This window comes from Nocardia sp. NPDC019219 (genome assembly GCF_040632645.1).
In the GTDB taxonomy this organism is placed as follows: Bacteria; Actinomycetota; Actinomycetes; order Mycobacteriales; family Mycobacteriaceae; genus Nocardia; species Nocardia sputorum.
In genome coordinates this window covers 115343-171656 of record NZ_JBEYCG010000015.1, presented here as the reverse complement: position 1 = coordinate 171656, position 56314 = coordinate 115343, and the positions used below count along the sequence as shown (strand labels likewise).

General features: G+C 68.3%; 51 protein-coding genes and 2 pseudogenes (2 of these 53 cut by a window edge). 26 read left to right on the top strand and 27 right to left on the bottom strand.

Going from position 1 to position 56314, the window contains the following annotated elements:
• The 3 genes from ABZ552_RS25645 to ABZ552_RS25635 form a co-directional block, all read left to right on the top strand.
• Positions 1–635, top strand: partial view of a glycoside hydrolase family 13 protein gene (locus ABZ552_RS25645; RefSeq protein WP_281880076.1) — the 3' portion only. Its footprint begins 1054 nt before the window's first position; the window shows 635 of its 1689 coding nt (coding positions 1055–1689); its start codon lies off the left edge, out of view; the stop codon is at positions 633–635.
• A gap of 52 nt (positions 636–687) precedes the next feature.
• Entirely contained in the window at positions 688–1764 is a 1077-nt protein-coding gene (locus tag ABZ552_RS25640; RefSeq protein WP_357440239.1) for an NAD-dependent epimerase/dehydratase family protein, read from the top strand.
• A gap of 165 nt (positions 1765–1929) precedes the next feature.
• Positions 1930–2820, top strand: a complete 891-nt coding sequence (locus tag ABZ552_RS25635; RefSeq protein WP_281880072.1) for a manganese catalase family protein — start codon at positions 1930–1932, stop codon at positions 2818–2820.
• A 107-nt stretch (positions 2821–2927) separates the two neighbouring features.
• On the opposite strand, the gene ABZ552_RS25630 is transcribed toward ABZ552_RS25635, so the two are convergent.
• The 3 genes from ABZ552_RS25630 to ABZ552_RS25620 all read right to left on the bottom strand — a co-directional run bounded on the left by ABZ552_RS25630 (position 2928) and on the right by ABZ552_RS25620 (position 5735).
• On the bottom strand, positions 2928–3491 hold the full coding sequence (locus ABZ552_RS25630) for a hemerythrin domain-containing protein (protein WP_281880071.1): 564 nt from the start codon (positions 3489–3491) through the stop codon (positions 2928–2930).
• Positions 3492–3586: 95 nt separating this feature from the next.
• On the bottom strand, positions 3587–4882 hold the full coding sequence (locus tag ABZ552_RS25625; protein ID WP_281880070.1) for an FAD-binding domain-containing protein: 1296 nt from the start codon (positions 4880–4882) through the stop codon (positions 3587–3589).
• 169 nt (positions 4883–5051) lie between these two features.
• Positions 5052–5735 (bottom strand): TetR/AcrR family transcriptional regulator, encoded by a 684-nt coding sequence (locus ABZ552_RS25620; protein ID WP_281880069.1) that lies wholly within the window; start codon positions 5733–5735, stop codon positions 5052–5054.
• Positions 5736–5850: 115 nt separating this feature from the next.
• Here ABZ552_RS25620 and ABZ552_RS25615 point away from each other — a divergent pair, with 115 nt between their 5' ends.
• Positions 5851–6630, top strand: a complete 780-nt coding sequence (locus tag ABZ552_RS25615) for an SDR family NAD(P)-dependent oxidoreductase (RefSeq protein WP_281880068.1) — start codon at positions 5851–5853, stop codon at positions 6628–6630.
• A gap of 97 nt (positions 6631–6727) precedes the next feature.
• On the opposite strand, the gene ABZ552_RS25610 is transcribed toward ABZ552_RS25615, so the two are convergent.
• The gene (locus tag ABZ552_RS25610; RefSeq protein ID WP_281918319.1) at positions 6728–8530 is read right to left on the bottom strand and encodes a CocE/NonD family hydrolase; all 1803 of its coding nucleotides are present in this window, start codon (positions 8528–8530) and stop codon (positions 6728–6730) included.
• A gap of 270 nt (positions 8531–8800) precedes the next feature.
• Positions 8801–9709 (bottom strand): NADP-dependent oxidoreductase, encoded by a 909-nt coding sequence (locus ABZ552_RS25605; RefSeq protein ID WP_281918318.1) that lies wholly within the window; start codon positions 9707–9709, stop codon positions 8801–8803.
• Positions 9710–9823: 114 nt separating this feature from the next.
• On the opposite strand from ABZ552_RS25605, the gene ABZ552_RS25600 reads away from it, so the two are divergent.
• Positions 9824–10282, top strand: coding sequence for a helix-turn-helix domain-containing protein (locus ABZ552_RS25600; protein ID WP_281880062.1), 459 nt, complete (start codon positions 9824–9826; stop codon positions 10280–10282).
• Between the two features lie 175 nt (positions 10283–10457).
• On the opposite strand, the gene ABZ552_RS25595 is transcribed toward ABZ552_RS25600, so the two are convergent.
• Positions 10458–11681, bottom strand: coding sequence for a cytochrome P450 (locus ABZ552_RS25595; protein ID WP_357440231.1), 1224 nt, complete (start codon positions 11679–11681; stop codon positions 10458–10460).
• 263 nt (positions 11682–11944) lie between these two features.
• On the opposite strand from ABZ552_RS25595, the gene ABZ552_RS25590 reads away from it, so the two are divergent.
• The gene (locus ABZ552_RS25590) at positions 11945–12262 is read left to right on the top strand and encodes a hypothetical protein (protein ID WP_357440289.1); all 318 of its coding nucleotides are present in this window, start codon (positions 11945–11947) and stop codon (positions 12260–12262) included.
• 100 nt (positions 12263–12362) lie between these two features.
• Here the strand turns inward: ABZ552_RS25590 and ABZ552_RS25585 are convergent, their stop codons facing one another.
• A complete protein-coding gene (locus tag ABZ552_RS25585; protein WP_281880059.1) occupies positions 12363–12983 on the bottom strand; it encodes a TetR/AcrR family transcriptional regulator in 621 nt (206 codons plus the stop codon).
• 231 nt (positions 12984–13214) lie between these two features.
• On the opposite strand from ABZ552_RS25585, the gene ABZ552_RS25580 reads away from it, so the two are divergent.
• The 5 genes from ABZ552_RS25580 (at position 13215) to ABZ552_RS25560 (ending at position 17188) form a co-directional block, all read left to right on the top strand.
• Entirely contained in the window at positions 13215–14141 is a 927-nt protein-coding gene (locus tag ABZ552_RS25580) for a metal-dependent hydrolase (protein ID WP_281880058.1), read from the top strand.
• 11 nt (positions 14142–14152) lie between these two features.
• Positions 14153–15313, top strand: a complete 1161-nt coding sequence (locus tag ABZ552_RS25575) for a hypothetical protein (RefSeq protein WP_357440227.1) — start codon at positions 14153–14155, stop codon at positions 15311–15313.
• A gap of 113 nt (positions 15314–15426) precedes the next feature.
• Positions 15427–15882 (top strand): peptide-methionine (R)-S-oxide reductase MsrB, encoded by a 456-nt coding sequence (gene msrB, locus ABZ552_RS25570; protein ID WP_281880056.1) that lies wholly within the window; start codon positions 15427–15429, stop codon positions 15880–15882.
• A complete protein-coding gene (gene msrA / locus ABZ552_RS25565; RefSeq protein WP_281880055.1) occupies positions 15879–16394 on the top strand; it encodes a peptide-methionine (S)-S-oxide reductase MsrA in 516 nt (171 codons plus the stop codon). The genes msrB and msrA overlap by 4 nt, the downstream gene beginning before the upstream one ends.
• Before the next feature lie 242 nt (positions 16395–16636).
• Positions 16637–17188, top strand: a complete 552-nt coding sequence (locus ABZ552_RS25560) for a DUF2165 domain-containing protein (RefSeq protein WP_281880054.1) — start codon at positions 16637–16639, stop codon at positions 17186–17188.
• A 31-nt stretch (positions 17189–17219) separates the two neighbouring features.
• Here the strand turns inward: ABZ552_RS25560 and ABZ552_RS25555 are convergent, their stop codons facing one another.
• Complete coding sequence (locus ABZ552_RS25555) at positions 17220–20123, bottom strand: UPF0182 family protein (protein ID WP_357440222.1); 2904 nt, start codon at positions 20121–20123, stop codon at positions 17220–17222.
• Between the two features lie 481 nt (positions 20124–20604).
• Here ABZ552_RS25555 and ABZ552_RS25550 point away from each other — a divergent pair, with 481 nt between their 5' ends.
• Positions 20605–22836, top strand: coding sequence for a glycoside hydrolase family 3 C-terminal domain-containing protein (locus ABZ552_RS25550; protein ID WP_357440219.1), 2232 nt, complete (start codon positions 20605–20607; stop codon positions 22834–22836).
• A 15-nt stretch (positions 22837–22851) separates the two neighbouring features.
• On the opposite strand, the gene ABZ552_RS25545 is transcribed toward ABZ552_RS25550, so the two are convergent.
• Positions 22852–24147 (bottom strand): DUF3533 domain-containing protein, encoded by a 1296-nt coding sequence (locus ABZ552_RS25545; protein WP_281880048.1) that lies wholly within the window; start codon positions 24145–24147, stop codon positions 22852–22854.
• A 65-nt stretch (positions 24148–24212) separates the two neighbouring features.
• On the opposite strand from ABZ552_RS25545, the gene ABZ552_RS25540 reads away from it, so the two are divergent.
• Positions 24213–24812, top strand: coding sequence for a TetR/AcrR family transcriptional regulator (locus tag ABZ552_RS25540; protein ID WP_281880047.1), 600 nt, complete (start codon positions 24213–24215; stop codon positions 24810–24812).
• Between the two features lie 22 nt (positions 24813–24834).
• Here ABZ552_RS25540 and ABZ552_RS25535 read toward each other — a convergent pair whose 3' ends face one another.
• The 6 genes and pseudogenes from ABZ552_RS25535 to ABZ552_RS25510 form a co-directional block, all read right to left on the bottom strand.
• A complete protein-coding gene (locus tag ABZ552_RS25535; RefSeq protein ID WP_159840470.1) occupies positions 24835–24981 on the bottom strand; it encodes a DUF1059 domain-containing protein in 147 nt (48 codons plus the stop codon).
• 60 nt (positions 24982–25041) lie between these two features.
• Positions 25042–25227 (bottom strand): annotated as a pseudogene (locus tag ABZ552_RS25530) (2,3-dihydroxybiphenyl 1,2-dioxygenase); the annotation flags it as partial.
• Positions 25228–25256: 29 nt separating this feature from the next.
• Positions 25257–25894: pseudogene (locus ABZ552_RS25525) on the bottom strand (FAD-binding oxidoreductase); the annotation flags it as partial.
• A 104-nt stretch (positions 25895–25998) separates the two neighbouring features.
• Complete coding sequence (locus ABZ552_RS25520; protein WP_281880045.1) at positions 25999–26226, bottom strand: hypothetical protein; 228 nt, start codon at positions 26224–26226, stop codon at positions 25999–26001.
• Between the two features lie 11 nt (positions 26227–26237).
• The gene (locus tag ABZ552_RS25515) at positions 26238–27380 is read right to left on the bottom strand and encodes a Rieske 2Fe-2S domain-containing protein (protein WP_281918312.1); all 1143 of its coding nucleotides are present in this window, start codon (positions 27378–27380) and stop codon (positions 26238–26240) included.
• A 93-nt stretch (positions 27381–27473) separates the two neighbouring features.
• Positions 27474–27980 carry a flavin reductase family protein gene (locus ABZ552_RS25510; RefSeq protein ID WP_281918311.1) on the bottom strand — a complete coding sequence of 169 codons (507 nt, stop codon included), beginning with the start codon at positions 27978–27980 and terminating at the stop codon, positions 27474–27476.
• Positions 27981–28203: 223 nt separating this feature from the next.
• On the opposite strand from ABZ552_RS25510, the gene ABZ552_RS25505 reads away from it, so the two are divergent.
• From ABZ552_RS25505 to ABZ552_RS25490, 4 genes are all read left to right on the top strand, one after another.
• The gene (locus tag ABZ552_RS25505; RefSeq protein ID WP_350356440.1) at positions 28204–29034 is read left to right on the top strand and encodes an IclR family transcriptional regulator; all 831 of its coding nucleotides are present in this window, start codon (positions 28204–28206) and stop codon (positions 29032–29034) included.
• A 37-nt stretch (positions 29035–29071) separates the two neighbouring features.
• On the top strand, positions 29072–29647 hold the full coding sequence (locus tag ABZ552_RS25500; RefSeq protein ID WP_281880041.1) for a PadR family transcriptional regulator: 576 nt from the start codon (positions 29072–29074) through the stop codon (positions 29645–29647).
• Between the two features lie 61 nt (positions 29648–29708).
• A complete protein-coding gene (locus tag ABZ552_RS25495) occupies positions 29709–30938 on the top strand; it encodes a bifunctional 3,4-dihydroxy-2-butanone-4-phosphate synthase/GTP cyclohydrolase II (protein ID WP_281918310.1) in 1230 nt (409 codons plus the stop codon).
• Positions 30939–31079: 141 nt separating this feature from the next.
• Complete coding sequence (locus ABZ552_RS25490; RefSeq protein ID WP_281918309.1) at positions 31080–33359, top strand: LuxR C-terminal-related transcriptional regulator; 2280 nt, start codon at positions 31080–31082, stop codon at positions 33357–33359.
• A 16-nt stretch (positions 33360–33375) separates the two neighbouring features.
• Here the strand turns inward: ABZ552_RS25490 and ABZ552_RS25485 are convergent, their stop codons facing one another.
• From ABZ552_RS25485 to ABZ552_RS25475, 3 genes are all read right to left on the bottom strand, one after another.
• Complete coding sequence (locus ABZ552_RS25485) at positions 33376–34230, bottom strand: alpha/beta fold hydrolase (protein WP_281918308.1); 855 nt, start codon at positions 34228–34230, stop codon at positions 33376–33378.
• Positions 34230–35393: a 3-hydroxy-9,10-secoandrosta-1,3,5(10)-triene-9,17-dione monooxygenase oxygenase subunit gene (hsaA, locus tag ABZ552_RS25480; RefSeq protein WP_281880036.1), complete on the bottom strand. Its 1164-nt coding sequence runs from the start codon at positions 35391–35393 to the stop codon at positions 34230–34232. The genes ABZ552_RS25485 and hsaA overlap by 1 nt, the downstream gene beginning before the upstream one ends.
• Before the next feature lie 97 nt (positions 35394–35490).
• The gene (locus ABZ552_RS25475) at positions 35491–36972 is read right to left on the bottom strand and encodes an FAD-dependent oxidoreductase (protein WP_281918307.1); all 1482 of its coding nucleotides are present in this window, start codon (positions 36970–36972) and stop codon (positions 35491–35493) included.
• Positions 36973–37134: 162 nt separating this feature from the next.
• On the opposite strand from ABZ552_RS25475, the gene ABZ552_RS25470 reads away from it, so the two are divergent.
• From ABZ552_RS25470 to ABZ552_RS25460, 3 genes are all read left to right on the top strand, one after another.
• Positions 37135–39537, top strand: coding sequence for a PEP-utilizing enzyme (locus ABZ552_RS25470; RefSeq protein WP_357440210.1), 2403 nt, complete (start codon positions 37135–37137; stop codon positions 39535–39537).
• 79 nt (positions 39538–39616) lie between these two features.
• Positions 39617–40522 carry a tyrosine-protein phosphatase gene (locus ABZ552_RS25465; protein WP_281918305.1) on the top strand — a complete coding sequence of 302 codons (906 nt, stop codon included), beginning with the start codon at positions 39617–39619 and terminating at the stop codon, positions 40520–40522.
• A 416-nt stretch (positions 40523–40938) separates the two neighbouring features.
• On the top strand, positions 40939–41139 hold the full coding sequence (locus ABZ552_RS25460) for a hypothetical protein (RefSeq protein WP_281880031.1): 201 nt from the start codon (positions 40939–40941) through the stop codon (positions 41137–41139).
• 51 nt (positions 41140–41190) lie between these two features.
• Here the strand turns inward: ABZ552_RS25460 and ABZ552_RS25455 are convergent, their stop codons facing one another.
• Positions 41191–41976: a tyrosine-protein phosphatase gene (locus tag ABZ552_RS25455; RefSeq protein WP_281918304.1), complete on the bottom strand. Its 786-nt coding sequence runs from the start codon at positions 41974–41976 to the stop codon at positions 41191–41193.
• The gene (locus ABZ552_RS25450) at positions 41966–44128 is read right to left on the bottom strand and encodes a pyruvate, phosphate dikinase (protein WP_281918303.1); all 2163 of its coding nucleotides are present in this window, start codon (positions 44126–44128) and stop codon (positions 41966–41968) included. The genes ABZ552_RS25455 and ABZ552_RS25450 overlap by 11 nt, the downstream gene beginning before the upstream one ends.
• Positions 44129–44495: 367 nt before the next feature.
• Here ABZ552_RS25450 and ABZ552_RS25445 point away from each other — a divergent pair, with 367 nt between their 5' ends.
• Entirely contained in the window at positions 44496–46097 is a 1602-nt protein-coding gene (locus tag ABZ552_RS25445; protein ID WP_281918302.1) for a FadD3 family acyl-CoA ligase, read from the top strand.
• A 30-nt stretch (positions 46098–46127) separates the two neighbouring features.
• Here the strand turns inward: ABZ552_RS25445 and ABZ552_RS25440 are convergent, their stop codons facing one another.
• The 3 genes from ABZ552_RS25440 to ABZ552_RS25430 all read right to left on the bottom strand — a co-directional run bounded on the left by ABZ552_RS25440 (position 46128) and on the right by ABZ552_RS25430 (position 49069).
• Positions 46128–46520, bottom strand: coding sequence for a hypothetical protein (locus tag ABZ552_RS25440; RefSeq protein ID WP_357440205.1), 393 nt, complete (start codon positions 46518–46520; stop codon positions 46128–46130).
• Positions 46521–46868: 348 nt separating this feature from the next.
• Positions 46869–47765 (bottom strand): aminoglycoside phosphotransferase family protein, encoded by an 897-nt coding sequence (locus ABZ552_RS25435; protein ID WP_357440203.1) that lies wholly within the window; start codon positions 47763–47765, stop codon positions 46869–46871.
• Positions 47762–49069 carry a helix-turn-helix domain-containing protein gene (locus ABZ552_RS25430; RefSeq protein WP_357440201.1) on the bottom strand — a complete coding sequence of 436 codons (1308 nt, stop codon included), beginning with the start codon at positions 49067–49069 and terminating at the stop codon, positions 47762–47764. The genes ABZ552_RS25435 and ABZ552_RS25430 overlap by 4 nt, the downstream gene beginning before the upstream one ends.
• A 484-nt stretch (positions 49070–49553) precedes the next feature.
• Between ABZ552_RS25430 and ABZ552_RS25425 the strand changes: the two genes are divergently transcribed.
• The 5 genes from ABZ552_RS25425 (at position 49554) to ABZ552_RS25405 (ending at position 52228) form a co-directional block, all read left to right on the top strand.
• Positions 49554–49769 (top strand): hypothetical protein, encoded by a 216-nt coding sequence (locus tag ABZ552_RS25425; protein ID WP_357440198.1) that lies wholly within the window; start codon positions 49554–49556, stop codon positions 49767–49769.
• Positions 49766–50251 (top strand): hypothetical protein, encoded by a 486-nt coding sequence (locus ABZ552_RS25420; protein WP_357440195.1) that lies wholly within the window; start codon positions 49766–49768, stop codon positions 50249–50251. Before ABZ552_RS25425 ends, ABZ552_RS25420 begins: the two co-directional genes overlap by 4 nt.
• A gap of 12 nt (positions 50252–50263) precedes the next feature.
• On the top strand, positions 50264–50461 hold the full coding sequence (locus ABZ552_RS25415) for a hypothetical protein (RefSeq protein ID WP_357440192.1): 198 nt from the start codon (positions 50264–50266) through the stop codon (positions 50459–50461).
• Positions 50462–50751: 290 nt separating this feature from the next.
• A complete protein-coding gene (locus ABZ552_RS25410) occupies positions 50752–51720 on the top strand; it encodes an AraC family transcriptional regulator (protein ID WP_281880015.1) in 969 nt (322 codons plus the stop codon).
• A gap of 70 nt (positions 51721–51790) precedes the next feature.
• Positions 51791–52228, top strand: coding sequence for a peptidase inhibitor family I36 protein (locus ABZ552_RS25405; protein WP_357440189.1), 438 nt, complete (start codon positions 51791–51793; stop codon positions 52226–52228).
• Positions 52229–52348: 120 nt separating this feature from the next.
• Here the strand turns inward: ABZ552_RS25405 and ABZ552_RS25400 are convergent, their stop codons facing one another.
• The 4 genes in view from ABZ552_RS25400 to ABZ552_RS25385 are tightly spaced (at most 58 nt apart) and all read right to left on the bottom strand, a layout consistent with a single transcriptional unit that may run on beyond the window.
• Positions 52349–53167: an SDR family oxidoreductase gene (locus ABZ552_RS25400; protein WP_357440186.1), complete on the bottom strand. Its 819-nt coding sequence runs from the start codon at positions 53165–53167 to the stop codon at positions 52349–52351.
• A gap of 58 nt (positions 53168–53225) precedes the next feature.
• Positions 53226–53957: a glucose 1-dehydrogenase gene (locus tag ABZ552_RS25395; protein WP_281880008.1), complete on the bottom strand. Its 732-nt coding sequence runs from the start codon at positions 53955–53957 to the stop codon at positions 53226–53228.
• A complete protein-coding gene (gene kstD / locus ABZ552_RS25390; RefSeq protein WP_357440183.1) occupies positions 53957–55657 on the bottom strand; it encodes a 3-oxosteroid 1-dehydrogenase in 1701 nt (566 codons plus the stop codon). Before kstD ends, ABZ552_RS25395 begins: the two co-directional genes overlap by 1 nt.
• A gap of 13 nt (positions 55658–55670) precedes the next feature.
• A protein-coding gene (locus ABZ552_RS25385) for a glucose 1-dehydrogenase (protein ID WP_281918295.1) crosses the window boundary here: on the bottom strand, positions 55671–56314 show its 3' portion. It continues 163 nt past the right edge of the window; 644 of the gene's 807 nt are visible here — the last part of the coding sequence; its start codon lies off the right edge, out of view — the gene reads right to left on this strand; it ends in the stop codon at positions 55671–55673.

Below are 56314 nucleotides of genomic sequence, written 5' to 3'. Positions count from 1 at the left end.
ACGTGGCGCTGGGGCGGCGGCGCGCCAGAGCGGCGTTGCTCCTGATGCTCGCCCTTCCCGGCAGCGCCTACCTCTATCAGGGCGAGGAACTGGGTTTGGAGGAGCTCGAGGACCTTCCGGAAGAGGTGCTGCAGGATCCGACGTGGGAGCGGTCGGGCCGCACCGCGCGCGGGCGCGACGGGTGCCGCGTGCCGCTGCCATGGAGCGGATTCCGGCCGCCGTTCGGGTTCAGCCCCGGCGACACCCCGCCCTGGCTGCCGCAGCCACAGCGCTGGGTATCACTGACGGCCGAACTCCAAAAGCGGGAACCGGACTCGATGCTCGCTCTCTATCACCGAGCGCTCGGTGTGCGCCGCAACCACCCTGCGCTCGGCGAGGGCGCGTGGTCCTGGCTGCCCAGCGCGCCGGGGATCTTGGCACTCCATCGCGTGCCCGGCCTGGTGTGCGTCGTGAATATCTCGGCCGGGCCGACCCCGCTGCCCCGGCACGAGCGGGTGTTGCTGTCCAGCGAGCCGTTGCCGGACGGTGCCCTGCCCGCCGACAGCGCCGCATGGCTCCAAGTCGGCGACCACCACGCCTCTCAGCGAGCCGCAGCGACATCCTTTCCCACCGACGGGGTACCCGGGCGAGGGTAAGGAGGTGGCGCATGTCGGCGACTTCGCGAGGCGATAGCGGGCGGCACGGCCGATGAAAGTCGTCATTACCGGCGCCAGCGGCAATGTGGGAACGGCGCTGTTGCGCGCCTTGCGCGGCGACGATCGCGAGATCGTCGGAATCGCCCGGCGGGCACCCGATCGCGCACTCGAACCGTATGCGGCCGTCCGGTGGGTGCCCTGCGATCTCGGTGCCACCGACTCCGCCGAGATACTGCGCGCCGCATGTACCGGCGCCGACGTGGTGGTCCATCTCGCGTGGGCGATCCATCCGCGTCGGGGTGATCCGCCGATGCGCAGAACCAACTTGATCGGCACCGAGAACGTGCTGCGTGCCGTGGCGGAGGCAGCGGTGCCCCAGCTCGTCGCCGCGTCCTCCTGCGCCGCCTATGCCCCGGCCGAGCGGTGGCGGCGGGTATCGGAAGAATGGCCGGTGTCCGGCGTGCTCGGCAGCGCGTACAGCATGTCCAAGGCGGCGCTGGAGACGCAGCTGGATCGCTTCGAGGCTCGTCATCCCGAGATCCGCACCGCGCGCCTCCGTCCGTGCGGGATCGCGCAGGCCGAGGCCGCCGCGGAACTGGCTGACTGGATCCTGCCGCCCTGGTTGCCGCGGCGGCTGATCGGCACGCGCCTGTCCCCCGTGCCCCTCTGGCGCGACTTCCGGCTGCAACTGGTGCACAGCTCGGATGTGGCTGCGGCGATCCGGCGGATAGTGCAGCGTCGTGCGGCGGGAGCGTTCAATCTCGCCGCCGAACCCTGCCTGGGTGCGGACGCGCTCGCGGCGATGTTCGGCGGGTTCCGCCTGCCCGCACCCCGGCGCGCGCTCGACGCCGCCGCTTGGGTCGGCTGGCGCACCGGGCTGCAGCCGCTGCACCCGGCGTGGCTGACCCTCGCCGACCGTGCATGCCTGATCGACTCGGCCAAGGCACGCCGGGAACTCGGCTGGGCGCCTCACTTCGGCGCAAGCGAAATCTGCGCGGAACTCGTGTCCGCCATGCGGGCGGGGCAGCCCGGTCACAGCCCGCCTCTCGCACCCGCTCGCACCGCGGTGGCCGGACGTCCGTCCCATCAGAGCCAGCGCCCGCACGACGGGCACCGTGCGTACCGGTAAGCGACAGCGCTCGCCCGGATTGCCGCACCTCGTGTCGTTGCGAAAGGCCGGCTGCCGAAACCCGTATCGTCGCCAGCGAAACAGCAACACCTCTCTTGCTCGTCCTGCGCTGGGTTAGGCACCGGAAGTCATCTCGCACAGCCGACCGTACTGGTAAGGAGAGCGATGTTCACCCACAACAAGGATCTCCAATTCGAAGTTCGCGTGGACCGTCCTGATCCGCGCTTCGCAACACTGCTGCAAGAACAATTCGGCGGCGCCAACGGCGAATTGAAGGCCGCCATGCAGTATTTCAATCAGGCGTTCATGCTGCGTGGCAAGCATCCGAAGACCTACGACCTGTTCATGGACATCGCCACCGAGGAGCTCAGTCACCTCGAGATCGTCGGCGCCATGATCACCATGCTCCTCGACGGGCTCAACGACGACTTGAAGCAGGCCAACCAGCGGTGCGACTGGATGCCGGTCGTGGCGACGCCCGGCGGACGTGACGAGGTGATCCATCAGGTCGCGGTGAATCCGATGTACTTCGCGCTGAGCGGCGGCGGGCCCGTGGTGAAGGACTCCGCCGGTGTGCCGTGGTCGGGTGCGTACGTCGACGCGAACGGGGAGCCCTCGGTCGACTTGCGCAGCAATCTCGCTGCGGAGTCACGCGCCAAAATCGTCTACGAATACCTCAAGCAGTTCACCGACGATCCCGGTGTGCAGGACACGCTGTCATTTCTGATGACGCGCGAGATCGCGCACTTCCAGCAGTTCACCGCGGCGCTGAACGAATTGCCGGTCAATTTCCCGCCCGGTGCGCTGCCCGGCGACGATCGGTTCCAGAACGTGGCGTTCAACATGTCCAACGGCTCCGCGAGTGCCCGCGGCCCGTGGAACGAAGGGCAGGGACCGTGGCCGTCGGGCACGGAATGGCGCTACATCGACAACCCGGTCACCGAGTGGCTCCGCTCCGATGACCGCGTGAATCACGGCGCCGAGACCAACCCGGAAGGCGAGCCCGCGGTCCGCGGCACCAAGCCGTTCACGCACGAGTCGCACATTCCGGACTGACCTTCGACGTGCCTTGCGCCGGCTCCGCAGGGCACTTCAGGCACTGACGGCGCGGCGCGCGGCTCCTCGGGGGCCGCGCGCCGCTCGCGTCCGTGACACGGACCGGATCACTGCTTCGGCTTGCCGATCATGTCCTTGGCGCGATCCATCATTGCGGCGAACGGACCGACCAGGACGTTCGCGGTTGCCGATTCCACGCCTGGATGGGGCCGGGTCGGCGCCATCGTCTCGGCGAGTTCGACCGTCCGGCGCAGCCGCTGCAGAGTCTCGTCGTCGAGTTCCGCGCGCAGCCGATTGAATTCCTCGCGTTCCTCATGGTCGGCGTGCGCCAGCACCGCTTCGCGCAGTTTGGCCAGCTTGACCTGGAATTCCATCGAGCTGATGGACAGCGACTCCAGCTCGGCGAGCTGCTTTTTGGCCTTGTTCTCCTCCTCCAGCCGTGCGTCGACGATGGCGCCGCCGTCGCCGAGCTCACGCCGGGCGCGTGGATGGATGATCTCTTCTTCGGCGGTCTCGTGCACCGCGAGCAGGCGGCGCAGCTCGAAGAACTTGCTTTCGCGCTCCACAGGATCGGAGGTGTCGGCGGTCTCGATGAACAACTGCCGAATCCGGTCGTGCTGATGGATGAGGAAATCGATCGCGTCGGTGGTCGAGTCGATCGTGGTTGCCATAGTTGATCTCCCTCGCACTTTCGGGACGGGCTGACGAACTACGTCCGTCGCGGCGGTACCCGACAGTGCGCGGGCGAAACCGCCCGACCGGTCGGTCAGGCGTTGACGGTGCCCGTGATGGGTGCGGGATAGACCGAGGTCGGCACGCTGTGGCGCCACGGGCGATGGATCTCCGAACCCGGCAGCGAAGCCAGTTCCGGGATCCAGCGCCGCACGTAGTCTCCGTCCGGATCGTAGCGTTCGGCGCTGCCGACGGCTGCGGGGTCGAAACGCCCTGCCTGCTGCCAGGTCAACCGGTCGCTCGCGGCGTCGTCGAGCAGCCACCGGCGGAAATGCTCCGCGCCGATCCGCCAGTCCACGCGCAGCGTCGTGGTGAGGAAACCGGCGGCGATCACGCGGGCGCGCTCCGGCATCCATCCTTGCGCGGCCAGTTGCCGCATGCCCGCGTCGACGATCGGATATCCGGTGCGGCCGTCGCGCCAGGCGCCGACGACGACCGGGTCCTGCGCCTGCCGCTCGTCCGGACGATCCCCGGACCGCGCGATGTCGGCCCGGGCGACGAGGAATTGCAGATGGAAGTCGCGCCGAGCGAGCTGGCGGACGAACGCGCGTCCATCCGTCGTCGCCATGTCGGTGTGGTACGCCATTTCGGCGGCGGACAAGCAACCGAAATAGAGGTACGGCGACAGGCGCGCGCATCCCTCGCGGGTGAGGTCACCATTCGACCGGCCGCGTGGTTGCCGCCGGTCGGCGGTGCAGCCCCGCCACAGTGCACGACCCGTGATCTCCCCTCCCACCGCCAGCTGCGGTGAGATGAGCGCGTCGCCGAGTTCGTCGAATCTCGGCACGGGATCACTGTCGACGCGGGGGACGATCAATTCCGTGGGCTTGCCCAGCGGACGTCGCTTCGGCGCCGCCAGCCAGCGGCGGAAGTACGTCGCGAAGTCGGGAACCTCGTCGTCCGGCCGGTGCTGGACGCAGTCGGCGGGATCCACGGCGGTGAGGGTGGCCGGATGGATGTGCAGCAGGCAGCTGCGGCGCTCCAGCCGTTCGCGTAGCGCCCGGAGCCGGCAGCGGCTGGACCAGGTGGCGTCCTCGGCGATGTGGACGCTGTCGGCATGTACCTGTGCGGCCACCCGATCCACCGCGTCGACGTAGTCTCCGTGCCGAACCACCAGTTGCCCTCCGGCGCAGCGGAGTTCGGCGTCGAGTTCGGCCAGCGCGGCCGAGAGGAAGCGGAGTTTGTTCCCGGCCGGTCGGGCGCTGCCGACGATGCGGTCGTCGACGACGTAGAGCGGAATCACCGCCGCGCCCTCGCGTACGGCGGCCAGCAGGGCCGGATTGTCGTGGACGCGCAGGTCACGGGTGAAGAGTGCGATTGTTACGGCCATTCGAGGTTCTCGACGACAGGCATCCGTCGCGAGGATCGACGACGGCGGTATCGGACGGTCGGCGGCGTGCCACGCCGATGCGGGCGGTATCGAAGTAACGAGCTTTACGCCAATGCTGCGGGACAGCGGCTGTCATGTCAAGCTCGGCCGCGCTACCGCGCACGCCGGATCAGCGTTCGCGGAACAGATCGGTGAGCCAGGGCTCCAGGTCGGCGCTCAGTACGGTGAGATCCGGCTCGTCCGACTCGTCGAGCGCGTCGGCGGTGAGCTGACGTACGGCGTAGACGACGGCCATGTAAGCGGTGACGGACAGCAGCGGCTGCCGATTCCCCGTCGCGCTTCGCACCAGACCGCGGATGTACTCCGCGAACAGCCGGATCGATTTCCGCCTGCGCCGCCGCGCGGCCGGACCCAGCGCGTCGATCTCCACCTGGTAAGCCCGCGCGACCACCAGGTCGTTCTGCAGTGATCCGAGGTACTGGCCGAGCGCCTCCGCCACGATGGACCGCCGGTCCCGGCCCACCACCTCCGCGCCGGTGAGCTGGGTCAGCAGTACCTGGATGAAACGGTCGTAGCCCGCGAAGACGCACTCGTCCTTGTTGGCGAACGCGTCGTAGAAAGCCGCCAGCGAGACTCCGGCCCGCTTCGCGACGTCGGTGGGGCCGAAGCCGGCGTAACCGCGCGCGGCCAGCAGTTCGGTCACCGCCACCAGCAGCCGTTCCCGTTGCGCCGCCAGCACCTGCTCTCGCCCCAGATTGTGGCGGCCACGCGGCAACGCGGCGGGAAGTGTGAAGAACACTCCGTCTCGCACCGGAGCGATCGGTGCGTCGGCGTCGGCGGGCGCGGCGGACACTCCTGCAGATTACCGAGCCGGTCTCGCCCACGCCGAGACGAGCGGTCCACCGCCCGCGGCCGCGGTCCGCCGACCCAGCGGGTATGGGGACGGCTGAAGTGGGTAGCCGCAGCACATGACCGACAAACCACTAGCACTTGTCACCGGAGCCTCCAGTGGTATCGGCTTCGAACTGGCCCGGCAGTTCATCGAACACGGCTACGACGTCGTGATCGCCGCGGAGGACGATGCCATCAAGACCGCCGCCGCTTCGCTGCATCACCCGCAGCACGAGGTGCGGCCGGTGCAGGTCGATTTGCGAACCGCCGACGGCGTCGAGCAGCTCTACCGCGCGGCCACCGAGAACGACCGCAAGCCGGACGCCGTCGCGCTCAACGCGGGCATCGGCCGCGGAGGCGCCTTCGCCGAGACCGACCTCGACGACGAACTCGCCGTCATCGATCTGGACGTGCGCTCGACGGTGCACTTGGCCAAACTCGTCGTGCGCGACATGGTCGCTCGCAACGACGGCAAGCTGCTGTTCACCTCGTCCATCGCCGCCACGATGCCGGGCGCCCGGCAGGCGGTGTACAACGCGTCCAAATCCTTCATCCAGTCGTTCGCCAAAGCATTGCGCGAAGAGCTCCGCGACACCGATGTCACCGTGACCGCGCTACTGCCCGGCCCGACCGACACCGACTTCTTCCGCCGCGCAGGGATGCTCGGCACTCGCATCGGCCGACTGCCCAAGGACGACCCCGCCGACGTCGCGCGCCAGGGCGTCGATGCCCTGCTCGGCGGCCGCCAGCAGATTTTCGCCGCCTCGCTGCTCACCAAGGCATTCGGCCTGGCCAACCACGTCCTGCCCGACGCGGTCAAAGCCAAGGCCAACCGCATCATCTCCGCGCCCGCCTGAGTCGCCGCCCGTTGACCCCCGCCGAGGGCGCGCGGACGACGTCGGGTCGATCCAGGCGTGGCCCGGGTCCGCTACCCGCCCGGGCCACGTGCGGCGGTCAGCCGAGTGGCAGCTCCAAACAGCAGGGCGCGTCATCCGGTGCGCTGATCGTGATGGTCGACCCGACCCGGTTGACGCTGGAATAGAACGGGTCCATGCCGTCGATGACCAGCATCAGCCGGTGACCGTCCGGCACGTCGTAGGCGGCGCCTTGCAACTCCCAGGCGACAGTGGCGGGCAGTCCCGACTCGATCGTCTTGGGCTCGTGCGTAATGATTCTGGCCGTGCCGTCCTCGTCCACGTCGAGCAGGTAGGCCACGACCGTCGCGGACTCGTCGGAGCTGTCGACGGTCAGTTCCAGCCGGGGCACGCCACGGATCTGCCGGGCGACGCCGCCTCGGGCGGCCAGCAGCGGTCCCGTCGACCAGACCAGGGCATATGAGCGGTCTATCTCGTCGGTGCGGTAGATCTTGGGATTCCCGGCCCACTCTTCCTGACCGGTCCGCATGAGCTTGTCCATCGCGATGACCTCGGGTTCGTCGCCCACGACGAAGCTACGCTGCCAGCCGGACGCGATGTCGGGGCTCAGCGCGCCGTCGCCGCCCTCGCGCACGTCGGTCAGGGACAGCGATTCGGTGGCGGTGGTGACGTCGGCCCATGAGGCCTTCTCCTCGCGGCGCGCCGGTTCGACGATCACGTTCCGACCGTCGCCCGAAGCCGGAGTGGTCACGTACGTGAACATGACCTGGTTGCTGATCTCCGGCCACTTGTCGACGCCATTGTCCTCGTCCTTGAGATAGTGATCGAGCCAGGCATAGGCCTCGAGCAAGGGCACGTTCGGTCCTGCGCCGTGCGCGGGCGGAGCGATCAGGCCGGGGCCTTCCGGCGCCGCGTGGTCGCCGATCCACATGTTCAGCCGTTTCGGCCGCGGGAGTTTCTCGAAGGTCTCCAGCACCTGGTTCACCGGGAAAAGTCCTTCGTGCCAGGTGTTGGAGAAGAAGGTCGGAATCTCGCGGGAACCGGCGTAGCGCTCCGGGGCGCGGTCGTTGCCCCAATCGACCACCGGATCCATGTCGTCACCGGCGTCGAACTTCGCCAGGATCTCCAGCGCCTCTGCGTCGAACTTCTCCTCTTGCGCGCCGCCGGTCAAGCCGATCAGCGCCTCGACGGCCCGCACGTGGCGGGTGCCGTTGTCGTACATGCTGGTCGCGAGATTGCCCCAGGTGCTCAGGGCGACGACGACATCGACGCGTTCGTCCTCCGCGGCCACGAGCTGGCTGATACCCGAGCCGTAGGATTCGCCCATGAAGGCGATGCGGCTGGGCGCGAGGGCGTCTATCGCGTAGGTGAGCACCGTGGAGCCGTCCGTCCGGTCCTTCGGACCGGCGACATCGACGGTGCCTTCGGACGTGCCGAACCAGGGCACGTTCGTGCCCGGGAGGGCGGACAACCCGATTCCCCGCGGCGTGTAGGCCAGTACGTGGTAGCCCTTCGCCGCGAGCGTGAGGTAGGCGTACTCGAACAGCGGCCATCCGAACGGTGTCCACCCCGCCGGGAAGACCACCAGCGGGCACGGCTGGGTGGTGGTCTGCCGCAGCATGTGCGCCGACAATGTGATCCCGCCGGACACTTCGATGCGCGGGAACGTCGGCACGGCCACGTTCAGCGCCCGGTTCACCAGGTCCGCCACGTCGCCGGGCACCAGCCCCTCGCCACTGCGCTCCCGCACGGCGGTCACCAAGTTCGACGCGAACTGCACCGCTTCCGGCCGAACCTGCCCTTGGGGGTCCCAAGCCCCTTCCCGGGCGATGCGTGCGAGCTGTTCCGAGGTGGTCCCGACGATCGAAACTCCTTGTGACATACGCGTCATCGATCCTTCCTGCCAGTTGCCGAGGAACTGCGGACCGCAGCAGCGTGACATGACAAGTAATGAATCGTCTGACGAATCGGCGAGGCGTTCTCCGTTCGCAATCGGCTGTTGACCAGCGGAAACGTTGCAGAATTGGATTACCGCCCGCTCGCTCGGCGAGCTGCGGTCCGTCCTCCGGCGGGGCCGGCGACCGAGTGCACGCGCACCGACCGCCGGCGCCGTGCCCGAACTCGTCGGCGAAGCGATCCCACGCACCGAAGCTCAGGGCCGGAGCACGTACTTCCCGCGCACGCCGCCCTTCGCGACCGCGCGGTGCGCCGCGGCGGCTTGCTCGAGCGGTAGCGTGGCGTGCACCCGCGCTGGAAGTCGGCCGGTCACGGTGGCGTGGAGTAGCTGCGTGAGCTGGGCGGCGTCGAACCGCGTCTCTACGGCACGCACGGTGATGTCGCGTTGCGCGGCCGGCGCCATTCCCGGCCGCACGCCGACGAAGAGGCCGCCGTCGCGAACAAGGGCGAGCCCCTCCCCCTGGAGCGCCGCACCGTCGGCGACGGCGTCCCAGCCGGGCACGGCCGTCGCGGTGAAGTCGGCGCCGAGGCCGCGCACGAACTCCTCGTCCTCGGCGCGGGCCAGTCCGGTGACCCGCCAGCCGCGATCCTGGGCCAGCGCGGCGACGTACCCGCCGACCGCGCCCGCCGCCCCGGTGACCAGCAGGGTCCGGCCGCCACCGTCGCCGAGCAGGTCGACCGTCTGGGCCGCGGCCAAGCCGTTCAGCGGCACCGTGGCCGCCGCGATCAGGTCCAGTCCATCGGGCACCGCGACGATGTCGCTTGCCGAGACGATCAATTGTTCGGCGTAGGTGCCGAAGTCGCGGTCGAATCCGCCGAGCAAGCCCGCGACGCGGCTGCCTACCGGCAACCCGACATCCGGACCGGCCGCGGTGACGGTGCCCGCGAAGTCCGAGCCCAGGCCGGTGTGCTCTGGCTGGTCGATCAATCCGAGTTCGTGGAACACCCCGGCGACGATCGCCAAGTCGACGGGGTTGACCGTGGCCCCGGCGATCGCGACCCGGACCTGACCCGGGCCCGGGTCGACGACCGGTACGTCGATGATCTCGATGGCGTCCGGGCCGCCCGGCGTCCGGACGACCGCGGCGCGAAATGTGGTGGACATGTGCTGCCTCCTGGAGTTGTGGGTACTGCTACCCCACAATGGGCGAGTAACTCTCCAACAGGAAGTACGCACTTCGAAGTGCGTATACCACCGCGCGGTAGGAAGGAAAGGCCGATGCCGACCAGGACGGCAGCCCAGCGACGGGCGCAGGAGAAGCTGGACTACGACGCGTTCTTCGCGCAGTGCCCCAGCCGTCAGCTGCTCGACCGCATCTCCGGCAAATGGGTGGCGCTGGTGCTGGCCGCGCTGGGCAGCGACGGTCCGCACGCCGAAGCGGAGTGCGCCGGCCAGCCGCGAGCGCTGCGCTATTCCGAGCTGTCGCAGCGGCTGGCCGGGGTCAGTCAGAAGATGCTCACCCAGACCCTGCGCTCCCTCGAGCGTGACGGGCTGCTGACTCGCACGGTCACACCGACGGTCCCCGTCACGGTCACCTACGAACTGACCGACCTGGGGCTCTCGCTGCACGAGATCATGCGCGGCGTCAAGGTGTGGGCGGAGAGCCATATGGACGAGGTGCTCGCCAATCGGGAGAGATACGACACCGCATCCCCCACGCCGGAAGCGGTGAGCTGACTTCGAGCGCCGTCCTCATGCCCCTCGACTGCTGTGATGGCGGAGAACGCTCAGTCGGTGAGGGCTATGCGCATGCGTTCACCACGCTGTCCACTGACGGAATGTGCGCGCGACGCGGCAAGCGGCACCGTGCGAGTCCGTAGACCGCCGGACCGGTCGCCGCGTCGAGCAGGACTCACTTCTTGTCGGCACCCAGTTTGATCGGGATCGAGAGCGGGCCGACCGTGAAGAAGGACGGCGAGTACGGGATCTCGGCGGGGTCGATGGCGAGCTCGAGGTCCGGCAGCCGCCGATAGAGCGAGGCGAGCGCGAGCCTGCCCTCGAGACGGGCCAGGCCGGCGCCGATGCAGTAGCGCGGGCCGTGGCCGAACCCGAGATGTCCGCCCCGCTGGCGCCGGGTGATGTCGAACTCGTTCGCGGTCTCCCCGTACTCCGCCGGGTCGATCCCGCAGGCTTGGTAGGCGACACCGACCGCCTTACCCTTGGGGATGGTCACACCGCCAACGGTGACTTCCGTCAGGGTGAACCGCCAGCTCGTCATCATCACCGAATGGCGGTAGCGCACAGTCTCTTCCACCACATCGGCCCAGCGGTCCTCCGCCTTGGCCAGGGCGAGCTGATCGGGGTGTCGCGCCAGCGCCAGGATGGCGTGTCCGAGCATGTGCACCGTGGTCTCGTGGCCGGCCACCAGCATGATCCACAGAACGGCGACCAGTTCGTCGGCCGTCAGTTTGTCGTCCTGGTCGCGCGCTTGCACCAGGCCCGTGGTGAGGTCGTCGCCGGGCTCCGCCTGCTTCCGGTCCGCCAGCTCGTACAGGTAGGTCATCAGCGAGTTCTGGGTCGCGAACGCCTCTTCGGGCGGCGTGGTGTGCGCCAGCAGGGTAGCCGTCCAGCGCCGCAGCCGATCCCGCTCCTGTTCGGGCACGCCGAACAGCTCGCAGATCACCGCCATGGGCAGCGCCTCGGTGAAGGTGGGGACCAGATCGACGCCGTCACCGGCGGCCACCACCTCGTCCAGCAACTTGTCGATGATCTGTTGCACGCGCGGCTCCAGCGCCTGTACCCGGCTCGGCGTGAACGCCTTGCTGATCAGGCCGCGCAGGCGCCGGTGGTCCTCGCCGTCCTTGGTGGACAGATGGTCGCCCTGCACGACGGCGCGCAGCGGCCAGTCCTCCGGAATCGAACCGTCGTGCAGGGCGGGCCAATGCTTCGGATCCCGCGCGAATGTCTTGTTGTCTCCGGCGAGGATCTCGCGTACCGCGTCGTGCGTCAGTGCGAGGTAGGCGGGTACGCCGCCGGGGAATTCCACCTCGACCACCGGCGCGATCTCCCGGAGCCGGATACAGGTGTCCAGCAGATCCTCGTTCGCCGCGGGGAATGCGGGCAGGCTGGTTGTCATCGGTTTCCCTTCTGTGCGTTCGCCTCCGGCCGTCGTGACGACGGTCGTGCACGAGTATCGAGCCGCGCTCACCGGGCGGGCCGACCAATCGGCGATTCCTGCCTCCAACCAGAAGCCGGGCGTCGCAAAACGGAAATATGGTGCGCTTCCCCACTCCTGGATCGAGCTCGTCTTCGCGGTAGCGATTAGGGTGACGGTGTTCGCCGGATGTTCGGGAGGAAGTCGTGGGATCGAAGACGGTGGCGGGACGCGCTGTACATGCGGTGAACGCCGGAGTGGCCGCCTTACTCGGCGCGCCGGTGCTCGGGCGGCTGCTGGGCAAGGGATTCGTGGTGATCACCTATGTGGGCCGTCGGTCCGGGCGAACATTCAGCACACCCGTCAACTACTGGCGCAAGGGAGACGGGCTCGTCATCGGAGTCGCTATGCCGGACAAGAAGACCTGGTGGCGCAACTTCCTGGGCGAGGGCGGACCCATCACGCTGCATTTGCACGGCGTGGATAGGCGCGGACACGCGGTAGCGCGACGCGATGAACGCGGCCGTGTCTTCGTCAACGTCCGCCTCGACGACAACAGCTGACCGCCACGTCCCCATCGGGCACCGGAAGGGGCCACCGCGAGACGCCCCGGTTCGTTGCCGCCGCTGTGCGCGCGGCGATACTCTGCGACGATCGCTCCGGCTACACGCTCGCCGAGGGCTTCATCTGGGCGAGGATCGCGGCCCCCATCCACCGTCGGAGATAGCGCCGCAGGTCGTCCTCTCCACGCGGCGGATTGCCCGGGGAAATGAAGAACGACTGCATCGTGCGCAGAACGTACTCGACGAGTTCGTGCAGCGACTCGTCGTCGTACCCGTAGCGCGCCCAGTCGACGTCGAAGCGTTTGATCATCGTCATCCCGAAGGCCTGCGCCTCCTCTGAGGTCAGGCTCTCCGGGTGCACGTTCGAGTATGTGCTCGACAACAAGATGCCGAGATGCGGCGTTCGGCGCACCTCGGCCAAGGTGTACACCACGCCCTCGGTCATCGCTTCCACGGCGTCCTCGATACCGCTGACCTGCTGGGTCAGCCGATCGAGGAAACCGTCGACCGACGCCATCGCCGCGGCCGTCATCAGCGCGTCGGCGCTGGGAAAGTATCGGTAGACCGTCTGCCGGATGACCCCCAGCGACTCGGCGACGTCGGCGATGCTGATCTCCGAACCCGTCCGCCCGATCAGATCGACCGCGGCGTCGACGATGCGGCGAGAGGCTTCCTCGTCGTCCTTCGGCGGACTCCCGCCCCACCCGCGCCTTCCTGCCACTGCCCGCTTCCTCGACTCGAAGCCCGTCGCTTGCGAACCCGCTGGATGGAGCGCCTGCCGACCATCCGGATCAAGGGCTCGACCGTATCACAAGGCGATCGCGCCCCGGGTCGACGCGTCGATTCTGATCATACACTCGGACAGTCGTGTGTATGATCAGCTCCACCACGGCTCGGCGCATCCGAGTGGTGCCGCCGGACCGGTTCATTTCGAAAGTCGAGGTATAACCACGTGACCGATCTGCAAGTCCGGAAGATGCGCTTCGCATTCGCGGACTACGACGTGCCCTTCCTGTGGAACGAAGAGAACCCGGCCTTCTCGTCCATGGCCAACGCGGTGTCCTTCCTGGCGATCGGCTTCGAGAAGATGATCGTCAACATGATCCGCGAGGCCATGCCGCTGATCACCGATCCGGAGGTCGCCGAGGAAGCCGACGCGTTCGTGCGCCAGGAGGGGCAGCACTCCACCGCGCACCGCCAGCACGCCAACGCTTTGATCAGGCGCTATCCGGGGCTGCAAGAGACGCTCAACGAAGTGATCGGGGAATTCGATCGCCTCACCGTGAACACTCCGGTCGAATACCGGCTCGCTTATACCGCCGATCTGGAGGCGACCTTCACCCCGGTGTTCAAACTGATGCTGGACAACGACTCGACCCTGTTCCGGCCGGGAGACGACCGCGTGGCGTCATTGTTCATCTGGCACTTCGTCGAGGAGGTCGAACACCGCAGTTCCGCGCTGATCATTTTCGATTCTGTCGTCGGAAGCGACGTGTATCGCATGCGGATGGCGCCGTCGATCTTCCGTCACGTGATGAAGGTCATCAGGGTCGCCTGCGCAGGCTTCAACAAGCATGTCCCCTTGGAGGAACGAAAGGTCGACGCCTTATCGATGTTCGCGACGTACCGGCGCGGGCAGAAGCTGCGTAAATGGTTGCCGTTTCTGCACGCGGAAGACAACGGCCCGATGCCGCGCGCGTTCGACCATCTCCCGCTCGGCGAGCAACTCGTGGCTCTCGTGGGCATCATCCGCAGCCAGCTGCCCAAGCACAACCCGGATCACGAGAAGCTGCCCGCGCTCGCCGACGTGTGGTTCGAGCGTTACGAAGCCGGCTACGACGTCTCACATTGGTACACCGCCGACGCGGTCGCGCGCTAGGAGCCGGACCGATGGCTGATCATTGCGCACCCACCTTCGACCGGCTCGCCACGGCGCTCGGCTTCTCATGCGAGGAGGCGGGCGGACCGGTCGAGATACGAAACCCGTTCGCGTTGGAGAACTGGACGCTGCCCGTCCTCGAGTTCACCATCGTCCTGGGCGCCATCCTCGCGCTCGTCTACGCGATCGTGCGATTACGCCGCCATGGCGACCCCACCAATCTGGTGCTCTGGTTCGGCGCGACCGCGTATCTGTTCATCATCGAGCCACCGCTGTACTTTCCCGCGGCGTTCGGCATCGACGCGCACGTCGACACGATGTTCGCGCACAACCTGTTCACCGTGGAATTTCTCTGGGGTCGATTACCGCTCTACATCATCGCGATCTACCCGTTCATGGCCACGCTGGCGTTCGAGATCGTCAGGATGCTCGGGGTATTCCGGCAGTACGGGGTTCTCGTCGGATCCGTGTGCGTGGGTTTCGTCCACCACGCGTTCTACGAGATCTTCGACCATCTCGGCCCGCAGTTGCGCTGGTGGGAGTGGTCGACCGACAACCCGATGAATCAGCCGATGTTCGATTCCGTGCCGCTCCCGAGTGTGGTCGTGTTCGCCGCCTTGTGGCCGATGTCCCTCGCGTTCTGCGTCCAATTGTTCGTCGGCCGCCACGTCGACCGGGGACGAATCTTCTCCGGCCCGCAATTGGTAGGGCGCACGATCGTCATCGGCGTACTCGCGTCGTTGGGCACCGCCGTGCTGCCCATTCCCGCGACGGTATTCGGCATGGGTAGCACGACTGTGCGCGGAATTCTCTACGCCGCCGAACTGGTCGTCGTCACCGTTGTCGCCGTCGTCGTTCTCTGCGGCCAATGGCTACGGCTACGGCGCGACGCGGCGGACGCAGTGCCCTATCGGAACGACTTCATCCGTATTTGCAGCGCGGTGTACCTGTGCGTGATGGCTTTCCTCTGGGTGACCGCGTTGCCCGATTTCTTCGGAGCCGTCGACGGGGTGACCGGCGAAGGAGACCCTATCGGAAATCTGTGGTACACCCTCGCCTGCTTCGTCGTCGCGATCTTCTGCCTGTTCGCCGTGTTCACGGTGCCGCGGAGAAAGGCACCGGAAAGCGCTGCTCCGGCAGCCGCGGAAGCCACCGTGAGCCCCACGGCGTAGCCGCGAACCGAACTGCCGGGCACGGGCGGCCGCAGCGGGGTGTGACGCCCGGCTCGCCGGGATTTTCCGGCCGGGCGCGCGGGTTGTACCTGGGGCCGATATGAGGAGGTCATGTGGCACGGGAGTACAACCGGAATCCTGCGGCGGTCGCCGCCTTGTCCCCTGAGCAGTACCACGTCACTCAGGAGAACGGGACCGAGCGGGCGTTCACGGGCGAGTACTGGGACAACCACGAGCCGGGCATCTATGTGGACGTGGTCTCCGGTGAACCGTTGTTCGCCTCGGTCGACAAGTTCGACAGTGGCACGGGATGGCCGAGTTTCACCAAACCGCTCGAAGCCGGGAACGTGGTGGAGAAGCGGGACTTCAGTCATCTGATGGTCCGGACCGAGGTGCGTTCGGCGTTCGGGGACAGCCATCTCGGGCATGTGTTCACCGACGGTCCCCGCGCGGCGGGCGGCTTGCGGTACTGCATCAATTCGACAGCGCTGCGGTTCATCCACCTCGACGACCTCGAGGCGGAAGGCTACGGGCAGTACAGGACTCTCTTCGCGAAGGAGGAGGCGTGACCGACACGCGGAAGGCGATTCTGGCCGGTGGATGCTTCTGGGGCATGCAGGACTTGATCCGCAAGCAGCCGGGGGTGGTGTCGACGCGCGTCGGCTACACCGGTGGGCGCAACGACCATCCCACGTACCGCAACCACCCGGGCCATGCGGAGGCCGTGGAGATCGTCTACGACCCGGCCCGGACGGACTACCGGGAATTGCTGGAGTTCTTCTTCCAGATCCACGATCCGACGACGAAGGACCGTCAGGGCAACGACATCGGGACCAGTTACCGTTCGGCGATCTTCTATCTCGATGACGACCAGCAGCGGATCGCCCTGGACACCATCGCCGACGTGGACGCCTCGGGCCTGTGGCCCGGCAAGGTGGTCACCGAGGTGACGCCGGCGAGCGAGTTCTGGGAGGCCGAGCCGGAGCATCAGGACTACCTGCTGCGCTACCCGGACGGCTACACCTGCCACTTCCCGCGGCCGGGATGGAAGCTGCCGAAGCGGCAGACCACCGCACAGTAAGACGGACAGCTCGGCGGGATCGCGCCCCCGCTGAGACGTTCGAGCCCGCAGTATGCGACTGCGTCACCGTGCCCGGTGGCGCAGTCGCCGCGTTTCCGGGCTCGGACGCGATCCGGCTCCCCCGCTGTGGGGAGAGACCGCGTTCGGCGGCCTATACGATCGTCGACGCCTTCAAGTCCGGACATCCATGCCATCGACCCGAGGTAGGCCAGATGATGCGCAGCGGCGCAAAGGTTCTCGATGTGGTGGGCAGCCGTCGGATGGCGGTGGCGACACTGGCCACCATCACCGGCTTCTACTACCTGTTCGTCGCGTTCACCAACTGCGTGGACACCGACACCAACCGCAACGGCGTGGCGGCGGTGCTGTCGATGAAGGCGACCATCCACAATCCGGGAACGGACTGGCGCGCGATCACCAACGGTAATGTCGCGCTCGTCGCCTACATCCTGGTGGTGATCTGGGAATTCTTGATCGCCTTCGTGCTGCTGGCCGCGGGAGCGGCGTGGGTGCGGGCGCTGAGCGGACGGCCGCGCCGGATCCGAGCCGGACTCGAGGTGGCGGCGAAATTGTCGAGCCTGGGCTGGACCATGGCGGTGATGCTGTTCGCGGGCGGGTTCCTGACCGTCGGCGGCGAGTGGTTCCGCATGTGGGCCAATGACGACGTGAACGCGTCGTCGGCCGCGCTGCAGAACTTCCTGATCGCAGGCGTCGGCCTGATCCTCGTCCACCTGCCGGACGCGCGGCCTGCCCCGTCCGTCGAAAGCGCCTCGGCCGCAGCCGAATCCGAGTAGGGCCGCAGTCGACAGGTCCAGGACGCGAACGTCAGCGACCGTTGCGCTCGAGTTCGTTGAGCTGCTTCTGCAGACGTTCCAGGGCGGCCCGGATTTCGTCGATCTGCGCGTTGAGTTCGGCGATCTTCGCGCGATCCGGCGGCGGCGCCTGCGCGGGCGGTTGCGCTGCCGGCGGCGGCGCGGGCTGCTGACCTGGCGGCAGTGGCGCGCCTGGGCCGCCGCCGGGTGGTGTGGCGAGCCGGCCGGTGCCGGGACCGAAGACCTGGTCCAGCGCCTCGGCGAGGGTCGGCGCGTAGCCCACCAGGACGCCGCCCGTGCCAGGTTCGCGGTAGCTGACCAGCACTCGCGCCAGCTGCGGGAACGTCGAGGCGTTCGGTGCGGTCGAGATCCGCTCGGTGAAAAGCGGTTCGGCGTAGAGGACGCCGCCGTCGGCGATCGGCAGGGTGAGCAGGTTGCCGTACTGGATCCGGTTCGAGCGCTCGAGCAGTGTCCGCTCGGAGGCCACTCTGGTGTCGGAGATCATCGAGTTCTGGATCTGCTGCGGGCCCTGGGTGAGCGTGTCGGTGGGCAGCTGCAACACGCTGATCTTGCCGTAGTTCTCGGGGTCGGAGCGGACCGAGACGTAGGCGGAGAGGAATTCCCTGTTGTATCCGACCATCGCGCTGGCCAGCCGGAACGACGGTTCGGCGCTGCTCTGATCGCCGATCAGGACGTAGAACGGGGGTTGGTGCGGGTTGGTTTCCACGGTGGGGTCACTGGGGACCGACCAGAAAGCGTTGGTGGTGAAGAACTCTCGCGGTTCGTCGACGTGGTATTTGGCGAGCATCTCCCGCTGGATCGTGAACAAGTCCTCCGGGTACCGGAAGTGGGCGCGCAACTCCGGAGTGATCGCTTCCTCGGGTTCGACCGTGCCGGGGAAGACCTTCATCCACGCCGCCAGGACGGGATCCTGCCGATCGACCTGGTACAGCGTGACCGTGCCGTCGTAGGCGTCGACGGTGGCCTTGATGGAGTTACGCACGTAGGACACCTGACGGGGAGACCCGCGGGGGTTGTCGTCCCCCGGTTCGAGGGCTTCCAGCGAGCTGCGCTTGGCGTAGGGATAGCCGTCGATCGCGGTGTACGCGTCGACGATCCACACGATGCGGCCGTTCACGACGGCTGGGTAGGGGTTGTTGTCGGTGGTCAGCCACGGGGCGACGAGTTCGACGCGATGGCGCGGATCGCGATTGAAGATGATCTTCGACTCGGGACCGATCGCCTTGGAGAAGATGATGTTGCGTTCGGTGTACGTCACGGCGAAGGCGAGGCGGTTGAGCCAATTCCCGATCGGCACCCCGCCCGCGCCGGTGTAGGTGTATTTGGTGGTGTCGGTGTCGTACTCCCGGGGCTCGGCGCCGCCGCCCACGATGGCGTAGTCCGGACTGGCGTGGGCGATCACTTCGCCGAAATACACCCGCGGCTGATCCACTCGGATCACTTGATGACCGGACGCTTGCGACGCGATGTCGCCGACCGCGTAGATCGGGTACCCGCTGTTGCTGCTGGCGGCGTCGCCCGCGGCCTCGCGGACCGCCGCGTTCACCCGGTTGGCCGGTGCGGCGACGAATCCGTTCCCGTGCGTGTAGACGGTGTGCCGATTGACCCAATGGCGCTGGTTGCCGCTCAGCGCGCTCGGGGTCAGCTCGCGCGCCGCGACCACGTAGTCGCGTAGTTGCCCACCGATGCGGTAGCGGTCCAGATCCAGATGCGGTGGGAAGCTGTAGAAGTTCTTCAGCTGTTGCTGCTGGGTGAACGTCCGGGAGAGGACGTTCGGGTCCAGCAGGCGGACGTCGGCGAGCGTGGTGACGTCCGCGGGGACCTCGGACGGCGGCTTGCTACCGACGCCGGAATAAGGCTGGTACTCGACCCGATCGCCGCCGATCCCGTACGCCTGCCGGGTGGCCGCGATGTTGCGTTCGATGTACACGCGCTCCATGTCGGCGGCGTTCGGGCGGACGGAGAACTGCTCGACGGCCCACGGCCAGACGGCGCCGACCAGGATCGACGACAACAGCAGCAGCGCGGCGGCCATCGCCGGAATCCGCAAATCGCGCACGACGACGGCGGCGAAGACCGCCGCGGCGCAGATGAGGGCGATCGCGAAGAGAATCAGGCGAGCCGGAAGCACCGCGTTGATGTCGGTGTAGCCCGGTCCCGCGAAGGTGGGCTCCTTGCTGCGGCTGGAAAGCAGCGAATACCGGTCGAGCCAGTAAGCGATCGCCTTCAAGAGGATGAACGCGCCGGCGAAGATCGCGAGCTGGACGCGGGCCGAGTGGGTCAGGCCGCCCGCTTTCCTGGACAGCCGCAGTCCGCCGAGCAGATAGTGCGTCACCAGCCCGGCGACGAAGGCGAGGACGACGGCGATGAACAGCCAGTTGACGACGAATCGGTAGAAGGGCAGGTCGAAGACGAAGAACCCGACATCGTGACCGAATTGCGGATCCGACACACCGAAGGACCCGCCGTGCAGGAACAGTTGGATGGTCATCCAGCTCGACTGCGCGGCCAGGCCGCAGATGAGCCCCACCGTGGCGGCGACGCCGAGACCGAACCGCAGCGGCCGCCGGAGCACCGCGGCCCGATACGGGCGGAGGCTGTCTTCTTCCTCGGACTCGGGAACGAACAGCGGGCGGAATCTGAACGCGAGCCACATCGCCGTGAAAAGGACGCCACCGATGAGCAATGCGATGACGAGGAACACCGACAGCCGCGTGAGCAGCACGGTCAGCCAGACACCACGGAATCCGACTTCGCCGAACCACAGCCAGCCGACATAGGCCCTGATCAGCCGGGGAACGACCAGCAACGACACGACGAACACCGTGGCGGCGATCACCAGCACCCGGGTGCTGCGATGCAACCGCCGCAGGCTGGGGCCGTCGCGCGCGCTCATCTCCCACTCCCGTGGCCGCCGCCCGGCCGAGCGAGGGACGGCCGAGGCGAACCACCAAGCCCGATACTACCGGGGGCGGGTCGCAGCATCGTGCCCGATCACGCACGGGTTCGCGGGCCGCGAACGATCCGGCCGGCGCGGCCGCGAGACCGTCGTGCACGACCTTGCCGACAGCCGGGTGCGCCAGGTTTCGGCGGCCACGTGGTCGGCCATGTCCACGTCCGAGTCGTACAGCCATTGCGTCTGCAGTCCGTCGAGCAGAGCCATGGCGAGCACGGCGCAGCGATCGGGGTCCCAGATCTGCCGACAGGCGGCCCGCTTCGCGGAGGTCGGCGACAGCGCGGGTGAGGGCGTCGCGGACCGTGCGGTAGCGGTCGCGGAAATACTCGTGGGCGGGTGGCCAGGCGGGGTCGCTTCGACGGAGAAAGGGCGTAGAGCTCGCATACTGTTTTCGGTACCGGTCTCGACCCGAGGAGCCTCGATGACGAGCGAACCCGACCTCACCGATCTGTCCCCGGAGCAACGCGCCGCGCTCGGCAGCGGCGCCGACTTCTGGACCACCAAGGCGATCGGTCCCGTCATCTCGGTGACCATGACCGATGGCCCGCACGGTGTGCGCAGGCAGGCCGGCGCGACCGATCACCTCGGGTTGGCCGCGAGCCTGCCCGCCACCTGCTTCCCGCCCGCGGTCGGGCTCGCGCAGAGCTGGGACGCCCAGTTGGTGCGCCGAGTGGGCGCGGCGCTGGGCCGGGAGGCCCGCGCACTGGACGTGGACGTGCTGCTCGGGCCAGGAGTCAACATCAAGCGCGATCCGCGCGGGGGCCGCAATTTCGAGTATTACTCGGAGGATCCGCTGTTGACCGGTCTGCTCGGCGCGGCATGGGTGACGGGTGTGCAGGGCACCGGAGTGGGCGCCTCCCTGAAGCATTTCGCCGCCAACAATGCCGAACACGACCGGATGCGGTCGAGTTCCGACGTGGACCCGCGCCCGCTGCGCGAGATATACCTGCGCGCGTTCGCCCACATCGTGCGCACCGCCCGGCCGTGGACGGTGATGTGCTCCTACAACCGGATCAACGGTGTGCCCGCCGCGCAGAATCGATGGCTGCTCACCGACGTGCTGCGTGGCGAATGGGGATTCGACGGCGCGGTGATCTCGGACTGGGGTGCGGTGGCCGACCGTCCTGCGGCCGTGACGGCCGGCTTGGATCTGGAGATGCCGGGCGGCACCGGCATCTCCGACGCACGAGTGGTCGCGGAGATGGCGTCGGGCACACTGGACCCGGCCGACGTCGACCGCGCCGCGCGGAACGTTGCGACACTGGCGGCACGGGTCGCAGCCGGACGCGAGCAGGACGAAACGCGGTACACCGCGGACGAGCACCACCGCCTGGCCCGAGAGGTCGCCGCACGCTGCGTGGTGCTGTTGCGGAACGACCGCGGCCTCCTGCCGCTCGCCCCGGGGCGCTCGGTCGCCGTGATCGGCGAATTCGCGGTGGAACCGCGATACCAGGGCGGCGGCAGCTCGCACGTCAACCCGACCCGGCTCGATGTGCCGCTCGACGAGATCCGCGCGCTCGCGGGCGCCGGAACCGTTTCCTACAGTCCCGGATTCACCACGAACCGCACCGACGCCGACCACGACGCGCTGCGCGCGGACGCTGTGGCCGCCGCCCGGGATGCGGACGTGGCGATCCTGTTCCTCGGCTCGGCCGCCGCGCAAGAATCCGAAGGATTCGACCGAGAGCACCTGGAGCTGCCCGGTGAGCAGCTCGAACTGCTGGACGCGGTGGTGCGAGCGCAACCGGACACGGTGGTGGTCCTCGCGCACGGCGGCGTGGTGCGGCTGGCCCCGGTAGCCGCCCTCGCGCCCGCGATCCTGGATGGCGGGCTACTCGGCCAAGCCGGGGGCGGCGCACTCGCCGACGTGTTGTTCGGCGTGGTGAATCCGTCGGGACGGCTCGCGGAGACCGTGCCGATGCGGTTGCAGGACACCCCGGCCTATCTGAACTTCCCCGGCGAGCATTCGCACGTGCGCTACGGCGAGGGCCTGTACGTGGGCTACCGCTGGTACGACAGCCGGGATATGGACGTGTGCTATCCGTTCGGGCACGGACTGTCCTACACCACGTTCGACTACTCCGACTTGGCCCTCGAGGCAGGCGAAGCGGGGATCACGGTCCGCGTCGGCATCACCAATACGGGCTCGCGCGCAGGCCGGGAAGTGGTGCAGGTGTATACGACGCTGCCCGGCTCGTCCGTCGCGCGTCCCGCCCGCGAACTGAAGGGTGTCGCAGTCACCGCCGAACTCGAACCCGGTGCGCGCGAAGAGGTCTCGTTGCTTCTTCCGCGAGACGATCTGGCCTGTTGGGACACTCGGGTCGACCGCTGGGTCGTCGAAGGCGGCGCCTACCAGGTGTGGGCGGGCGCGTCCAGCCGTGACCTGCGCGCCACCGCGTCGATCGACGTCGCCGGAGACGAACTGCGTATCCCGATCACGGCGGAGTCGACGCTCGGCGAGGCCTTGGCCGATCCGAAGGCGGCGGCCGCGCTGGCCGAAGTGTTCGGCGACATGTCCGCGAGCATGGGTGACGCGACGGCGCTCGGCGTGGACATGATGCGGATGATCGCCTCCATCCCGCTCGACCGCCTCACCGGCTTCGGCGTCGACCCGGAGCGGCTGGACGCGCTCCTGGCCGCCGCCGACGACTGATCACCCGGTTCCGACTCACCCGGCGACAGCGGGCGCACCCACGACCGGGGCGCTGCCGGGCGCTGTCGCGCGGTGCAGTCCGCGGCGGTCGTAGGCGTACGTGGCCGTGACACCGAGCGCCAAGCCGATGCCGAGACCGAGCAACGTCATCCACAGCCCGGCACCGAAACCGGCTTCGGCGCGGGCATCGAAGAAGAGGATGGCGCGCACGGCCAGGTAGATCTGGTGCATCGGTTCGAAGGCGGCCAGCTTCGCGATATAGGCGGGCGTCGCCTCCAGCGGGACCGTGGCGGCCGACGACGGCAGGCCGAGGACGACGAACAGGATCAGGTTGACCAGCAGTCCGGCGGTCCCGAATGTGGCCAGGACGGCCAATGCGGTCACGCCGACGGCGACGATGGCGAGGATGCCGTAGAGCCACAGCAGCAGTGGGTTGTCCAGCGGAACCCGCAGCACCGCGGCCACGGCGAGGAATATCCCGGACAGTATCGGCGCCGCGGTGATGATGACCGCCCACTTCACCAGCAGAGTGCGGAGCCGGGAGATCCCGGTGGCGGGCGGGTGGACGAACCAGGGGCCGTACTCGGTGGGAGTGAATCCGAGGACGGAGTCGACGAGCGTGTGGATGATCATGGCTCCGGTGAAGCCCGCCAGCAGCAGGATCAAGGTGTAGAAGAAGGCGACCAGGCCTTGGCCCGCCCCGTCGTCCATCGGACGATACGGCGCGGTGACGATCTGCACCGGGTCGGCGAGCATCAGGCGGGCGGCGCCACTGACCTCGACCGGCGTGCCCGGCCCCGCGGCGAGGGCGGAGTTCACCTGGTCGGTCAGGTTCTTGCCGACGGTCTCGTCCACCTGGCTCAGCGCACGATCGGCGATGCGCTGCATGATGCCGGTCGTGTAAGGGCCGATCCGCGGGTTGGTGTTGATCGTGATCACCGGGCGCTCGATCTGCCCGGGCACCACGGCGCCCGCGCCCAGGATCGCCAGCCGCTTGGTGAAATCGGACGGGATGACGATCGCGCCGTAGACCTCGCCCTGCTGCAATTGTTTGCGCGCCTCGGCGATGCCGACGACGTGCAGGTCGATCTTGTCCGCCGGCATACCCGCGACCAGTGCGTCGGTGACCTGGGCGCCGACATTGGCGGGCTTGCCGTCGAGCGTGTCGCCGACGTCTTGATTGACCAGGGCGATCGGAAAGTCGTGCAGGTTCTTCTCGGTATTGCTCGCGTAGCCGAGGTACATCGTGCCCAGCAGCGCCGCGAAGACCGTCAGCACTGCGATCGGGGCGGTGAAGGTCCGAACCGTCATGCGAGTCAATGTAGTCACTGCCTACAAAGTAGGCAACGCCTACATTTTGTTATCCTGCATACACCATGCCGATCACTCGAAGCCGGTCCTACCACCACGGCGACCTGCGGGCCGAGCTGCTCCAGCGTGCCGAGGCGACGCTGCGCGAATCCGGCGTCGACGGCCTGTCACTGCGCGGACTGGCCCGTGACGTCGGAGTCAGTCACGCCGCTCCGACCCGGCATTTCAAGGACAAGCAGGCGCTACTGGACGCCATCGCGGTGTCCGGATTCCAACGTCTCGCCGCCGCCTTGGAGCAGACGGCGGCCGCGCGTTCGGCCGACGGGCACATCCGGGCCCTCGCCAGGACCTATCTCCACTTCGCGACCGAGAATTCGGAACTCGTCGCGTTGATGTTCGCGCGCAGGCACAGCCCCGCCGCGGGCGATGCGATGTCCCGGGCCGTGGACGCGGCGTTCGCGACGCCGGTCGCGCTCATCACCGAAGCGCAGAAGCGGGGAGAAGTGATCGCGGGCGATCCGCGGCGCATCGCGCTGTCCGCGGTCGCCGCGCTACAAGGTCTGGCCACCTTCGTCGGCTCGGGGGTGATCGCCGCGGAGACCGCCGACGAACTGGTGGACGAAACCACCACCCACATGATCGAAGGCCTGCGCCCGAGAGCGTGAGTCCGGGCGCAGCCCTCGTCGCTCAATACGCGATGAACAGGATTTCGTCGCGCGAGTACTCGTGCCCGGGGTGGTTCTCCGCCAGGTGGGCTTGCGTCTTGGCCACGAGATCGTCCTCGTCGGTTCCGACGATCCGCTCTCCGCAGGGGCAATTGAGATTTCGCTTCATCAGCGTCCTTCCTCCTCGAATCGACAGTCTAGGACGCCGCCGCGTGGCAGACCCGCCGAGTCAGCCGCGCGACCATTCGTGGCCCCAGTAGCTGTCAGCGGTGATCTCCTCGGCGCTGTAGGTGGATTCGTCGACCAGCATGCCCTCGGTGCCGTATTCGAGATCCCAGCCACCGGGCGTGCGGACGTAGAAGGAGATCATCTTGTCGTTGGTGTGCCTGCCGAGCGTCGACGACAGCGGGTAGCCCGCGCGCATGACGAGGCGCCCAGTCCGATCAGCGCCGCGGATACCGCGTCCATGAACGGACCGGGGCCACAGACGAACGCCTCCCGCGCGGACCACGGTCCGGCCAGCGCCGCGAGCTGCGCGCGGGTCGGCAGCCCTTGCACGCTCTCCAGCCAGTGCACCACGACCAGGCGACCGGGATAGCGGGCGGAGAGATCGGCGAGTTCGGCGGCGAAGATCACCGATCGTTCGTCGCGGTTGGCATAGATCAGCGTGCAGTGCCCGGCCCCGGCGGCCAGTATCGATTTCAGAATCGACAGCACCGGGGTGATCCCACTGCCGGCCGCGAACAACAGCACATCGCCGTCGAGCGACGCGGGAGTGAAGACACCGGCGGGCGGCAGCGCGTCCAGAACCGTTCCGCGACGGCGTTGTCGCACAGCCAATTCGATCCGTAGCCGTCGGGCGTTCGCTTGACGGTGACCTTCAGCGGCCCTTCCTCATGCGGCGCACTCGACAGGGAATAGCACCGGCTGACCGAACCCGTCAGCTCACTCGGTATCCGCAGCGTCAGGAACTGACCCGGCCGATAGGCGATCGAATTCGACTCTCCAGAGGCCGGATCCAGTACCAGCGACACCGCATCGTCGGTCTCCCGGATCACCTGCAGCACGCGCAGGGGCACCATCGCGCTCGGGTGGCTGTCGGTGTCGCCGGAAACCTGCGTCGTCACCACGGCCGCCCGATCCACTGTTCTGTCTCCTCTCCGGTCGTCCACGGCGTGTGCCGCGCTCACGGCACGTCCCCGTCCCGGGTGGCGATGCCGAGGCGACCCCCGGCGACGGCGGCATCGATGCTGTCGCGCAGCGCGACGCAGGTCCGCACCCGCGCGCTGTCCGCCCCGGCGAACTCGGCGCACGCCGCCACCGCGCCGGTGGTCCACTGCACGCTGGTGTGCTGCGGGCTGTACTTCTCGACCAGCACGCAGGTGTCGCAGGTACGGCAGGTGATCCGTTCCATCGCGATCTCGCTCAGGCTCCGGCGGCGGCGCGCTGCCCGGCGAGATTCTCGGCGACCTCCGCCTCCCAGGCCGTGACCGCCCGGGTGGTGTCGACCTCGAACTCGAAACGGTCGGTCATCTTCGGGTCGATCTCGGCCACGTCGGTGTAGAACTGCTCGTACCAGCGGCGCAACTGGTAGACCGGCCCGTCCTCCTCGCACAGCAGCGGGTTGTCGATGCGGGTCTTGCGCTGCCAGATCGCCGCGTCCTGCTCGAAGCCGCGGCCCAGACCGCCGGCGAACTTCGCCGCGATGTCCTCGGCCTGCTCCGGTGACACGCCGTGGGGCTTCTTCACGATCGCGCCGTACTGCAGCACGAATTTCGTGGGTGACACGGGGTAATGGCAGTTGATGAGCACGCCCTCGACCGTCAGTCCCGCACTCTCGCTGCGCAGGTGATCGATCATGTAGGACGGGCCGTAGTACGAGGCGTCGGAGTGCAGGACATTCTTGCCGCCCAGCGCCTTCGCGGTCTCCCCCATCATGTCCTCGCGTGACACCGACGTCATGTACTGACCGGCGATGTGACCTTCGAAGACGTTCTTGAAGTAGGTCGGGAAACCGAAATGCACGTAGAAGAAGTGCGCCATGTCCACCACGTTGTCGATCACCTCGCGGCAGTTCGCGCCGTCGATCGTCATGGTGTTCCAGGTCCAGTCGGTCCACTCGTCGCTGAACGCGCCCTCGATGCGCGGGATCGTCACCTGTTCCGGGGGCGGATTGCCCTCTGGGTCGTTCCATACGAACAGCTGCTTGTTCTGCTCGAGGGTCGGCCACGAACGGGTCCGCGCCCGGGGTGGCACGCGGCGGCCGTAGGGAATGCCGGTGCAGCGGCCGTTGCCGCCCCAGCGCCAGTCGTGGAAGGGGCAGGCGAGCGAGTCCCCCTTGATCCGGCCGTCGCCCAGGTTCCCGCCCATATGCCTGCAGTAGGCGTCCAGCACGTGGAGCTGTCCGCCGGCACCGGCGAAGACCACCAGTTCGGTGCCGAAGATCTCGACGGTGTGCGGTTTTCCGTCCCGGAAGTTCTGCGCGAGGCCCAGGCAGTGCCAGCCGCGCGCGTACCGGGCGGGCGGAGCGCCCGCGTCGATCACTCGGACCTCGGTGTCGGTAGTCATCGGTTCCTCCACAATTCGCGCACGTTTGTCACCTCGATATTTCGGTTCGGCATGCGGGGGCGGAAATGCGCAGTCCCACTGGCCGGGAGGCGCTCAGGCTCCATCGAGCCGCCCGAACGCGGAGCGGTAGAACAGCAGCGGCGCGGCTTCACGGTGCTCCGACAGGGCGGTGACGCGCGCGATCACGATGGTGTGGTCACCGCCGTCGACCTCCTGCTCGACCTCGCAGTCCAGCCACGCCATGCTTCCGGCCAGCCGCGGCGAGCCGTTCGGCGAAGGCTCCCAGTCGACCCCCGCGAACTTGTCCGTGCCGCTGCGCGCGAGCCGACGGCAGATGTCCTGCTGGTCGTGGGCCAGGATGTTGACGCAGAGCCGGCCCACCGCGCGGATGCGCGGCCACGACGTGGACGTGCGCGCCGGGCAGAAGCAGACCGCGGGCGGCTCCAGCGACAGCGCCGAGAACGACTGGCAGGTGAATCCGACCGGCCCGTCTTCCGAGTGCGCGGTGATCACTGTGACGCCGGTGCAGAAGCGCCCCAGCACGGCTTTGAAGTCGCGCACGTCCAGCGGCGATCCGTCCATCTCGAGCACCGGTTCCATCGGGCCTCCTATTTCGACCAGGCATATACCTGACAGCTATGACAGCAGCTGCCGCCCGCGGGAGGTCAAGAACGGGGTCCGGTCACCGAGATACAGATCCGTGGAAGCTACGTAGTTCTCCCGATTCATCCCGGTCGCGAATTCGTCAGTGTGATGGGAGACACAGGAGTCCGGGCAGGTAGTGCCTGGCCGACCTGCCCGAATGTGACCGACGGAGGTTCAGATGACCGTCACCATGCTGCCCGAAGCCACCCGGGCGCCTCACCGCGCCCGGCCCGGAAGCGCCGAATCCGGCCCCACGGACGTCCCCGTCTCGATGATCGAGCGGATGACCCTCATCCTGGACGCGTTCGACGCCGCCACGCCGACGCTGACGCTGCTCGGCCTGGTCGAGCGCACCGGCCTGCCGCGCTCGACGGTCCATCGGATCCTCGACCAGATGATCCGGCTGCGCTGGCTGGCCCACACGTCCGGCGGGTACCGGCTCGGCATGCGCACCCTGGAGCTGGGCGGGCTCACCGCGGATCACAACGAGATCCGCGACGCCGTCAGTCCGCTGTTGCACGAGCTGTGCCAGCGCACCGGCATGGTCGGCCACCTCGCGGTGCTCGACGGACGCGAGGTCGTCTACCTGGACAAGGCCGGTGGCCGCTTGGCCGCCACGCTGCCGACCCGCCTCGGCGGCCGCATGCCCGCGCACTGTACGGCCCTGGGCAAGGCGATGCTGGCCGCCCTGGAACCGAGCATCGCCGAAGCCGCCTTCCATTCCCGGCTGCCGCGCCTGACCGCGCACACCATCACCGAGCCCGACGCGTTGCACCGCGCGCTGGCCCAGATCCGGCTGCGCCAGGGCGTGGCGCTGGACCGCGAGGAATCGATGGACGGAATCGCCTGTGTCGCAGCGCCGCTGCGCGGTCGCGGCACGGCCCCCGCGGCGCTGTCGCTGTCCGGGCGGGCCGAGGCGATGAGTTTCGACAAGCTCGCGCGGGTGCTGCTGGAGATCTCGCACGAGGCGGGCCGGACGCTGTTCCCGCGCCGGGCGCGCTGGCGATAGTTCGAATCCGCATATGCCTGACCGGTACAGTCCGACCATGACCGATGGCGGCACACCCGCGGTGCCCGACCTGCCGACGACCGCGTGGGCCGTGCTCGGCATGCTCTCGCACGCCGACGAGCTCTCCGGCTACGACCTGAAGAAATGGGCCGACTGGAGTCTGCAGTTCTTCTACTGGAGCCCGTCGTTCAGCCAGATCTACGCCGAACTCAAACGCCTCGAGAAGCACGGCTACGCCAGCTCACGCACGGTGGTGCAGGAGGACGGCGTGCGCGGCAAGCGGATGTACGCCATCACGCCGGAAGGCCGTGCCGCCGCCGCGAACTGGGTCAATCACGCGCCGGTCGAGGCGCCGGTGCTCAAGCACAGTGTGATGTTGCGGGCATGGCTCGGCAATCTCGCCGAGCCCGACCGGCTGCGCGACATCCTCACCGAGCACATCGCCTACGCCGAGAGGATGCGCAAGCGCGCCGAAGCCGACGCGAAAGGCGCCGAGGCGAATCCGGACTGGGCCTATCCGGAACTGGTGCTGCGCTGGTGCGTCCGGCACTACGAGGCGGAGGTCGACTTCGCCCGCGAACTGCTCGCGGATATCGATCGCCTCACTGAGTGAGACGCCGCCTGGTTGTTCCAGCCTCGCCATATTTCTATTAGGCATATGGAGGTGGCGGACGATGACCGGTGAACTGGACACGGTGCCTGCCGCGGTGGCGGCGATCGCGAGCGGCGGCATGGCGCTCGTGGTGGACGACGATGACCGCGAGAACGAAGGCGACCTGGTGCTCGCCGCGGAGATGGCGACCCCGCAGAACATCGGATTCCTGGTACGGCACACCAGTGGCGTGCTGTGCGTGCCCATGGCGGGCGACGATCTGGACCGCCTGGAACTGCCGCCGATGACGGCGGTCAACCAGGACCCGAAGGGCACCGCCTACACGGTCTCGGTGGACGCGGCGGCGGGTGTGGACACCGGCATCTCGGCCGCCGACCGGGCGCACACCATGCGCCTGCTGGCCGACCCCGCCACCACACCCCGGGATCTCACCCGCCCGGGGCACGTGTTCCCCCTGCGAGCGCATCCGCGCGGCGTCCTCGGCCGGCGAGGGCATACCGAGGCCGCCGTCGACTTGGCGCGGATGGCGGGTCTGCGCCCGGCCGGTGTCATCGCCGAGGTGGTCCGCGACAACGGATCGATGGCCCGCCTGCCCGAGCTGCTGACCATGGCCCGGGTGCACGGGATCCCGATCATCTCCATCGCCGACCTGGTCGACTACCGCCGCCGGCGCGAACCGGGCGTCGCCCGGATCGCGGAGACCCGGCTGCCGACCCCGTTCGGCGAGTTCCGGCTGATCGGCTATCGGGACGCGACGAACCACGCCGAGCATCTCGGGCTGGTGTTCGGCGCGCCGGGCGAGCACGACGTGCTGACCCGGGTGCACTCGGAATGCCTCACCGGTGACGCGTTCGGTTCCCTGCGCTGCGACTGCGGCGAGCAGCTCGACGCCGCCCTGCAGGCCGTGGCCGCCGAAGGCCGCGGAGTCGTGGTGTACCTGCGCGGCCAAGAGGGACGCGGTGTCGGACTGCTGAACAAATTGCGCGCATACGAGCTGCAGGACGGGGGCGCCGACACCGTCGACGCGAATCTGCGGCTCGGGCTGCCCGTCGACGCCCGCCACTACGGCGCCGCGGCGCAGATTCTGGCCGACCTGAGTGTGCGGTCGGTCCGGTTGCTCAGCAACAACCCGGCCAAACAGGCGGGCCTGACCGAATACGGCATCGCCGTCGAACGGCGAATCCCCTTGCAGGCCAGCCCGACCGAGCACAACGTGCGCTATCTGCGCGCCAAGCGCGACCGCATGCGCCACCAGTTGACCGAGGTCGACACCGCTGTCGCCGTCCGATGAGCGGCAACGGTTCGATCGGTCCGCTGTCCCGGGGACGCCGTCGCAGCCCCCGGGCCGGCGGACCACGCGGGTACGCCCACCGGAGTTGAATTTGTCCAGAACGCTCTTGCGCGCCACGTGCGGTACCTAGGGTTGACACCCATGGCGCGGCGTCCCATCGGCAACCTCCCTGCCGAGGTCACCAGCTTCGTCGGGCGCCAGGAGGAACTCGCCGCGGCGAAGCGTCTGCTGCCCACGACACGGGTCCTGACGCTGCTCGGTCCGGGCGGCGTCGGCAAGACCCGGCTGTCCCGCCAGATCGGCGTCGCGGTCGCGCGCGCTTTCCCGGACGGGGTGTGGCTGGTCGAACTGGCCGACGTGCACGACCCCGACCTGGTGACGGTGAGCGTCGCGGAGGCGCTGGCGCTGCGCGACGACACGGCGGCGCCCCTGCGGCGGCTGACCGAGTTCCTCGCGGACAAACGGTTGCTGCTGATCCTGGACAACTGTGAGCACCTGATCGACGCGTGCGCGGAACTGGTCGGCCGTATCGTCGCCACCACTCCCGAGGTGCGGGTGCTGGCGACCAGCCGGGAGGTGCTCGGTGTGCAGGGGGAACAGGTCATGCCCGTGGCGCCCTTGCCGCTACCGGACGGAAGGGCCGAGGACAGCGATGCGATGCGACTGCTCGCCGAGCGGGCGGGCGCGGCCAACCCGGGTTTCGCGGCCACGCCCGCGAACCGGGACGCACTGGCGGGGATCTGCCGCAGGCTGGACGGTATTCCGCTCGCGCTGGAACTGGCCGCCCTGCGCTTCCGGATGTTCACTCCCGAGCAGATTCTCGCCCGGCTCGACGACACCATGGGCCTGCTCAGCGCGGGGCCGCGCCTGGCGCCCGAGCGGCAGCAGACCATCGAGGGGGCGATCCGCTGGAGCTACGACCTGTGTACCCCGGCCGAACAGCGGTTATGGGAGCAGCTGTCGGTATTCTCCGGCGGCTTCGACATCGACGCCGCCGAAGCCGTGTGCCTGCCTGCTCCTGGCGCGCGGACGCTGTTCGACGCGTTAACCGGCCTGGTCGACAAATCGGTGCTGAGCCTGCGCTACGACGGTGATGTCGGCCGGTACTCGATGCTGGAGCCGATCCGCCAGTTCGCCCACGACCGGCTGACCGAACGGGGGGACGAGCTCGCGGTCCGCGCGCGCCACCACGATCACTATCGGCGGCTGGCGCTGCGCGGCCGGACCGCGTACTGGAGTTCCGACGACGTGGTCTGGTTCCGCGAACTGAACCGCGAGCACGCCAATCTGCGCGCGGCGCTGCAGTTCGGCCTCGGCGACGCACCGCAGTCGGCACTCGAGATGGCCGCCGTGCTGCGGCCGTTCTGGGAGCACAACCGTTTCCTCACCGAGGGCTACCGCTGGCTGACCGACGCGCTGGCGAAGTTCGAGGAACCGACCGAGCTGCGCGCACGCGGGCTCTCCGCGGCCGCCTCACTCGCGGCGCTGCTGTCCGATCGCGGGTCCGCGCGGCAATTGGTGGACGAATGCGTCGCGCTGGCACGCAAAGTCAACGCGCCCGACATTCTCGCGGAGGCGATGCTCGACTCGGCGTTGCTCGCCTTCAACGACGGGGACACCGCCCGCGCCCTCGAATTGGCCGAGACGGCGACGCACCTGGCCGCCGAATGCGGGCACCACGCGATGGAGATGGACAGTCTCGCCTTCGCTTTCGTGTGCGCGCTGGTGCTCTCCGACGCGCGCTCCACCGCTTTCGCCGAGCGGCTACTGCGGGTCGCCACCGAACGCGGACCGTCTCTGCTCGGCGGGCTGGCGCAGTGGTCGATGGGCCTGGACCATTGGCGACGCGGCGATCAGGACGCCGCCACCGGCTATCTGGCCCGCTCGATCGAGATGTTCAGCCTGTTCGACCGGTGCGTCTGGCTCGCCTCCGGATTCGAAGGACTGGCTTGGACGGCGGTGGCCAGAGCCGACTTCGAACGCGCCGCACGTCTGCTCGGCGCCGCGGAGATCCTCGCTCGGAGTACGGTGCGCCTCGCCCACGCCATCACCGGCGTGCTGGGTGACAAGATGCGTGGCCGTGTGCGTGAAGCATTGGGCGAGCGAGCGTTCCAGGAGCTGTTCGACAGCGGCGCGACGCTGTCGCTGAGCGAGGCGATCGATTACGCGCTCGGGCGCGCGCCCGCGGCTGCGCGGCCGCCGCGGGCCGCCGCGACCGAGCCGCGGGCGGCGGACGTCCTCACGCGCCGGGAGAAGGACGTCGCCCGCCTGGTGGCCGCGGGCCACAGCAACAAACGCATCGCCGCGGACCTGGTCATCTCGGTGCGCACCGCCGAGACCCACGTCGAGCACATCCTCACCAAGCTCGGCTTCACCTCGCGGACCCAGATCGCGGGATGGGTCCGCGATCACGAGGTGTGATCGACGTGGGCCGCGATCACAACCCGCCGGTGAAGAAGTCGGCGACGGCGCGTTCGAACGCCGACTTGCGCTCGATCTGCACCCAATGACCACAGCGGGCGAAAACGCGCAGATCGGCATTCGGTATCTGGCGTGCGGGCAACAGCGCCGCCTCCACCGGTGTCACCCGGTCGTCGCGGCCCCATAGGATCTGCGTCTCCGGGCGCAGGCCGCGCAACCTGGCCCACAGCGGGACAGGTTCGGCGAGCGCTGGATCGGCGAACGTCGCGTAAGCGTCGCGCAGCGCGGCGATGGCGTCCGGATCCGCGGCGGCGGCCAGCCGGGCAGCGACCAGTTCCTCGGTCAAGGTCGCGGGATTCGACACCATGGTGCGCAGCCACGGCATGAGGCGCTCCCTGGTGGGATCGGCGCTGAACTCCAGCAACCGCGTGATGCCCTCGGACGGTTCCGGCCCCAGCACGTTCACCCCGACGCCGCCGGGCGCCATCAGCACCAGCCGGTCGACCCGCTCGGGATGTTCCAGCGCCAGCAGCGTCGCGACGGCGCCGCCCATCGAATTGCCCAGCAGGTGCACCCGGTCCAGGCCGAGGTCGTCGAGTAGTCCGAGCACCGCGTCGGCGGAGATGCGCAGGTAGTTGCGTTCGTACACCGCCGGGCGGCCGCTGGCGCCGAAGCCCGGCTGATCCACGATCAGGCAGCGGAACCGTTCGGCCAGTACCGGCAGGTTCGCGCCGAAATTGGCCCAGCCCGAGACGCCCGGTCCGGAACCGTGCAACAACACCAGCGCCGCGCCCGACCCCGCCTCGTGGTAACGCAGCCGGAGACCGTCCGTCGTGCTCCAGCGCGTGGTGTTCTCGGCGGTGAGCGTCATCAGATCATCCGATCCGTGACCGGCAGCCCGAACGCGTCCCGGCCGTAGAGGACGAGCGCGCGCTCGACGTCGTTGATGACGTGCACGCTGCCGGCGTGCGCGTCGCGCCAGTGCCGTTCGATCGGGTTGGGTTTGCGGATCGAGTGACCGCCCGAGTTGTCGAACAGCAGGTCGACGGCCTCGATGGCGCGTTCGGTGCCGCGCACCTGGTCGCGCCGGCTGCGCACTCGCAGTTCGAACGGGATCTCCTCCCCCGCTTCGGCGTAGCGCAGCTGTTCGCTGATGTTGCGCTCCATCTGCAGCACGGCCGCGTCGATCTCGGAAGCGGCGCGCGCGACCCGCACGTGCGCGAACGGATCCTCGGCGGCCTTCTGCCCGCCATAGGAGATCCGCACCCGCTCGCGCATGCGCTCGATGTGCGCTTCGTACGCGCCTTGCGCGGCCCCGATGATGGGGGCGGTGATGGTGTTGGAGAACACCGCGCCGAACGAGATGCGATACAGCGGAGCGGTATTGACCTCCTGACCGGGTCCGCGCAGCTCGGCCTGCTCACTCGCGCTGTAGGTCCGGTAGGCGGGCACGAACGCGTGCTCGATGACGATGTCGTTGCTGCCGGTGCCGGACAACCCGGACACGTGCCAGACGTCTTCGATCCGGTAATCGGTGCGCGGCACCAGAACGGTCAGGTATTCCGCTCCCCCCTCGTCGTTCGGCACGACCGCACCGAGGAACGCCCAGCGGGCGTGATCGCACCCGGAGGAGAAGCTCCAGCGACCGCTGATCTCGAAGCCGCCCTCGACGGGGGTGAGCCTGCCGGTCGGCGCGTACGACGACGACACCAGCGTGTCCGGATCGGCGCCCCACACGTCCTGCTGCGCTTCCAGCGGGAACAGCGCCAGCTGCCACGGGTGCGCGCCCAGCACCGACGACACCCACGCCGTGGACGGGCAGGCGGTGGCGATGGCACGAATCACCTCGTAGAACGCGACCGGTGAGGATTCGTCGCCGCCGAATCGGGACGGCTGCAGCATGCGGAACACCCCCGCCTCGGTCAGCTCCCGGATGCTCTGCTCGGGCACTCTGCGCTGCAGATCGGCGTCGGCCGCTCGTTCTCGGATCGCGGGCAGCAGATCCCGTACCCGATCGAGCACCTTGTTGGTCATATGCGGTAGTCCTCCTCGTAGTGCCGTCTTTCGACGCTAGGCCGGTGCGGTGCCGTCGGATCCGATCCATCCCGATGACCGGAACCCGCCACCCGGATCAGCTGGTGCGGGCCGCGGCGGCGCCGGCGCGGCGGCCGAAGAAGGTGCCGTCGCCGAGCGAAGTGCCGCTGATGTAGCCCTCGCCGTGCAGGTTGCTCGCGGCGCGGCCCGCGGCGAACAGGGCCGGGATCGGGACGCCGTCGAGGTCGAGCACGGCGCCGTCGAGCGAGGTGTGCAGACCGCCGAGGGTGAAGACGGACGCGCCGGTTCCGCGGCGATCGCCGGACTCCGACGGCGGCCGCACTCCCGCCCGCGCGTCGATCGCGGCCAGCGGTGGCGTGAGCGGCCGCACCCAGCGTGGCGCTTTCCCGAATTCGGGATCCGCGCCGTCCGCGGCGTGGCTGTTGTAGCGACGGATGGTGTCGGCCAGCGCCGCGGCGGGCACGCCCATCAGCCCGGCGAGTTCCTCGGGCGTCTCCGCCACATGGGTGGGCCGCACACCCCAGCGCTGTGGTTCCGGCACTTCGTCGAAGGCCCGTTCGTCGAGCACGACCCAGGTCCGCATCCCCTGCCGGAACAGCGCCGCCTGGCCGATCCGGCCGGGATAGGTGTCCTCGTTGATGAACCGCTGCCCGTGCCCGTTCACCACCATGCCGCGCGCGGCCAGGCCGGGAATCAGCGAGATGCCGACCTGCCCCGCCGACATGTGCCGCACCGCCGCGCCGAGCGCCTGCGCCATCCGGATGCCGCTGCCGTCGTCGGTGCCCGCGCTGACCTTGGTGTGTCCCAGCAATCGCGGCGCGTGGGCGGCGAGCATGGCGTCGTTGTCGACGAATCCGCCGGTGGTCAGGACGACGCCGCGGCGGGCGCGGATGGTCAGCTCCGTGCCGTACCGCCGCGCCACCACGCCGACGACCGTGCCGTCACCAGCCACGATCAGGCAGGCGGCCCTGGTGTCGAAAAGCGCTGTCGCACCGGCTGATCGGGCGGCCTCGGCGAGGCAGTCCATGAGCAGCTTGCCGCCGAAGTCGGCGGCGGCCGGGCGATGGCCGCGGGGCGCAGGCGCGGCGAGGTCGGCGAACGGCTTGCTGTTCTCCCCCAGCCACATCAGCCCGTCGTCCGTCGGCGGGACCCACGCCGGCGCATCCCACAGGCTGGGTTTGAACGGCACGCCACGGTCGGCGAGCCAGTGGAAATGCGCGACGCTGTCCGCGCTGTAGCGCGTGATCTTGGCCCAGTCGGCGCCCGGGCCGAGCGCGGCGGACAGGAACGCGGCCATCGTGGCCGGGTCGTCGTCGAACCCGCACGCCCGTTGGATCGGCGTGCCACCGCCGAGATAGATCTCGCCGCCCGACAGCGCCGACGCGCCTCCGGGACCGCTCATCCGATCGAGTACCAGCACCTGCGCGCCGCCCGCTGCCGCCTCGAACGCCGCGGCCGCCCCGGCACATCCGTAACCGACCACCAGCACATCGGTCTCGATGTCGTAGGCGCGCACATCGGCGGCGGCCCTCGGCACGACCGAATTCCGATCACTCATATGTCGACCTTCCCGCTCGGCACTCGGTGGCCCGGCGCCCATCTTGGTGAGCGACCTTCCGGTCCCGATCAGCGGGACTGCGGACCGTCGCGGGCGCGCCGGGTGGCGATGGTGTGTGAACGGCGTCACGTCTGCGTGGGCGCCAGCGAGGAGGAAGAATTCATGCGGGTCCTGGTCACCGGAGTGTCCGATCCGACCGGCCGCGCGGTGGCGCGCATGCTGCTGGCCGCGGGCCACGACGTAGTCGGGTCGGACCGGTCGCGGCACCGGTACGTCGACCCTCGGGTCCAGGTTTTCACCGGTGACCCGGACGATCCGGCAAGCTGTGCGCGGGCCGTCGCCGAGTGCGCGGTGGTGGTGCATCTGGGCGGTTCGCTCGCCGCGATCGCGACGGCAGCCCGAGCGGCCGGAGCGCGCATCGTGGTTCCCACCATCGCGGGGACGGATTCGGCCGCCGACGATATCGTGCGGTCCAGCGGTGCGCGGGCTCTGATCGTGCGCACCGCACCGGTCGCGGGCAGGCGCGTCGAGCGCGAGAGCTGGCGCATCCTGCGGCGGCTGCTCGGATCTCGCCGGGCGGGCGGATTCCAGGTGCTGCACACCGACGACTTCGAGCGTTTCCTGGTGCTGGCGGCGGAGTCGGCACGCGTCGGCGTGGTCGAACTCGCCGCGCCCGGCGTGGTCTCCGGTGTGGACGTGCGTCATATCCGCGCCGCGATCGGAACACGATCGGTCCGGCGGATGGCAGGTGGTCGGACTGTGCCGGAGGTGGATACCAGCGCCGCACAGGACGAATGGGGATTCCGCTGCGGATGGACCGCGTCCGAAGTCGCGGCGGACGTCCTCCGCGGACTGGCGGGCCGCAAGGTCGACGGCGACGACCTCGTCGCTCGGACCGGGGCGATTCCGCTGCCGGGCTATGTGATTCCCACCCGCGCGGCCACTTCGGACGGCCATGAACTGGTGTCGGTGGCGCCGGAAGGTCTCGAGGGCGAATTCGACGACCGTGTCGATCCGGCCTACCCGGTGCACACCGCGACGAATACGTCCGAAGCGCTGCCCGGACCGCTCACGCCGCTCACCGTGGATCTGCAGGCGGGCGCGATCCGGCTGGCCAACGCCGCGATGGGCAGGATGATCGCGCTGGACGGGATCGCGCTGGAGCACTGGACCAGCCGGGTCACCACCGTGCTCGGGCACCACATCTACATCAACGCCTCCATCGGGGTGCTCGCCGCGGAGAACATGCCGGGCTGGGACGAGCAGAGCATCCGCCGCGACGTCTATGGCAACATTCCCCCCGAGATCTCGCTGACCCCGCACGGCAAGCCACCCACCCCGAGCGGTTTCGCCAGCACCCGCGCCACCTGGCGCGCAGCCGGCCGGGTGCTGCGCACCGCGCTGCGCTATCGCGAAACCACCGACGGCATCAACGCCGCCGCGCATCAGGAATCACTGGGCGCCGCCGCGATCCGCGAGCTCACCGACGAGCAACTGCACGCGCGGGCCCTGCTGTGGCGGGACCGACTGAACCAGTCTTGGGCGGCGGCGTCCATCGGTGTGATGATGACCGGCGCGGCCACTGCCATCCACTCCCGCGGCAAGGAAGCCGCCGACGTGCCCATCGACCTGGAGCGGTTGGAGTCGGCCAGGACCATGCTCGCGGTGGAACGCCTTGCCGCGCTGTGCCGTGCCGACGCCGCGTTGCACGACGCGGCGCATTCCGGCGATGTCGCGGCGGCGCGGGCCGCCTCGCCCGCGTTCTCCGCCGCGCTGGACGAGGAGCTGCGCCGGATCGGGCATCGCGGCCCGGGCGAGTGCGAGCTGATCAACCCCACCTTCGGCGACCGGCCCGAACTGCTGGTGACCGCCGCCGCCCGCGCCGCCCAAATGCCCGCGCCCAAGCGGGAACCGGTCGACCCGTCGCCGAGCCGCACCGCGCGGATGGCGGCGGGCGCGACCATGGCGCGCGAACGCGTCCGCGACGCCGTCGTCCGGTATACCCACTGCCTGCGTCTCGCCGTGCGCGAGCGGGCGGAACGGCTGATCCGGCAAGGGCTGCTGCGACAGGCCGAGGACGCCTGTTTCCTGACCCTCGACGAGATCCTCTGGGCGCCTGCCGACCTGGCCGAGCGCGTAGCCCGACGGCGCGCGGAACTGGCCCGCTTGCAGGGCGTCCGCATGCCGGATGTGATCGCGGGCGACTGGGAACCGCTCCCGGCCGCGGACGCGTTGACGCCCGGAGACAGCCTCACCGGCATCGGAGTGAGCCCCGGCGTCGTGGAAGGCACCGTGAAACGCGTGCTGTCGCTGGACGACGACATCGAACCGGGCGACATCCTGGTGGCTTCGGTCACCGACACCGGGCACACCGCGATGTTCGCCTATGCCGCGGCCGTGGTCACCGACATCGGGGGTTCCGCCTCACACGCCGCCATCGTAGCCCGGGAATTCGGCATCCCCTGCGTCGTCGACACCAAGACGGCCAGCACGCGGCTTGCCGACGGGCAGCGGGTGCGCGTCGACGGGTCGGCCGGCACGGTCACCCTGCTCGTCGACGCCTGAGCCGGGGCCGGGGTGGCGCACCCCGGCCCCTTACCGGTTCGGCGTCGCCGGGCCGCGATCCCATGGAAGGAATGATTCAGTGACGATTTCGCGTGCTCTACGCGGGGCGATGACCGGTGTCGCCGCCGCATTGATCGCCGTGTTCCCGTCCACCACCACTGCCTTCGCGGGCCCTGCGATCGTGCACACAGTGCACGACCGCTCGATGCAGCTCTCGACAGCGCCGAATGCCAGGGACATCGGCGACTATCCCACCCAGGGCAACGGCAAATTGCGTACGGGCGTGGTCTTCCGCACCGACGCCCTCGACAAGCTCACCGCCGCCGACCAGCAGAAGCTGGTGGCGGCGGGCATCACCGCGGTGATCGATTTCCGCAGCCCGAACGAGTCGGGAGCCAACCCCGACAAACTTCCGGCGTCGATTCCCGCACTCGCGCGTCCGGTGTACGACCCGGCCAACGACTTCTACCTGATGGTGGGCAAGGCGATACAGGGCGGTCCGGCCGTGCAACAACAGACGTTCGGCGACGGTAAGGCCGCCGGCATCATGCGCGACTACTACCGCTGGATGGTCACCGACACCACGGCGCGCGCTCAGTTCGGCACCGCCATTCGGGATGTCGCCAACGCGAGCGGTCCGGTGTTGTTCCACTGCACCGCGGGCAAGGACCGCACCGGGTGGATGACCGCGATCCTCATGACGGCGCTCGGCGTGCCGAAGGGCCAGGTGTACAAGGACTATCTGGAATCGAACGACAACCTGGCCGCGGGCAACAAGGCGCTGATGGACGGGTTGGTGGCCAAGGGCCTGGTCACCGACCCGGCGCTGTTCGATCCGATCCTCGGCGTGCAGAGCGACTTCCTCGACGCCGCGTTCGACCAGGCCGGCGCGTCCTTCGGATCGTTCGACCGGTTCGTCACCGAGGGGCTGGGCGTGGACAGTGCGACGCTCGAGGCGCTGAAATCGAAACTCCTGCCTCGGTAGTCGAAGACCAAGAGCGGGTCCGGTGGATGTTGTCCACCGGGCCCGCTCAGTCGTTCGACCCGCCGGAGGTGAACCGCGGGGTATCGCTGGTCGGGCGTGCACTCAGCCGTGCGACGAGTTCGTCGATGTGGATCAGGGCGTGCTGACCCGTAGACGAGAGTGCATCGGTTGCCCGAGCGGGCTCCCGCCGAGTCGTCCGCGGCGATTCACGTGCGCAGGAGACCGCGCGGTCACCGCCGTGGATGAGTATTCGTACGACTGAAGGTGCGGCCACCCACCTGCGATGTCCGACTTTCGTCATAGGAAAGATGCCTCTCACTGCTGATGTCCCGAACGTGAGGGGAAACAACACTGGAACTGCGCCGGTCGGGGAATCGCTACGGCGTCAGCGGCCGAGACGAACGAGGAGACGAGCAGTGGTACAGCGAGAGTTGCGCGGGACGGTCGTCAAGAAGTCGCGTGGATTGCTCGATGGAGCGAATCTGTATCGGCGACTGCATATCCGGCTGGAGGATGGCAGCACGATAAAGGTCCGTGTGAATCGGAAATCGTGGAAGATGCTGGATGTCGGCGACTCGGTCGTCCAGCGCGACGGAGCCGATCCCGTGCAGGCCTGATCAGTCGCCACCTCTGCGGCGCCCGTGTGCCGGGCGCCGCACACGCGAGTCCTATTCCGGCGCGATCAGCACTTCACGCAGTCGCGCCAGCTCCACGGTGGTGAGACCGCTGCTCAGCAACCATTCGGCGGCGCCGCCGTGCTCGGCCGACAGGTTCGCGAGGAAACGCACCATCACCTCGGCCTCCACGCCGAGAATGCCGGTGCTCACCGGGGGCAGCCCGGTATAGGACGGGAGCGCGTCGAGGCGGTCGCGGACTCGGTGCATGCGTTCGCCGGTCAGCGCGTAGTCGGCCGCGATCGCCTCGGGCGGTACGCCCACCGCGTCCAGGAGCACCGCTGCGAGCACTCCGGTGCGGTCCTTGCCCGCGGCGCAGTGGAACAGCACCGAGTGGCGTTCCGCGTCGACGACGAGCCGTACCGCCGCCACGATGGAATCGGCACTGCCCGCCAGCAGCTTCTGGTACAGGTCCACCAGATCGACGCGGGTGGAGTCCGGCACCAGATCGCGTGCCGCCAGTGAGGATTGCGGCGACTTCCGCACCGGGAGGCAGACCCGCCGCACGTCGGCGGTGGCCAGCCGTCCGTAGCCCTCGCGCTCCACTTCGTCGGGCAGCCGCAGGTCGATCAAGGTGCGCAAACCGATCGGTCCGAGCAGTTTCGCCATATCGGACTCGGTGAGATTCTGTGGTGTGCTGGAACGGTAGACCACGCCGAACCGGGTTGTGCCGCCGCCCTGCACCGGGAGCCCGCCCATATCACGCACGTTGTCGATCTGCGCGAACTCGACCCACCGGTCACCGGGCACCGTCGACTCCCCCGCGATGTCAGTGGGCACGGCCGGCCGCCGCCTCGTCGGCGCGGCTCAGGCCGCACAGTCCGATCAGGTCCTCGTGCAGCTCGAACCACACGGTGTGGTAACTGTCCAGCACGGGCCGGGCGACCCAGGCGTGATCACCGGCCGCGATCCGCTCGATCGCCTGCGCGAACCGGTCGGAGTACCGGGCCAGCCGCGGTGCGACCACGCCGATCCGCCGCAGCAGCGGCTGAGCGGCGCGATGCAGATCGGTCAATCGGGTCAGTACCGCGCCGTCGTAATCGGCGTCGGCGTGATCGTTGACGGTGGCCGGATCTTTCATCTGCCACGCGGTGACGATTTCTTTGAAAACCCCGTTGAAATCGCAGAATTCGGCATAGACGGAGGCGATCGCGGCGCGGTCGACCGTTCGTCGTTCCGTCGCCAGCAGGCCGTGCAAGTGCTGTCTGCCTTCCGGCGTGAGCCGTACACCGATCGGCGTCGCGGCGCACCAGCCTCCGGCCACCAGTTCCGCACATCGAGCGGCGACGATCTCGGTCGGCGCACCTACGCCTGCGGCCAGCGCGTCGTGGGCGGCCCGGCCTTTGATCCCGATCAGCCGCAGCAGATCGAGTTCGGGAATCTCCGTCACCGGTGCCGGGGACGCCACGTCCACCTTCGGCGCGTCCTCGCTCGCCCGCGCGCCCAGCCAGGCCGCCAACCCGTCCCGGTCGGTGCCCGCGCACTCGGCCAGTCGGCCGACGTCCGCGAGGGTGCTCGCGTCGACGGGCTTGCCTTCGACCCGCCCGGGCCAGACCGTGCCCGCGCCACCGTCGACGGTCACCACCCGACCGGCCAGTGTCGCGACGACGCCGGGGCCGCAGCCGACCACACACGGCCTGCCGATCTCGCGGCTGACCAGCGCGGCGTGCGAAGTGGCGCCGCCCAGCCCGGTGACGATCGCCCGCGCGGCGATCATGCCGTGCAGGTCATCGGGGCTGGTGGTGGGGCGCACGAGGATCACGTCCTCGCCGGCTTCCGCACGACGTTCGGCCTCGTGCGGATCGCTGACGGCGACGCCGGACGCCAGCCCGGGACACGCGGATTCACCGCGTGCCAGCGGCGTCCCCGAATACTCGCCGGTGGCCGGACGCAGCACGGTCCGCACCTGTTCGGCGGTGACCCGGTTCAGCGCTTCCTCGGCGCCGATGAGTCCTTCCTCGGCCATCGCCACCGCGGCGCGCACCGCCGCGCGCGCCGATCGCTTGGCGGCGCGGGACTGCAACAACCACAGGACGCCGGATTCGACGGTGAATTCGATGTCCTGGATGTCGCGGCCGTCGCGTTCCAGCAAGTCGGCGGCCGTGACGAGTTGGGCGTGCACCTCGGGCAGCACGGTGGCCAGTTCATCGAGCGGTCGCGGGGTGGTCCGGCCGGACACCACGTCCTCCCCCTGCCCACCGACCAGCCATTCGCCGAACAGCGAGCGCTCGCCGGTGTTCGGGTTGCGGCTGAACAGCACCCCGGTGCCGGATCTCTCGTCCAGATTGCCGAAGACCATGGCTTGTACCGTCACGGCGGTGCCGAGGGTTCCGGCGAGGCCGCGGTTGCGCCGATACGTCTGCGCCCGAGGCGAATCCCAGGACCGGAACACCGCGCTGATCGCCGCCCGCAACTGCTCCCAGGGATCCTCGGGCACCACACCGGCGGGATCACCCAGCACGGTTTCGCGATATTGGGTCCGGAACCGCTCCCGCGTATCCACCGCGTAGCCCGGATTCCCGCTCTCCGCCGCCAGGGCCCGCGCGACCGCCTCGTTCATGCCGAGGTTCAGTACCGTGTCCATCATTCCCGGCATGCTCACCACGGCGCCGGAGCGGACCGACACCAGCAGTGGACGGGCGCCGGCTCCGAAGCTCCTCCCGGTGCCGCGTTCCAGGGCGGCGATGCCCGCCTCGACACCGTGCCAGACGTCCTCGCCGATCTCCCCGCGCGCCGAGAAGTCGGCCCATCCCTCGATGGTGATGACGAACGCGGGCGGCACCGGCAGACCGAGCGCGCGCATGCGGTTGACGCTCCACGCCTTCCCGCCGATGCGTTCCCGGGACAGCGAACAGGCGCCGTCGAGTTCGACGACCGGCCCCGCGCCCGCTGCCTCGTCGTTTCGCTCCGCTAGCTCTGCTCCGGCCGTCATGTCACTCCTTAGCACTCACTGAACACTCCGCGCCCCAGCGCGATTCGGAACCTCGCACACCGGTCCGTGCCGGACCGGACGCGAACCCGCGGCGCACACACCGGTCGCTCGTTTCGAGCCTGCCGTGCCATCGGTCACCTGCCGTACCCGTGGTCCCGCTGAGCAGGACGGTCCCGATGAGCCGCCGGATGCGGCGTGTCGTCCGACTCCGCTGGCCGTCGCTCGATCGGTTTGCCGCGCTGATACCGGTACCCGTGCGGCGGCGCACGGGCTCCCGCGAACGCGTGACCGGGAAAGAATTCCCGGTCAACGGGATATTCGGCCGCGATCACACCGCGTGGAACAGTCGATGCGGCACGATCACGGCATGGATCGACGCGGTGCAGCGACCGCTGAACTCGCGACGATTCCGGCAGTGCTGGCCGAGCGGGCACAGCGGGACGGCGCCCGGATCGCGGTGGTGTCACCGGAGGGGCAGCTCACCTACGCCGAACTCGCCGCGGAAGCGCGGCGTGTCACACAGGCGGTGATGGCGCGATCGGTGCGGCCCGGCGAGCGGGTGGCGATCTGGGCGCCCAACACCGCGCGCTGGGTGATCGCCGCGCTCGGCGTGCTGGGTGCGGGCGCGACGCTGGTTCCGCTCAGCACTCGACTGCGCGGTCCCGAGGCAGCGGGCATCCTCGCTCGTAGCCGGTGCCGCATGCTGCTCACCGTGGGCGACTTCCTCGGCAACGACTACCCGGGAATGCTCCGGGAATCGGGACACGCGCTGCCGGAGCTGCGGACCGTCGCCTTTCTCGACGAGTCCCGCGAAGACAGACCCGAGGACCTCTCCTGGGCTGACTTCCTCGCCCTCGGCGAGGTGATAACCGTCGCGGAAGCCGACGCGCGGAGTGCGTCCGTGGCCCCGGAGTCGATCTCCGACATCCTGTTCACGTCCGGCACCACCGGCGTGCCGAGAGGCGTGCCGACCACGCACCGGCAGACGATCGAGGCCTTCACCCACTGGGCCGATGCGGTCACGCTATCCGGCGACGACAGATATCTGCTGGTCAACCCGTTCGCCCACACCTTCGGCTACAAGGCCGGGATCATCGCGTGCCTGCTGCGCGGCGCCACCATGGTGCCGGTGGACCGCTTCGACCCGGAGCGGGTGCTCGGCGTCATCGAGCGCGAGCGGATCACCGTGCTGACCGGTCCTCCGACGCTCTTCCACGACCTGCTCGCCCACCACCGGCGCGTCCCTCGTGACCTGAGCTCGCTGCGCCTGGCGGGCACCGGTGGTTCCAGCGTGCCGATGGAGTTGGTGGAGCGAATCCGCCGTGAACTGGGTGCCGGAGAAGTTTTCACCGGATACGGACTGACCGAATCAACCGGTGTCGCCACGGTCTGCCCATCCGATGCCCCTGCGATCCAGCTCGGAAACAACGTAGGAAAAGCGTTGCCGGACGTGCGGATTCAGATCGTGGACGACGCCGGGCAGCCGCTGCCGATCGGTCACCCCGGCGAGATAGTGCTGCACGGCCCGAATGTGATGCACGGCTACCTCGATGATCCCGCGGCAACAGCGACCGCCATCGATGCGGACGGCTGGTTACACACCGGCGACATCGGCACCCTTGACGCCGACGGCTACCTGCGCATCACCGACCGCCGCACGGACATGTTCGTCGTCGGCGGTTTCAACGTCTACCCCGCTGAAATCGAGCGCATCCTCCGTACCCACCCCGCCATCGCAGAAGCCGCAGTGATCGGCGTCCCCGACGCCCGTCTCGGCGAAGTCGGCCACGCCTTCGTCGTCCCCGACGGCATCGCCGAAATCGAGCCCGCGGAGCTAATCGCCTGGGTCCGACCTCATCTGGCCGCCCACAAGCTCCCGCGTCGTATCGAGGTCGTACCGGCACTACCCCGGAACGCCAACGGCAAGGTCCTCAAACGCGTCCTGTGTTCGCGTGAGGCGCAGCCCTGAGCACCGCGAGTATGTATCCGTTGGGTATGGCTACGAGGCGGCCGAGGACTCCGAGGACTCCACTTGGCGCTCGATTGCCTCGAAAATTCCGATATCCGTCTTCTTCTGCCACTCGGGCAACTGGTCCCAGGGCGCGATATAACCAGGCTTCGGATCAGGTATCCGCGCCAAGATCTGCCCGATCCAGCAGATCGCGACGAACTGCCCTTTCAGTTCCGGACTCAGGCGAGCTGCCGCGTTCTGCGTGAGCCCGATGAAGTCGACCACCTGGCGGTAGACCGCCGCCGCACTGGCGCGCTCCCAGTCCGGCGTGTCCTCCCAGGGCGCGATGTAACTATCCTTCGGCGTACCCGGGTAGTGCGTGGTGACGCCGACAATCCACGCTTCGCGGAAGACCCTACCGCCGTGGTCGTCGTTACTCACAGTGCTCCTCGGTACCTGGTCTGCGCACGCGCGGCGCGCCGCTGATTCGACCCGGGTGAGCTGCTCAACTCTCTCTCCACGATGTGCAATTCGATCCAGTGTCAGATGCAGAGCATTTGGATGAACCGGATGGAAGCGGGTGACATCTAACGCTCGCTGACACGCCTCCGCCGATGAATGTAGTTCGGAGGCTTGTTCGAACGTCAAGAACCAGTAGTAACCGAGGAATCCAAGCTGCCGCTTACGTGGCCTAGCGCACACATTATCCACAACGGGACACTCCCGATCCGGTCACGTACCTCGACACAATCCGCACTCGAGTCGCTACCGCACGAGCTAATTGTTCTTTCATTCCAGGGCATGCCAATCCGCCCAAGGCCTTCCGCCGCTATTGCCACGAACGCACCGTAGTCGATGGTTCGCCTGCTTTCGCCATTTCAGGTCGGTCGCCGCCATCTGCACGGCCATCGTCGTCATTCGGAACTCCCGGATGTCCCGTAGTAGTTCGAAGCCCTCCCACGCTGTGACGTCATAACCGTAGCCATCGCAGAACTCGTCGTACTGTTTCACACTGATCCAGCCGAACGACGTCCCCTTGATCGCCGTGTGCACCAAGTCCCACTCCGGCGGTCCGACCGACGTGCGCTCCAGATCGAGCAGAATCACCCGGCCATCGTCGGCGGCCACGACGTTGCCCACCCAGGCGTCACCGTGAATCACGCACCATGGCAAGCCCCTTGGCAGCTTCTCCCATCGCTGTCGCAGGTCAGCCAGATGCCGGCGCATCCACCGCACGTCATCGTCAGGCAGAAAGTCCGCGCCGGCGATCCGCTCGTCCAGCCGCACGAATGGCGCAATCTTGCCGAGGTCGAACGAGGCGGGCGGCGTCAGGGCGTGAAGCTTCTTCAACGCTCCGGCCACCTGCGCGGGCGTGCCGTGATGGTGGGATGGCAGTTCTCTCCAGAACGTCACGGAGTGCCCTTCAGCATCAACCGGCTGTTCAACGTCGGGGACGACCTGTACAGCGTCGACGCCGGAAGCCTCCAACCATCGCGCCACCATCACCTCCCGCGATGCGGCAGCGCGTTGTCCCGGTCGGCTGATCCGTACCACGATGCCAATGGGCAACCGGTAGATGGCGTTCTCACCCAACCGGAGGAGTTCGGCGTCGGCCGGATCGATTCCGGCCGTCCGACAAGCGACTCGGAGGACAGAGGACGGCTCGTGACCGGACGCGTCGCTCATCCCCCCACCACGGCGGTGTCGATCCGCGTCCGCAATTCGTCGACTTCGGTAACGTCGTGATGCTGTTCGGCGAAGCTCGCGAGTTCGCGAAGATCGTCAGCGGCCCGCCGCGAGCGGATATGACCCGCATCGACCAAGGCGGCCGTACCGAACGCGGCGGCTTCCTGTGGATCGCCGGTGGCCATCGTGAGCGACGCCAGCTTGATTCCCGAAATGGCGCGTGATCGGACGTAGGAATCGGTGTGCCCGTCAACGGCAGCCTCCAGACGCTGTTTCGCTTCGGAGGCGAACCGGCCCTGTACGGCGAGGTCGAACAGCGCGTGGCCGGTGTCGCCGAAGTGCTGTGCGGCGTCGTAGTACGCCATCCATGGCGGGTCATTCTCCGGCGACGATTCAGAAAACGCCTCGTCCGCCTGCCCCACCGCCCACATGGCTTCTTCCACGCGGTGAAGCTTCGCCAATGCCCGCGCCTTGGCAGAGTGCAACATGGCACGCTCGGTGGCAGTCAAACGGTCTGAGCGCACCATCGCGAGTTCGATGTAGGTCAGGCCGTCGTCAGGGTTGCCACACCAGATCGCCTGACGGGCCATCGAAGACAGCACCTTGCCTCGTAGATGCCAGTCTTCCGCTTCCTCGGCACAGGTCCAGGCGAGGCGGAACATGCCTCGGGCGTCGGCATGGGCGTAGGCGTCGAAGGCCATGAATCCCGCGGTGTGGCCGAGAAACCCCACTGCGCTCCGAAGGTCGGCCCGGTGTTTCTCCGAGCAGTGGGCATTCAACAGGCATACGGCGTAACGAAGTTGCGCGGCGACCGCTTCACGGACCAACTCACCTCCGTACGCGTGATCCCACGCGCTGAACTCATAGGCAGTGCGGCGGATCTGCTCGACTTCAGTCGCGCCCACCGTCGACGGCACCGGCGTGGGTTGGATCGCATCCAAGAAGTCCATCAGCGGCGCGGCGGCACCTGTCACCGTGACGCCGAGCGCGGCACGGAGAAAATCCTGGCGCTTCACGTTGTCGAGCGTAGCGGCGGACGCGCCGGGCAGCTTGAACCACAACAGATCACCGGGGATGCCGAGCACCTGTGCCCACCGGATCAGCTTCGACAGATACTCGGGCGCTCGACCTTTCTCCAGACGGCTGAGCTGTGCTTGCGTCAGTCCGAGCCAGCCGGCGACGAGTTCCTGCGGCAAGGTGCGGCCGTGGTACGGATGCGTCCGATAAGCAGCGACAACCCGCCCCATGTGCCACGTAGCAAGCGCATCGCGCATTTGATCGGTCTGCCAGAACCCGAAAGGCACCTGAGGCGGGTGCACCATCTCCTCTCGGAGGCCGGCCGCGCAGGGGCCGCAATACGGCTGCCCGTTGTAACTGTTCAGCCGGTTTCCGCAGCGCGTGCAGTACCGCGGCGGCTTCGGCGCCCGCGTCATCAATGCCCCCGGTTCAGTCGGGTCATACACCGTTTGCCCTGGTCGGGCGGAGATTATCACCGGATGCGAGCGGCAACTATACGTTCTATGCATATTGCCCAACCGCTGGTCAACCGGTATTGCGTGCCGCACGTCCTTCCGGCCGGATCTGCCGTGCATATGTCCCGGATACATGATGCTGGGCAGAGATTCGGCATACCGACCGACTGTCCACGTGGGCGACGGTAGGTGCTGGTATCCGGCACCGAGCCGACGCCTCGCTTTTCGGGCGCATCGATCCCAGTGCCGGGGTCGGTGGCGAAAGCCCTTGGTGCCGGGTACCGCCATCGCTCGGCACTACTCCCGGAGGTACTCGATGCCGTACAGCACGCTCGCCATTCACCAACTCGCCGCCATCACGCAGCAGGAAACCAACCTGGCACCTGACGCACCGTTTTCCATTGACCAGGCCCACACGATCATGCAATTCCACGTCGCTTGTGACGCACAGTATTGCCCGCGCAAGGCAGCAGCGGTCCAAGCTCGTGTCGAGGCCGGTCGGGTCGTCCCCACGCCGAGCAAGTCTCGGTGAGTGTCGCTGCCATGACGAACGAGCTACTCCTGTTTCCGAACGCGAAGCACCTCCAGCGCGCGTTCCGGGGCGACGTGGTGACGTCACCGTTGACATGCCTGACCGATACGGCCGCTGCCATGATCCCCGTGCACCACCAACGCCGCGAAGCGCTGCGGCGGTTGAATGTGCCAGACGCGATGTCCATCATTGCGCTTCGCCAAGCGGTCAAGGACTTCACGACTGCCGAAGGCCAGCTGATGGGGCTCGCCACCGCGATCGACCAGAACGTGGTCGAGGTGCTCCGGAACCGCCGACATGTCGCCGGAGTCTGGCACACCGAAACTGTCGGGTTGGTTGTCTCCCGCCTCGCGGAGTTGTGGTTGAACTATCTCGACAGCCAGACCCACGAGGACGCGTTTCGGGTGGCGCGGATCAGTGACGCCTACAACTGCCTGGTCGCGGAGTTGACGACGGGGCGGCGATTGCCCCCGGATATGTGAGTGAGGTTCGCCGTGCCAGAACCACTGGAGCAGAAAACATTCGTGCAGGCGGACGGAAAACCGGCGGAGTTCATGTGCAATGTCCACCTGCTGGAGCTGACGCCGGAACGCGCGGAGGAGCTGCGATCTGTCCATCGGTTCCATCACCCGGACGAGTGCATCGTCCACCTGGAAGCGGCCTATCTGTTGCTGATCGAGGACGACTGCTGAGTGACGGCGTCAGGGCCGAGCAGGATCTTCGCCTTGTTCTTGCAAATGCTATTCACGATGACCGGGGCGGCGTGCTCGGGGCTGGCGCCGGTGCCTGCAAGATGAGTTGCCGCAGGGCGGGAACGCGCCCGGTGATAGTGGGGACGCCGTTCTTCGCGGACTGCTGGCCGATGGTTCGGGGGCGCGATGCGAAACCGATTGTGTATCCGCAGGTGTCGGCGGACAATACCTTCGACATCCGCTGATCCAGGCCCGTTGGCGCGGCGCCTGCTGCTTGGAGGGCAGTCGGAATGTTCGTTGAACCGCTGTCGGGGCATCGCTATTTCCGAACCGCTGACCCCGACGTGGCCCGGGCGGGGATGAGCGGCATTCTGCGTGAGCACCGGCTCGATCCGGGCGCCTCCACCATGGAGGCCAGCTGCAATGTCGTCCGGTACGGTGATGTCGGCCTGGTCTACAAGCATTACGGGGTTCAGGTTCGGATCCGGACCGAACCCATCGAAACCTTCCGCCTGGTTCAAATTCCGCTGGCCGGGTGGGCCCGGGTGCTCAACGGGACCACGGATATCGCCTCCGACCCGGCGGTGGCCTCGGTTCCGGACCCGGACGCGCCCCTGGACATGAACTGGCACGAGAGCAGCAGGCAACTACTCGTCCGATTCGACCGTGCCGCGTTGGACGACCATTTGCGGCGGATGCTGGGCCGGCCGCCGGATCGTCCGCTGCGGATGGCCGTCGCGATGCAATTGCGGTCACCGGCCGCCCGGATCTGGTTCGAATCGCTGCGCATGCTGCAAGCCGACGCCGAAGGCCCCGGCCTGTTCCTGGATCCGCGGCTGCGGCCGCAGGTCGAGCAGCTGATGATGTCCCAACTCCTGCTGGCGCAGCCGAACAGCTACTCGGAGCTCCTGCTCGACGGTGCCCCAGGGAACTCGACGCCGCGTCCCATCCGCCTCGCCGAACAACTCATCGCCGACCACGCGCACGAAATGCTCACCGTCACCGATATCGCGGAGGCAGTAGGACTTTCGGTGCGGAGCCTGCAGGAGGGCTTCCGGCGATACCTCGACACCACACCGACGGCGCGATTGCGTGAAGCTCGGCTGGTGGGCGTGCACGCCGCGCTGGCCGCCGCGGACCCCACCAAGACCACGGTCGCCGCGGTAGCCGCAGACTGGGGATTCTGGCATCTGGGCCGTTTTTCGGCCCTGTACCGGCGGCGATGGGATGTGCCGCCGTCGGTGACGCTGCGCGCCTGACCCGCCGCGCAGCCCGGACAGAACTCGCGCGAGGTGGATAGTCGCGGGCGGTCCGGTCCACCCATCATGAGTGCGGCGGATTCCCGCCGCACCGATACCCGATCCCATCGGCTTCGAAGGGTCAATCATGTTGTCACTCAAACTGTTCCGCCGTCTCAGTGTCGCGGCGGCGGCCACCCTCGCGGTCGCCGGGTACGGCGCAGCCCTCGCGCCTGCACCGGCGTCTGCGGCCTACGACTGCCCCGGCGGACTGTTCTGCGGCTACGACCAGCGCGGCGGTGCCGGCATGTTCGTGCAGGTCGACAACAACTGCCTGTTGCACGACATCGGCAACGAAGGACTTGGAGATCGTCTGAGCTCGTACTGGAACCGCACGGGAAAGACGGTCGGGGTCTACAACTGGACCGGTCAGGAATGGCAACTGCTCGTCTCGGTCCCCGACAACAGCAAGGGCAATGTGCCCGCCAGCGGTGACAACAAGGCCGACGCCCTGTGGGTCTGCCACTGAGAGTTGCGATTTGCAAACTCGGTAAACCCTCCCGGCGCGCAACCGGAAGGGTCTACGTCATCGAAGTTCTCGAACTTCTCGAGCGCGGTAGGACCACCTCGGCGGGAAGGCCCCGGACCGTCAGGCGACTTCGTTCTTCATCTGCGCGGTCAGGATCTTCTGGTAGCCGGCTCCGAAAAGGCGCGGCAGCCAGTCGATCACATGGGCGTCCGTGCCGATCAGGATCTTCGCCTTGTTCTTGCGGATGCCGTTCACGATGACCCGTGCGGCGTGCTCGGGGGTGGTCTTGGCCAGGCGGTCGAAGTTGGCGGCCAAGGCGTCGCGATCGCGATCGCCGCCCGCCCGCGCCTTCCAGGCGATGTCGGTCTTGATCATGCCCGGGTGCACACTGCTGACGCCGACCGCGTGTCCGGCGATGGTCATCTCTTGGCGCAGCGCGTCGGTGAGCGCCCGGATGGCGAACTTCGTCGCGCTGTAGGCGCCCTGGCTCGGGCAGGCCGCCAGGCCGAACATGCTGGACACATTCGCGATGTGCCCGTCACCGGAGGCGATGACATGGGGCAGGAACGCCTTGGTGCCATACGCGACGCCCCAGAAGTTGATGCCGACGATCCATTCGAAGTCGGCCCAGCTGAGTTCTTCCACGTTCGCGGTCAGCGAGACTCCGGCGTTGTTGACGACCAGGTTGATCCGGCCGAAGTCCTCGGCCACCTCGTCGGCGTGCCGATAGACCGCGTCCCGGTCGGTCACGTCCAGTTTGTAGGCGCGGACTTGGGCGCCTTCCTTGCCACACAGCGCCGCGGTCTCGGCGACGTTGTCCACGTTGCGGCCCGACAGCGCCAGCCGGGCGCCGCGGCGGGCGAGTTCGATCGCCACCGCCCGGCCGATGCCCGCGCCCGCGCCGGTGATGACGGCGGTTCTGCCCTCGAAGTTCTTCACGGTTGTTTTCCTTGTCTCGGTCGGCGGTAGGTCCGCCGGGTTGCCCTGCCGGACGTCGTCACAGGGACGTGTAGCCGCCGTCGGCCACGAATTCCGAGCCGGTGCTGAAGCTCGACTCGTCGCTGATCAGGAACAGCACCAGGTTCGCCAGTTCCTCGGGTCGGCCGGCTCGGCGGATCGGCTGGTTGCCCGACATGCCCTGCGAGCGCGCGGAGTCCGCGGTCATCTCCGTGACCACGACGCCGGGATGCACCGAGTTGACGCGGATGTCGTCGGCGGCGAACTCCTGCGCGGCGGTCTTGGTCATGCCGCGCACCGCCCATTTGGACGCGGTGTAGCCGAGGATGTTGGAGAAGGCGATGATGCCGCCGATCGAGGAGATGTTGACGATCGAGCCGCTTCCGGCTCGGCGCATCGACCCCAGCACCGCCTTCATGCCGAGGAACACCCCGACCTGGTTGACGTCGATCACTTTGCGGAAGTCGGCTTCCGACAGCTTTTCGATCGGATCGACGTGCACGATGCCCGCGTTGTTGACCAAACCCGAGACCGGCCCGAACACCTTCTCGGTGTAGGCGACCACATCGTTCCACGCCGACTCGTCGGTGACGTCGAGCGGAAGGAAGGTCGCGGCGTCGCCCAACTCGGCAGCCAGCGCCACGCCTTCGTCCACCAGAACGTCGGTGATCGCCACCGTGGCGCCCTCGGCGACCAGCCGCCGCGCGAACGCCGCGCCCATGCCCCGGGCGCCGCCGGTCACGATGACATTCTTGCCGTCCACCCGTCCCATCAGCGTTCTCCTTCCACTGCCCGCGCAGTCGCGCCAGGCTGGTTGTCGGCCAGGTGACCGGCCGCGATGTAGCCGAACACCATGGCGGGACCGATGGTCGCGCCCGCGCCCGCGTAGTCGTTGCCCATCACCGAGGCCGAGTTGTTCCCCGCCGCGTACAGGCCGGGGATCGGCCGGTCGCCGCTGTCGAGGACGCGAGCGTGCTCGTCGGTGACCAATCCGCCCTTGGTGCCCAGATCGCCCGGCACCATCTCGACGGCGTAGAACGGGCCCTGTTCGACGGGAGCCAGACACGGATTCGGCCGCACGGTGGGATCGCCGTAGTAGCGGTCGTACGCCGAATCACCGCGCCGGAAGTCCTCGTCGCGACCGGCCAGCGCGAAGCGGTTGAAACGCTCGACCGTCGCGGAAAGCGCCGCGGGCGGCACGCCGATCTGGGCGGCGAGGTCGGCCAGCGTCTCGGCCTGCTTGATGATCCCGGCATCCAGGTATTTCTGCGGGAGAGGACGTTTGGGGAAGTTCCCGAGGAACAGGTATCGGTCCCGGAAACGCTGGTCCATGATGAAGTACGCCGGAATGTGCCCGACGCCCGTCGCTTCCTGCTCGTACATCTTGTGCACCACGTTCACGTACGGGGCCGATTCGTTGACGAATCGCTCGCCCGCGTGATTGACCATGATGCCGCCGGGCTGGGAACGCTCGGCCAGACAGAAGAACGGCGGCCCATCGGGGTTGCGCACGGACGGACCCCACCAGGCGTCAGCCATGAGATCCACCGCGCCACCGGCCTTCTGGCCCGCGACGATGCCCTCCCCGACGTTCTCGGTGGCGCCCACCGTCCACTCGGTGGACTGCGGACCGCTCATGTACTGCTCGCGCATCGCCAGGTTGTGCTCGAAGCCACCCGCCGCCAGCACCACCCCGCGGCGCGCCTTGATCACCACCGGCGTCCCGTCGTGCTCGGCGCGCACGCCGACCACCGCGTCACCCTCCGTGACCAGCTCGGTCAGCGGCGTGTTCAGCCACACCGGGACCCCGGCGTCCCGCAGCGACAGCCACAACCGGGCCGCCAGCGCCTTGCCCAGGCTCAGCGGCAACCGCCCCCGCAGCTTGTTCCCGACCGCTTGCATCCCGACCTTGATCGCGGTGCGCTTGCCGGCCCAGGTGCGGGCGATCATGTTCAGATCGTGGAAGTCGCTGACCGTGAACGCGATGCCCTTCGGTCCGGACATGGTCGGCTGATTGATCTTGTGCAGATCGCCGCCGAGCAGTCGTCCGTCCAGCGGCGCGGGCTCGATGCTGCGCCCTTGGGCCAGGCCACCGGGGAATTCCGGGTGGTAGTCGGAATAGCCGCGGTCGTAGACGAATTCCCAGTATTTGCTGCGAGCGCCGAGATAGCGCATCATCTCGGGTCCGCGATCGAGGAAGGCGCGCTGCTTGGCGTCCGGCACCCGATCGCCGACCACCGCCTTCAGATAGGTGCGGGCCAGTTCCGGGCTGTCGGGCACGCCTTCGCGCTGCAGCACCGGGTTGTTCGGGATCCAGATGCCACCGCCGGACCGCGCGGTGGACCCGCCGAAGGAGCGGCTCTTCTCGATCACCGTGACCGACAGCCCGCGGTAGGCGGCCGTCAGCGCGGCGGTCATGCCCGCGGCCCCGGAGCCGACTACCACCACGTCGAATTCGAATTCCTGAGTCATCGCATCGCTTCCGTCAGTAGCCGCAACCGGTCAGCATGCCGCCGTCGACGACGAATTCGCCGCCGGTGCAGTAACCGGCCGCGTCCGACGCCAGGAACACCGCCACATGGGAGACCTCGACCGGCTGCCCCCAGCGCGGAATCGGCAGGCTCGCGAAGAAGCCCTCGCCGTCCACGCCGGACGCCCCGGCCACCGCCGCCGTCATGGGCGTGGCGATGCCACCCGGGTGCAGCGAGTTGACCCGGATGCCCAGGTGGCCCAGCTCGCGAGCGGCCGACTTGGTGATGCCGCGGATGGCGAACTTGCTCGCACTGTAGGCGGACAGGCCCGCCGCGCCGACGAACCCTTCCACCGAGGAGACGTTCACGACCGAGCCGCCGCCGGCCTCGGCCAGCGCGGGTGCTGCGGCCTTGATGCCCAGCCAGGTGCCGGTCACGTTGACCGTCATGATCGCGGTGAAGTCCGCCAGGGCCATCTCGGTGATCGGGACGAACCGCAGAATGCCCGCGTTGTTCACCAGCGCGTCGAGCCGCCCGTAATGGGAGACCGCCTCGGACACCGCGGCGGACCAATCGGCTTCACTGGTCACGTCGTGGTGCACGAATCGCGCGGCGTCGCCCAGCTCGGCGGCCAACGCCATTCCCTCGTGGTCGAGCA

What these genes read in the sequence shown, in the direction of transcription:
- ABZ552_RS25475 (WP_281918307.1), bottom strand. Translation starts at nt 36,972, where the DNA reads ATGAGTGATCGGAATTCGGTCGTGCCGAGGGCCGCCGCCGATGTGCGC.
- kstD (WP_357440183.1), bottom strand. Translation starts at nt 55,657, where the DNA reads ATGACTCAGGAATTCGAATTCGACGTGGTGGTAGTCGGCTCCGGGGCC.
- ABZ552_RS25605 (WP_281918318.1), bottom strand. Translation starts at nt 9,709, where the DNA reads ATGTCCACCACATTTCGCGCCGCGGTCGTCCGGACGCCGGGCGGCCCG.
- ABZ552_RS25630 (WP_281880071.1), bottom strand. Translation starts at nt 3,491, where the DNA reads ATGGCAACCACGATCGACTCGACCACCGACGCGATCGATTTCCTCATC.
- ABZ552_RS25395 (WP_281880008.1), bottom strand. Translation starts at nt 53,957, where the DNA reads ATGGGACGGGTGGACGGCAAGAATGTCATCGTGACCGGCGGCGCCCGG.
- ABZ552_RS25505 (WP_350356440.1), top strand. Translation starts at nt 28,204, where the DNA reads ATGACCGTCACCATGCTGCCCGAAGCCACCCGGGCGCCTCACCGCGCC.
- ABZ552_RS25635 (WP_281880072.1), top strand. Translation starts at nt 1,930, where the DNA reads ATGTTCACCCACAACAAGGATCTCCAATTCGAAGTTCGCGTGGACCGT.
- ABZ552_RS25450 (WP_281918303.1), bottom strand. Translation starts at nt 44,128, where the DNA reads ATGACGGCCGGAGCAGAGCTAGCGGAGCGAAACGACGAGGCAGCGGGC.
- ABZ552_RS25425 (WP_357440198.1), top strand. Translation starts at nt 49,554, where the DNA reads ATGCCGTACAGCACGCTCGCCATTCACCAACTCGCCGCCATCACGCAG.
- ABZ552_RS25610 (WP_281918319.1), bottom strand. Translation starts at nt 8,530, where the DNA reads ATGTCACAAGGAGTTTCGATCGTCGGGACCACCTCGGAACAGCTCGCA.
- ABZ552_RS25625 (WP_281880070.1), bottom strand. Translation starts at nt 4,882, where the DNA reads ATGGCCGTAACAATCGCACTCTTCACCCGTGACCTGCGCGTCCACGAC.
- ABZ552_RS25495 (WP_281918310.1), top strand. Translation starts at nt 29,709, where the DNA reads ATGACCGGTGAACTGGACACGGTGCCTGCCGCGGTGGCGGCGATCGCG.
- ABZ552_RS25550 (WP_357440219.1), top strand. Translation starts at nt 20,605, where the DNA reads ATGACGAGCGAACCCGACCTCACCGATCTGTCCCCGGAGCAACGCGCC.
- ABZ552_RS25470 (WP_357440210.1), top strand. Translation starts at nt 37,135, where the DNA reads ATGCGGGTCCTGGTCACCGGAGTGTCCGATCCGACCGGCCGCGCGGTG.
- ABZ552_RS25535 (WP_159840470.1), bottom strand. Translation starts at nt 24,981, where the DNA reads ATGAAGCGAAATCTCAATTGCCCCTGCGGAGAGCGGATCGTCGGAACC.
- ABZ552_RS25515 (WP_281918312.1), bottom strand. Translation starts at nt 27,380, where the DNA reads ATGACTACCGACACCGAGGTCCGAGTGATCGACGCGGGCGCTCCGCCC.
- ABZ552_RS25615 (WP_281880068.1), top strand. Translation starts at nt 5,851, where the DNA reads ATGACCGACAAACCACTAGCACTTGTCACCGGAGCCTCCAGTGGTATC.
- ABZ552_RS25640 (WP_357440239.1), top strand. Translation starts at nt 688, where the DNA reads ATGAAAGTCGTCATTACCGGCGCCAGCGGCAATGTGGGAACGGCGCTG.
- ABZ552_RS25410 (WP_281880015.1), top strand. Translation starts at nt 50,752, where the DNA reads ATGTTCGTTGAACCGCTGTCGGGGCATCGCTATTTCCGAACCGCTGAC.
- ABZ552_RS25595 (WP_357440231.1), bottom strand. Translation starts at nt 11,681, where the DNA reads ATGACAACCAGCCTGCCCGCATTCCCCGCGGCGAACGAGGATCTGCTG.
- ABZ552_RS25545 (WP_281880048.1), bottom strand. Translation starts at nt 24,147, where the DNA reads ATGACGGTTCGGACCTTCACCGCCCCGATCGCAGTGCTGACGGTCTTC.
- ABZ552_RS25600 (WP_281880062.1), top strand. Translation starts at nt 9,824, where the DNA reads ATGCCGACCAGGACGGCAGCCCAGCGACGGGCGCAGGAGAAGCTGGAC.
- ABZ552_RS25490 (WP_281918309.1), top strand. Translation starts at nt 31,080, where the DNA reads ATGGCGCGGCGTCCCATCGGCAACCTCCCTGCCGAGGTCACCAGCTTC.
- hsaA (WP_281880036.1), bottom strand. Translation starts at nt 35,393, where the DNA reads ATGACCAACAAGGTGCTCGATCGGGTACGGGATCTGCTGCCCGCGATC.
- ABZ552_RS25445 (WP_281918302.1), top strand. Translation starts at nt 44,496, where the DNA reads ATGGATCGACGCGGTGCAGCGACCGCTGAACTCGCGACGATTCCGGCA.
- ABZ552_RS25575 (WP_357440227.1), top strand. Translation starts at nt 14,153, where the DNA reads ATGGCTGATCATTGCGCACCCACCTTCGACCGGCTCGCCACGGCGCTC.
- ABZ552_RS25485 (WP_281918308.1), bottom strand. Translation starts at nt 34,230, where the DNA reads ATGACGCTCACCGCCGAGAACACCACGCGCTGGAGCACGACGGACGGT.
- ABZ552_RS25500 (WP_281880041.1), top strand. Translation starts at nt 29,072, where the DNA reads ATGACCGATGGCGGCACACCCGCGGTGCCCGACCTGCCGACGACCGCG.
- ABZ552_RS25540 (WP_281880047.1), top strand. Translation starts at nt 24,213, where the DNA reads ATGCCGATCACTCGAAGCCGGTCCTACCACCACGGCGACCTGCGGGCC.
- ABZ552_RS25520 (WP_281880045.1), bottom strand. Translation starts at nt 26,226, where the DNA reads ATGGAACGGATCACCTGCCGTACCTGCGACACCTGCGTGCTGGTCGAG.
- ABZ552_RS25555 (WP_357440222.1), bottom strand. Translation starts at nt 20,123, where the DNA reads ATGAGCGCGCGCGACGGCCCCAGCCTGCGGCGGTTGCATCGCAGCACC.
- ABZ552_RS25435 (WP_357440203.1), bottom strand. Translation starts at nt 47,765, where the DNA reads ATGAGCGACGCGTCCGGTCACGAGCCGTCCTCTGTCCTCCGAGTCGCT.
- ABZ552_RS25510 (WP_281918311.1), bottom strand. Translation starts at nt 27,980, where the DNA reads ATGGAACCGGTGCTCGAGATGGACGGATCGCCGCTGGACGTGCGCGAC.